Source organism: Brevundimonas sp. GW821-FHT10A07, assembly GCF_059415785.1.
In genome coordinates this window covers 1-52,758 of the sequence record NZ_JBWKNX010000011.1, presented here as the reverse complement: position 1 = coordinate 52,758, position 52,758 = coordinate 1, and the positions used below count along the sequence as shown (strand labels likewise).

The following is a 52,758-nucleotide window of genomic DNA, read 5'->3' as shown; positions in this document are numbered from 1 at the left end:
ATCCGCCGCTTCTGGCCCGGCCTGCCCGACGGCGCCCTGACGCCCGACTACGCCGGGATCCGGCCCAAGCTGCATGGTCCGGGCGAACCGCAGCCGGACTTCCAACTGCACGGCGTCGAGCACCACGGGATCGAGGGGCTGATGGCCCTGTTCGGCATAGAAAGCCCCGGCCTGACCAGTTCGCTGGCGATAGGCGAGGCGGTGGCCAAGACCCTGACGAGCCCGTCGTGACCGAGCGCGAGAAGATGCTGGCCGGCCTGCCGTACAATCCGGGCGACCCGGACCTGCGCGACGGCCGCGCCCGCGCCGTGGGCCTGACCATCGCCATCAATACAGAGCCGGATCGCGACAAGCGCCGCGTCCTGGTCAATGAACTTGTGCGCGCGGCCGATGGCGGGGCGATCATCATGCCGGGCTTCTTCTGCGACTATGGCGTCAATATCCATTTCGGAGCGAACGCCTTCGTCAACGCCAACAGCGTCTTTCTGGACTGCGCCGAAATCCGAATCGGCGACAATTTTCAGGCCGGACCAGGGGTGCAGTTGTTGACGCCGGAACATCCGCTGGACGCCGTCGAGCGGCGAGGGCTGGAATCCGCTCGACCGATCACGATCGGCGACGATGTGTGGATCGGCGGCGGGGCGATCGTTCTGGCGGGCGTGACGATCGGCGATCGCGCCGTCGTCGGAGCAGGCAGCGTCGTGACCAGGGACGTGCCGCCCGACGTCGTCGTGGTCGGCAACCCGGCCAAGGTGGTCAAACACCTGACGCGGAACGCCGCGCAATGATCTCTCAACTCGTCACGCCGCGCCTGATTCTGCGACGGGCGAGGCCGGACGATGTCGATGATCTGCATCAGGTCTTTTCATCTCCGGAAGCGATGCGGTGGTGGTCGACCATGCCGCATGCGGCCAGGGAAAAGACGGCGGAGTGGCTGGAGAGCATGATCGCCGCCGCCCCGGAAACCAGCGACGATTTCGTCATTGAGGCGCAAGGTCGAGTCATCGGCAAGGCGGGGTTCTGGCGGCTGCCAGAGATCGGCTACATCCTGCATCCCGACTATTGGGGGCGAGGGCTGGCGAAGGAGGCGCTGACCGCCGTGATCGATCATGTCATGGTCACGCGGGATATCGATGCGATCACCGCCGACGTGGACCCCTCCAATGCGGCGTCCATTCGCCTGCTGGGGCGTTTGGGCTTCGAACAGACGGGGGCCGCCAGCCGGACCTGGCAGGTTGGGGGCGTCTGGATGGACAGTCTTTACTTCGGGCTGGACCGTGATCGCTGGAAGTCGCTCAAGACGCCTTGAAATCGTCGTGCGGTTCATGCATAAGCCGCGCCTCGCGTGGCGGCTCGGCGTTCTTCTCACGAAGGACCGGGGCCGCCGCTATCGTTTTCGCGCTTGATCAGGCTTCGGCTCTGGGCGGCGCCCGACTTAGAAGATTGAGACGGACATGGCCGTTCCGAAGCGGAAAGTATCCCCCTCGCGTCGCAACATGCGCCGCGCCCACGACGCCCTGAGCTCGAACGTCTATGTCGAGGACAAGGACACCGGCGAGCTGAAGCGCCCGCACCACATCGACCTGAAGACCGGCACCTATCGCGGTCGCCAGGTCATCACGCCGAAGGAAGACTAGTCTTCCACGGCCCGGTTTCGACCGGACGAAGTTTATTACGGCGCGCGGTCACCCGCGCGCCGTTTTCGTGCGTTCTGTGCTGTGAAGCTTCTCAGAAGGACGCACGCCCATGATCCGTTTCGCCACCGTCAGCGCACTTGCGCTGCTCACACTCGCCGCCTGCGAACGCCGTGACGACCCCGTGGCCCAGCCGCCTTCCGCTGCGGCTCCTGCGCCGGCCGAAGCGCCGCCGCCGCCGCCGGCCAATGCTTCGACCCTGACGGCCGATGGTCTGGGGGCGGCGCGAATCGGCATGACGCGCGCCGAGCTGGTCCAGGTATGGGGCGAGGATTCCCAACCAAACGCCGTCGGCGGGGCCGATCCGGAGACCTGCGACGAGTTTCATCCGGTCGATGCGCCCAAGGATGTGCGCGTCATGATCCAGAACGGCGTGCTGACCCGTATCACCGCCGCGCGCGACGCGACGATCAAGACCGACCGCGGGTTCGGCGTCGGCGACACGGGCATGGCGATCAAACAGGCCTATGGCGGCGCCGTCTTCGCCCAATCGCACAAGTATCAGGCGGCGCCGGCGGAGGACCTGTTCGTCTGGTCGCGCGGCGGATCGACGACCTATGTGACCGATCCGGCCGCGCGCGGGATCCGCTACGAGGTCGGCTCCGACGGCAAGGTGATGATGATCCACGCCGGCGATCCGTCCATTCAACTGGTCGAGGGCTGTTCCTGACGACCAAGGGCGACGCAGGCATTGGCGATTCGCGGGGAGACGTCTAAACCCCTCGGACCTGTTTTCCGCCTGAGCCAAAGAGCCGAGCCATGACCGACATCGCCGACATCGTCGCCCGCCAGATCCTCGACAGCCGGGGCAATCCGACGGTGGAAGTCGACGTGATCCTGGATGACGGCTCTTTCGGTCGCGCCTCGGTGCCGTCGGGCGCTTCGACCGGCGCTCACGAAGCCGTCGAACTGCGCGACGGCGACAAGGATCTGTGGGGCGGCAAGGGCGTGCAGAAGGCGGTCGACGCCGTCAACGGCGAGATCTTCGACGCCCTGTCCGGCATGGACGCCGAGGATCAACGTCGTATCGACGAGGCGATGATCGACCTGGACGGCACGCCCAACAAGGCCCGTCTGGGCGCCAACGCCATCCTGGGCGTGTCCCTGGCCGCCGCCAAGGCCAGCGCCATTTCGGCCGGCCTGCCGCTGCACCGCTATATCGGCGGCGTCTCGGCCCGCGTCCTGCCGACGCCGATGATGAACATCATCAACGGCGGCGCCCATGCCGACAATCCGATCGACATCCAGGAGTTCATGATCCTGCCGACCGGGGCTGAGACCTTCACCGACGCCCTGCGCATGGGCGCGGAGATCTTCCACGCCCTGAAGAAGCAGCTGAAGGACGCCGGCCATAACACCAACGTCGGCGACGAGGGCGGCTTCGCCCCGAACCTGGCCTCGGCCGAAGAAGCCCTGAGCTTCATCACCAAGGCGGGCCAGGCGGCCGGTTATCTGGCCGGCGAGGACTTCCACCTGGGTCTGGACGTCGCCTCGACCGAGTTCTTCAAGGACGGCAAATACGTCATGGCGGGCGAAGGCAAGACCGTCGACGCCGAGGGCATGGCCGCCTATCTGGTGGACCTGTGCGAGCGGTTCCCGATCGTCTCGATCGAGGACGCCATGGCCGAGGACGATTTCGACGGTTGGCGCCTGCTGACCGAGCGTCTGGGCGACCGGGTCCAACTGGTCGGCGACGACCTGTTCGTGACCAACCCCGCGCGTCTGGCCGCAGGCATCGGCGAGGGCCTGGCCAACTCCATCCTGATCAAGGTCAACCAGATCGGCACCCTGTCCGAGACCCTGGACGCCGTCGATATGGCCCACCGCGCCGGTTACACCGCCGTGATGAGCCACCGTTCGGGCGAGACCGAGGATTCGACCATCGCCGACCTGGCCGTCGCCACCAACTGCGGGCAGATCAAGACCGGCTCGCTGGCCCGCTCGGACCGGGTGGCGAAATACAATCAGCTGCTGCGCCTGGAAGAGATGCTGGGCGACCAGGCCGTCTATTTCGGCGACGGCATGCTGCTGCGCTAAACCTGTGAATTGTCGGCGAAGAATCAGCGTTCTTCGTCGACTTCCTTACGGTCAAGCTACATTTTGTTAGGCATTTTCGGGCACGGTTCCTGAACTGTGTTTTTCGCGCTCAGAAGGAGCGTCGGTCGTGCCCGAACGGATGAAACCTTACCGCCTGTCCCTCGCCCTGTTATTGCTGCTCGCCTATCTGGGCGTTCAGGCTCTGACGGGCGAACGGGGCCTGCTGAGCGGATCGTCGCGTGACGCCCTGATGGGGCGGCGTGAGAACCAGCTCGCCCATCTCACAGAACAGCGCCGCGACCTGGAGACGCGGGTGCGCTATCTCCGCACCGACAGCCTGTCGAAGGACTTGCTGGAGGAGCGCGCACGCGCCGTTCTCGGCTTTTCGGACCCGCGCGACTATGTGATCCACGTTCCGGCGCAACCCGTTCAGGGATGAAAACCTTCGCCGCTTGAACTATTGTTACAGTCGAGCCCGCACCCCTTTGCGTTCCGGGAAGGAAGGCTGCTAAAGCCCCCTTCCGTAACGATAAGAAGGCGTCGCTTCCCGACGCCTAGCCGGGAGATGCCGGATGGCGAAAGCCCCAGCCAAAGCCGCTCAGACCACTGCGCCTGACAAGCTTTCAAACACGCCTTCGGCGTCCAAGGAGGACCTCCTCCGCTTTTACCGCGAGATGGTTCTCATCCGCCGCTTCGAGGAGCGTGCGGGCCAACTGTACGGCATGGGTCTGATCGGGGGCTTCTGCCACCTGTATATCGGCCAGGAAGCCGTGGCCGTCGGCGTTCAGGAGAGCGTCAGACAGGGCCACGACAAGATCATCACGGGCTATCGCGACCACGGCCACATGCTGGCCGCCGGCATGGACCCCAAGGAAGTCATGGCCGAACTGACCGGCCGCATCGGCGGTTCGTCGCGCGGCAAGGGCGGTTCGATGCACATGTTCGACGTGCCGACCGGCTTCTACGGCGGTCACGGCATCGTCGGCGCCCAGGTGTCGCTGGGCACCGGCCTGGCCTTCGCCGGCAAGTATCGCGGCGATGATTCGGTGGCCTTCGTCTATTTCGGCGACGGCGCCTCGAACCAGGGGCAGGTCTACGAGAGCTTCAACATGGCCCAGCTGTGGAAGCTGCCGGCCATCTACATCATCGAGAACAACCAGTACGCCATGGGCACGAGCATCGAGCGCTCGTCGTCCACGACCCAGCTTAGCCAGCGCGGCGCCAGCTTCGGCATTCCGGGCGAGCAGGTGGACGGCATGGATGTTCTGGCCGTGCGTGATGCGGTCAAGAAGGCTGTCGAGCGCGCCCGCGCCGGCGAGGGGCCCTACATCCTCGAGGTCAAGACCTACCGTTATCGCGGTCACTCGATGTCCGATCCGGCCAAGTACCGGACCAAGGAAGAGGTGGACGAGGTCAAGAAGACCCGCGACCCCATCGACCACATCAAGACCCTGCTGGCCGCCGCCAATGCGACGGAAGACGAGCTGAAGGCCATCGATAACGAGATCAAGGCCATCGTCGCCGAGGCCGTTCAATTCGCCCAAGAGAGCCCGGAACCCGATCCGTCCGAGCTCTATACCGACGTCTACGTGGAGGCCTGATCCGTGACCGACATCCTCATGCCGGCGCTGTCCCCCACGATGGAAGAGGGCACGCTGACCAAATGGCACATCAAAGCGGGCGACACCGTGTCGGCCGGCCAGGTGATCGCCGAGATCGAAACCGACAAGGCCACGATGGAAGTCGAGGCCGTGGATGAAGGCGAAGTGCTGGAAATCCTGGTCGCCGAGGGCTCGGAGAACGTGAAGGTCAATACGCCGATCGCGCGTCTGGCCGGCGAAGACGGTGCGGCTGCGCCCGCGCCCAAGGCCGAGTCCGACAAGGCCCAGGCCGATACGCCCAAGGCGACGGCCGAAGGCAAGACCGGCGATCCCGAGAAGGCGCCGACCCAGACCTCGACCCCCAAGGTCGAGCTGCGCGATCCGGAAATCCCGGCCGACGCGAAGCTGGTCAAGACGACCATCCGCGACGCCCTGCGCGACGCCATGGCCGAGGAAATGCGCCGCGACGACAAGGTCTTCCTGATCGGCGAGGAAGTCGCCCAGTATCAGGGCGCCTACAAGGTCAGCCGCGAACTGCTGCAGGAGTTCGGCGACCAGCGCGTCGTCGACACCCCGATCACCGAGCACGGCTTCGCCGGCCTGGGCGTCGGCGCGGCCATGGCGGGCCTGAAGCCCATCGTCGAGTTCATGACGTTCAACTTCGCCATGCAGGCGATCGACCACATCATCAACTCGGCCGCCAAGACCCTGTACATGTCGGGCGGTCAGATCCGCGCGCCCATCGTCTTCCGCGGCCCGAACGGCGCCGCCTCGCGCGTCGGCGCCCAGCACAGCCAGGACTATTCGGCCTGGTACGCCCAGGTGCCGGGCCTGAAGGTCGTCGCGCCCTATGACGCGGCCGACGCCAAGGGCCTGCTGAAGGCCGCGATCCGCGACCCGAACCCCGTCGTCTTCCTCGAACACGAGATGATGTACGGCCTTGAGTTCGATGTGCCCGAGATCGAGGACTATGTCGTGCCGATCGGAAAGGCCAAGGTCCGTCGCGAAGGCAAGGACGTCACCATCACGGCGCACAGCCGCATGGTCGGCTTCGCCCTCCAGGCCGCCGAGAAGCTGGCCGAGGAAGGCATCGAGTGCGAGGTCGTGGACCTGCGCACCCTGCGTCCGCTGGATCACGAGACCATCGTCGAGAGCGTCAAGAAGACCAGCCGTCTGGTCTCGGCCGAAGAAGGCTGGGGTCCGATGGGCGTCGGCGCCGAGGTTGTGGCGCGGGTCATCGAACACGCCTTCGACTACCTGGACGCTCCGCCGCTGCGGGTGCACCAGGAAGACGTGCCGCTGCCCTACGCCGCCAATCTGGAAGCCCTGTCGCTGCCGGGCGTGGACAAGATCATCAAGGCTGTGAAGCAGGTGATGGCATGAGCCTGGACGAGAAGGCCCTGGCCATCCCGGAACAGTTGACGCAGGTCGATCCGGCCCAGGTCACGGAACTGGCGCGGATCTGGTGGGGCGGAACCACGCCCCACATGAACATTCGCCCGGCGCTGAACGATCCACGCCACATGGGCACGGTTCTGGCCGAGTGCGCCTGGCACTTCTCCAACGCCTACGCCCAGATGGCGGGTCTAGACCAGAAGGAGGCCTTCAAGGCCATCTGCGACGGCTGGACCGAGGCCCACGCCCGCGCCGCCCTGACCGAGAAGGAAGTTGCTCAATGACCGACATCCTGATGCCCGCCCTGTCTCCGACCATGGAAGAGGGCGTCCTGGCCAAGTGGCACGTCAAGGTGGGCGACGTCGTCTCCGCCGGCGACGTGATCGCCGAGATCGAAACCGACAAGGCCACGATGGAAGTCGAGGCCGTGGATGAGGGCGAGATCACCGACATCCTGGTCGCCGAAGGTACCGAAGGCGTGAAGGTCAACACCCCGATCGCCCGTCTGAAGGACGAGGGCGGGGCCGCTGCGCCGAAGCCGGCCGCCAAGGCTGAGGAGGCCCCGAAGGCCACACCGGCCACACCGGCCGCCGTCGAGGCGCCCAAGGCGTCCGCACCGGTCGCGCCGGCTCCGGCCGCGCCGAAGTCGGACAGTGGCGAACGCATCTTCTCGTCGCCTCTGGCGCGTCGCATCGCCGCCCAGAACGGCGTCGATCTGAAGTCGGTCAAGGGCACGGGCCCGCACGGCCGGATCGTCAGGCGCGACGTCGAAGCCGCCGGCAAGGGCGCGGCCCAACCCGCCGCCGCGACGACCGCCGCCGCCGCGACCTCGGGCATTGCGCCGCGTCAGGTGCAGTCGCTGGCCCAGATGGGAATACCGGACGGCAGCTACGACCTGATCCCGCTGGACGGGATGAAGAAGGCCGTTGCGCGTCGCATGGTCGACAGCATCCAGAACGTGCCGCATTTCCCGCTGTTCATCGACTGCGAGATCGACCAGCTGATGGCGGTTCGCGCCAAGGTGAACAAGATGCTGGAGCCGCAGGGGATCAAGGTCTCGGTCAACGACTTCATCATCAAGGCTGCGGCCCTGGCGCTGAAGATGGTGCCGGAGGCGAACGCCTCCTACACCCCCGAAGGCATCGCCATGCACCACAATGCCGACGTCTCGATGGCGGTGGCGATCGACGGCGGCCTGATCACCCCGATCATTCGCAAGGCCGAGACCAAGGGCCTGGCGCAGATCGCGACCGAGTCCAAGGACCTGGCCAAGCGCGCCCGCGAACGCAAGCTGAAGCCCGAAGAGTTCCAGGGCGGCACCTTCTCGGTGTCCAACCTGGGCATGTTCGGGATCAAACAGTTCACCTCGATCATCAACGAGCCCCAGGGCTGTATCATGAGCGTGGGCGCGGGCGAGCAGCGCGCGGTCGTCCAGAACGGACAGATCGTGCCGGCCACGGTCATGACTGTGACCCTGACCTGCGATCACCGCGTGGTGGACGGCGCGACCGGCGCCCGCTTCCTGCAGGCGTTCAAGCCGCTGATCGAAGATCCCGTCGCGATGCTGGCGTAGGGGAGGGTGAGGTCATGACCTCGGTCTATGACTTCTCCGCCCGCGCCATCGACGGCACGGAGGTTTCGCTGGACCGTTTTCGCGGTCAGGCGCTGCTGATCGTCAATACGGCGTCCAAGTGCGGCTTCACCGGCCAGTATAATGGTCTGGAAAAGCTGCACCGGACGTTCGCCGACCGGCCGTTCGAGGTGCTGGGCTTTCCCTGCAACCAGTTCGGGGAGCAGGAGCCGGGGCGGGCGGCGGAGATCGCCGCCTTCTGCGCCACCAGTTTCGACGTGACCTTCCCCCTGTTCGACAAGGTGGAGGTCAATGGGCCGAACCGGCATCCGCTCTATGCCTGGCTGACCAAGCAGAAGCGCGGCTTCCTCGGCTCGCAATCCATCAAATGGAACTTCACCAAGTTCCTGACCGACCGCGAGGGCAGGGTGGTCGCCCGCTACGCCCCGCAAACAGAACCCGAGGCCATCAAGGCCGACATCGAGAAGTTGATCTGATCATGGCTGCTGAATTCGATCTCGTCGTCATCGGCTCGGGCCCCGGCGGTTACGTCGCGGCCATCCGCGCCAGCCAACTGGGCCAGAAGGTCGCCATCGTCGAGCGCGAGAACCTGGGCGGCATCTGCCTGAACTGGGGCTGTATCCCGACCAAGGCCCTGCTGAAGTCGGGCGAGAAGTTCGAGAGCCTGAGCCATCTGAAGGACTACGGCCTGTCGGCGTCCGGCGCGTCGTTTGACTTCGACGCCATCATCCAGCGCTCGCGCGGCGTCGCGGCGACGATGAACAAGGGCGTCGCCTTCCTGATGAAGAAGAACAAGATCGAGGTGATCGAGGGCTCGGCCAAGCTGGAGAAGGGCGCTGCGGCGCCCAAGGTCGTGATCGCGCTGAAGGCCGGCGGTTCGCGCACGGTCGAGGCCAAGGCGGTCATGCTGGCCGTAGGCGCCCGCGCCCGCGCCCTGCCGCAGATCGGCCTGGAGGCTGACGGCGACAAGATCTGGGCCTATCGCGACGCCCTGGCGCCAAAGAAGCTGCCCAAGTCCTTCGTCGTCATCGGCTCGGGCGCCATCGGCATCGAGTTCGCCAGCTTCTATCGCGCCCTGGGCGCCGAGGTGACGGTCGTCGAGGCGGTCGAGCGCATCATGCCGGTCGAGGACGAGGAAGTCTCCAAGGCCGCCCAGAAGTCGTTCGAGAAGCGCGGCATCAAGTTCAAGCTCGGGGCCAAGGTGACCAAGGTCTCCAAGACCGGCGCCGGCGTGAAGGTGGACATCGAGGTCGGCGGCAAGGCCGAGTCGCTCGAGGCCGAAGTCTGCATCTCGGCCGTCGGCATCACCGCCAACACCGACGGCATCGGCCTGGAGGCGCTGGGCGTCGAACTGGACCGCGGCCACATCAAGACCGACGGCCACTGCCAGACCAACGTCAAGGGCCTGTTCGCCATCGGCGACTGCGCCGGCGCCCCCTGGCTGGCGCACAAGGCGTCGCACGAAGGCATCCACGCCGCCGAATTCATCGCCGGCTACAAGACCCCGAACGTCCATTCGCCCATCGCCGGCTGCACCTACGCCCAGCCGCAGGTCGCCTCGGTCGGCGTCACCGAACAGGCCGCCCGCACCGAGAAGCGTGAGGTCAAGATCGGCCGCTTCCCGTTCCGCGTGAACGGCAAGGCCGTGGCCGCCGGCGAGATCGACGGCTTCGTCAAGGTGATCTTCGACGCCAAGACCGGCGCCCTGATCGGCGCCCATATGATCGGCCACGAAGTGACCGAGATGATCCAGGGCTATGTCACCGCCATCACCATGGAGGCGACGGAAGAGGACATTCACGGCATCGTCTATCCGCACCCGACCATGTCTGAAGCCATGCACGAGGCGGCGCTGGACGCCTACGGGCGGGTGCTGCACATCTGATGGAGAGGCCGATGTTCGCCAAGGTCACCGAGACAAACGGCGTGGTTCACTGGGTCAACCTGAACCACGTCCGCGAATTGATCGTGAAGGACGGCAAACATGGTCAGCCGACGCTGACGGAAGTCAGCATCGATAACCAGTTCGTGGCCAAGGTGTTTCGCGTCAGGGAAACGCCCGAGACGATCCTGACACAGACCTGGGACTAAGGATCAGCGCTTCTTGCCCAGCTCCGCCGCGATGTCCTTGGTCATGCGGCCGACCTTGCGGTGGGCGGCGGTGATCTGGTCCCTGGTCACGCCCCAGCGCTTCATCCAGTATTCGACCGACTGGCGCTCCGACAGGTCGATGCGGTCCTTGTCGATGAAGCCGCGCTTGTCCTTGAGGCCCGCCATGGTCGGCTCCTGTGGAGGTTCTGACCGTTGCCGGTCGCTGGGGCCTTCTTAGCCCCGTCCGTCTCGACGGAACAGGCGGTTCAGGCCTCCGGTAAGATCCCCGTTTCGAAGAAGGCGTCCAGGCGGGCTTCCCACGGGGCGGTGTCCAGGCCCTGGGCGGCGATCCAGGCGTCGTCGAAATAGGTGGAGGCGTAGCGGTCGCCGTGGTCGCACAGGATCGACACGATCGAGCCGCACTCGCCCGCGCGCGCCATTTCCTGAACCAACTGAACACAGGCCCACAGGTTGGTGCCGGTCGATCCGCCGCAGGGGCGGCCGAGACGCCGGCTCAGCACGCGCGTGGCGGCGATGGAGGCGACGTCGGGCACGACGATCATCCGATCCACCAAGCTGGGGATGAAGGAGGGTTCAACCCGCGCCCGGCCGATGCCCTCGATCAGGGACGGACGGTCGAGGCTGGTCTGGACTGTAGCATCGGCCCAGTGACGGTGAAAGACGGAGGCTTCCGGATCGGCGACGCAGATCCGGGTGTCGTGGCGGTTGAAGCGGGCGAACCGGCCGATGGTCGCCGAGGTGCCGCCGGTGCCCGCGCCGCACACGATCCAGCGCGGGACGGGGCAGGGCTCGCGTCGCATCTGGGCGAAGATGGACTCGGCGATATTGTTGTTGCCGCGCCAGTCCGTCGCCCGCTCGGCATAGGCGAACTGGTCCATGTAGTGGCCGCCCAGTTCGTCGGCGAGCCGCTGGCTTTCCGAATAGGCTTGGCCCGGGACGTCCACGAAATGGCAGCGCCCGCCATAGAATTCGATGGCGGCGATCTTCTCCTGAGCGGTGGAGCGCGGCACCACGGCGATGAAGGGCAGGTTCAGCATCCGGGCGAAATAGGCTTCGGACACGGCGGTCGAGCCGCTGGACGCCTCGACAATGGTCATGCCCTCGCCGATCCAGCCGTTGCTGAGGGAATAGAGGAACAGCGACCGCGCCAGACGGTGCTTCAGGCTGCCGGTCGGGTGGCTGGATTCGTCCTTCAGATACAGGGCGATGTCCGACAGGGCCGGCATGTCCACCGGGATCAGATGGGTGTCGGCCGAGCGGTTGTAGTCCGCCTCGATCCGCCGCATGGCCCAGCTCAGCCAGGCGCGATCAACGGTGGGACGGGCAGGGGCGGACATGGCGGACTCGGTCGTAGACGGGAAGGCGATGGCTTAGGCCAAAGCTTGGCCGGCGGCAAAGGCGGATGACGCCCGCCCCTTTTAGCCCGCCTTCTCCACGAAACTGTCGATCACCCGTTTCTCGCCGGCCTTTTCGAAATCGACCAGCAGTTTATTGCCCTCGATGACGCGGACGTGGCCGTAGCCGAACTTCTGGTGGAAGACGCGCTCGCCCTTGGTCCAGCCGGAACTCGACTTGGGATCGGCGGTGGCGATCAGGCGGCCGTCGCCCTCGATCACGGCCTTGCGGGCGGGGATCTTGTTCGGCGTCTGGGCGGCGGTGAAGCTTTGAGCGCGTTTCCAGCCGGGCGAGGAATAGCCGCTGCCGAAGCTGGGTGCGTCGTCCCAGCGGCTCTTGGCCTCCTTCATCCCGGCGGAGGCGCCGTAGTAGCCGGTGTCGGACTGGGGATCGACGTGGGCGATCGGCAGTTCGTCGACGAAGCGGCTGGGCAGTTGCGAGGTCCAACGGCCGTAGACCAGGCGGTTGGCGGCGAAGGAGATGCGGGCGTCCTGCTTGGCGCGGGTGACGCCGACATAGGCCAGGCGGCGTTCCTCCTCGAGGCCCTTCTCGCCTTTTTCATCGATGCTGCGCTGGCTGGGGAAGACGCCTTCCTCCCAGCCCGGCAGGAAGACCAACGGGAACTCCAGCCCCTTGGCGCCGTGAAGGGTCATGATCTGGACCGCCCCGTCGCCGTTCGGATCGTCGCTGTTGGCGCGTTCCAGGTCCATGACCAGGGAGACGTGCTCCAGATAGGCCTGCAGCGTCTCGAACTGCTGCATCGACTGGGTCAGTTCCTTCAGGTTGTCCAACCGCGTCTGGCCGCTGGTCCGGTCGGCCTTCTGCATCTCGGTGTAGCCGCTCTCCTCCAGCACCGTCTCCATGACCTCCCAATGGGGCGTGGTCTCGGACAGGGCGCGCCAGCGGTCGAGGTCGCGCACGAAGTTGGACAGGGCGGTGCGGGTGCGGGCCTGAAGCTCGTCGGTGTTGATCAGGCCGCGCACCGCCGTCAGGGCCGACAGGTCGTGTTGGCGGGCCAGTTGCAGGATCTTCTGTACACTGGTGTCGCCGATGCCGCGCTTGGGCACATTGACGATCCGCTCGAAGGCCAGATCGTCGTCCTCGGACTGGATCAGCCGCATATAGGCGTGGGCGTCGCGGATCTCGGCCCGTTCGAAGAAGCGCGGGCCGCCGATGACGGCATAGGGGATGGCCAGCATGACCAGCCGTTCCTCGAAGGCCCGCATCTGGAACGAGGCGCGGACCAGGATGGCCATGTCCTTGTATTTCAGGCCCGGCTCGCCCGCATGGGGACGGCGCGCGGTCTCGATCTCGTCGGCGATCAGCCGGGCCTCGGCCTCGCCGTCCCAGACGCCCCGCACCCGCACCTTGTCGCCGCTGTCGTCCTCGGTCCACAGGGTCTTGCCCAGCCGGTCGCGGTTGGCGGCGATCAGGCCCGAGGCGGCGCCGAGGATATGGCTGGTCGAGCGATAGTTCCGCTCCAGCTTGACGATCTTGGCACCGGGGAAGTCCCGTTCGAAGCGCAGGATGTTGTCCACCTCGGCCCCGCGCCAGCCATAGATCGACTGATCGTCGTCGCCGACGCAGCAGACATTGCCGGTCGAGGCCGTCAGCAGCCGCAGCCACAGATACTGGGCGACATTGGTGTCTTGATATTCGTCCACCAGAATGTAGCGAAACCGGCGACGATATTCGTCCGCCAGGTCCGCATGTTTGGACAGGATGGTGATGTTGTGCAGCAGCAGGTCGCCGAAGTCGCAGGCGTTCAGGCTGCGCAGGCGGGCCTGATAGGCGGCGTAAAGACCCTGGCCCTTGCCGTTGGCGAAGTCCTCGCCGGGTGGCAGTTTCTCGGGCGTCCAGCCCCGGTTCTTCCAGTGGTCGATCAGGCCGGACAGCGACTTGGGCGTCCAGCGTTTGGTGTCGATATTGGCGGCTTCCAGCAGCTGTTTCAGCACCCGTTCCTGGTCGTCGGTGTCCAGGATGGTGAAGCTGGACTTCAGCCCGACCAGTTCGGCGTGACGGCGCAGGATCTGGGCGGCGATGGAGTGGAAGGTGCCCAGCCAGCGCAGGCCCTCGGCCGAGGGACCGATCAGATGGGTGATCCGCTCGCGCATCTCGCGGGCGGCCTTGTTGGTGAAGGTGACGACCAGCAGTTCCCACGGCCTGGCCCGGCCGGTCGCCAGGATGTGCGCCAGCCGCGTGGTCAGCACCCGCGTCTTGCCGGTGCCGGCGCCGGCCAGAACCAGGACCGGCCCCTCGGTCGCTTCCACCGCCTCGCGTTGTTCCGGATTCAGCCCTTCGAGATAGTCGCGCGGTCCCGCCCCGTCGGGCGCTCGGGCGCGGGCCAGGTCGGAGATGCGGGGGGCGGGAAGATCGGTCACAGGCTTTGAGACATCCGGCAGGCAGAATCAAAACCGGAACATAAGGGGACCGGAGGGCGATGTCAGGGCCGTCGCCCAAATGAAACCTTGGAACTGGCTTCGGCGCAGGCCGGTTCCTTGGATGATGGGACGAGACGACCAGAAGATCGAGGAGACGCCGGATCGCACCCCCAAGGCTGCGAAGGCGGGTTGGCGCGCCTTCGCCTTGGGCATGATCGGCATGTTCGCGCTCATCATCCTGTGGATCGTCATGGCCGAAGCGGCAGACGATCCCCACGGCGACGCGGCGTTGATCGAACGGCCGCAATCCGCCGAGGAGAGGACGCTGGAACGCCGCGAGGCGCAGGCCGATCGGCCTATTTCAGACTATAGGTGATGGTGGTCACGACCCGGACCTTCTTGTCGATCGAGGCGGCTTCGTCTCCGCCGGCGCCGTCGCGCGGCAGGATTTCGAAAGAGCCCTGTGTAGCCTGACGGATCGGGCCAAGCGGGGTGCCGGAATCCTTGGCGAACTGTTCGGCCCCGGTTCGCGCCGCCGCCGTGCCCTCTGCGATCATCTGGGGCCGAACATCGTTCAGCTTGGTGAAGACATAGGAGGGACCCTGGAAGTCCTGCAACACCACGCCCTGCCGCACCAGATCGTTCAGGGCGCGGGTCGTCGTCTGAACCCGGGCGACGTCGTTCGTGCGGACGATGACCGTCTGGGCCAAGATGAAGCGCGGCCCGCCGTTCTGGGCGGCGTATTCGCGCGACCGGGTGTCGGCCACCTCCAGCCGGCCCAGATCGACGGCGTCGGCCGGATAACCCTGAGCCGTCAGGAACTGCCGCACCAGGGACAGGTCGCCGTCGATGCGTGTCTGAACTTCAGACAGAACATCGCCCGATGCGGTGAAGCGCAGCGGCAGGACCGCCAGATCGGCCTTCACATTGCGTTCCGACAGGCCGCGAACCGTCACGGTCCGGTCCCCGGCCCGCGCATGGATCACGCCCTGACCGACCAGGGCGCCGGCGCCGATGAGCCCCAGGGCCAGAAGGCTCCCGATGACGGTGGCGGGAATGAGACGACTATTGTCCATGGCGGCTTCCTTTTATGCTCAAGGTTTACGCTTTTACACCATGCTCCGCCACCCAGTTCAGCGCCAGCAGGCGGCAGGCTGAAGCCAGGGGACGGCGTCCCCGGCCGGCGTCGATGTCGGCCAGAAGCTGGGCCTTGCTGAGGCTGCGGGTCTGGGCAATCCGGTCCAGAACCGCCCAGAACTCGGGCTCCAGCGCGACCGAGGTCGCGTGGCCCGCCAGAACGACGGACCGTTTGGCCAGGCCGCTCACCGCGCCGACTTCAGCACGATCTCGGCGAAGGCCGGAGCGCCCTGGGTCAGGACCGCGTGACGGGTGTCGGTGACGAAGACCAGGGCGCCGGCGGCGTCGCGGATCTCGGCGCGCGCGGCATAGGCATTTCCCGGGTCGATCTGGGCCGTGGGGAGGCCCAGGCTGACGCGATAGGGCGGGGCGCCGGTCAGGGACTCGCTGGCCTCGGCCAGGACCAGGGCCGGGGCGTCGGCCCGGCTGACGTCCTCGACCCGCACCGTCAGCACATGGCCGGGCGGCAGCATGATTCGCTCGCGGTACAGGGCGGTGACCGTCACGACGGTCGTGCCTGCGCTCATCTCCGGACCGGTCGGCGCGACGGCGCAGGCGGCCAGCACCAGACCGGCGGGCAGGATCAGGGGGGCGTAACGCATGGCGGTCTCCTCTAGAGGACAATCAGTCTGTCATACTCGGGCGCAAGACGTGAGCGGCGCTTTCGCGACGTCGATGATAAGCGGGCTTCGCCCGTCGGAGCCTGTCCATGAGTCGCCCCATCACCATCCTCGCCATCGCCGTCTGCGCCCTGATCTGGGGCACGACCTGGTTCGCCATCACCCTGCAGCTGGGCGTGGTGGATCCGATCGTCTCCATCGTCTGGCGGTTCGGACTGGCTGCGGTCGTTCTGTTCGCCTTCTGCGCCCTGACGCGGCGTCCGCTGCGCCTGACCCGCGCCCAGCATCTGGCCGCCGTGGGGCAGGGCGCCTTCGTCTTCGCCGTCAGCTACGGCTTCGTCTATGCGGCGGAGGAACGCGTGGCCTCGGCCGTCGTCGCCGTCATCTTCGCCGCCCTGGCCTTCGTGAACCTGATCCTGTTTCGGGTTCTGGAGCGCCAGAAGGCCGCCGCCGGCGCCTGGCAGGGGGCGATCCTGGGGGTGTGCGGGGTCGCCGTCCTGTCGTTCGGACAGTTGTCGGGGGCAGGCGTCTCCGCGGGTGCGGCGCCCGTTCTGGGCGTGGTCTTCGCCTTGATCGCCGTCCTCGCCTCGGCCTTCGGCAACTGGTTCGCCTGGCGCGGCCAACAGGCCGGCGCGCCGGTCATGGGCGCGACCGCCTGGGCCATGGCCTATGGCACGGCCATGGTGGCGGTCTATGGGTTCGCGACCGGCGTGGAATGGCGGATCGAGCCGACCCCGGCCTATATTCTGTCTCTGCTGCACCTGTCCCTGTTTGGATCGGTGATCGCCTTCGGGCTGTATTTCACCTTGGCGCGGCAACGCGGCTATGCCCTGGCCAGCTATATTTCGGCCCTGACCCCGCCGATCGCCGTCATCATGTCGGTCCTGTTCGAGGGCGCCCATGTCGGCGTGACCATGCTGATCGGCCTGATCCTGGTGCTGGGCGGCCAGGTCCTGTTGATCCGCGCGCCGAAGGCCTAGGGATCAGTCGTCCAGCTTCTGTCCATCGAGCTGCCGGGCGGCGCGCTCGCGCTCCTTGTCCGCAGACTGTTTCTGAGCCTTGGTGCGGCCATGGGCGGCGCGGTTGGCGGCGGCGCGGGTCTTGTCCTCGGCCTTGGTCCGCGCCTTTCGCGCCCGGTTCAGATTGATGATCTCGGCCATGTCTAGGGCTGCGGCGCGGCGGAAGTCGGCGTCTCCGGCTCCTTGGGCCTTAGGGCCTCGGGCACTTGATCCTCGGGGAGGACAGCGGGGGGAATGAAGACGGGACCCGACGCGGCCTGGTCGAGCCGGGTCCAGCCGTCCGCTGACCGGCCCCGCTCGCGGCCCAGGTTGAACAGGGCGGTCATGGTCGGCTGGTCGAATTTCAGACTGGACGCCTCGACGTTGTCGGGTATGGCCGCCAGCGACATGGTCATGCCGTTGCGCTGGGCGAAAGCCGCCGTGGTCGCCAGATGGGTTCGCAGCGAGGCCTTGCTCATACTGTCGTAGCTTCGCATCAGAATGGCCGTCAGCCGGCCCGAGGTGACCCCGTCATTGCGACCGACCTGTCCATTGACGACGACGTACAGGCTGCCGACGCCCCGCTCTTCGCGCTTGCGGGTCCAGAGGGTCAGGTTCTCCGGAATGGCGAGGAAAGGGGTGTTCACGCCGCCGTCGGCGTGCATCTCCATCACCACGGTTTGGTCCGGTTGCAGCCCCGCGATGAGGACCGGCGGGAAGACGCCGGGAATACTGGCTGAGGCCACCAGCACTTCCTTGAACAGGGCGCGCGAATTCTCGTCGTTCTGGCTGGCCAGGAGGCCCATGTCCCAGATGACGGTCTCCTCGCTGTCGAGGTTCGTCGTGGCCACCAGCAGGCGGCGGCCCTTGGCGTGTTCACGGGCGATAGCCTGCAACAGGTCCAGGGTGACGTTCTCGTCCACCAGCTTGCGCAGGGCGCCGGCGCTGAACAGGCTGGGGTAGAGGAAGATCGCCAGACTGCGCCAGCTCAACAGGCTGCTGGCGCCCCCTCCCGTATAGGCATAGCCCAGTTGCGGATCCCATTCGGACCCGGCGAAGGCGAAGGGCGCGGCGAGAGCGCCCGTGCTGACCCCCGTGACGATGTCGAAGACCGGACGGTCGCCCCGCTCGGTCCAGCCCACCAGAAGCCCGGCGCCATAGGCTCCGTTGGCGCCGCCGCCGGACAGGGCCAGGATCGAAAGGGGCCGCCCCGTCGATAGCCGCTCGCCCACTTCCTGGGAGAAAGCCGCCAGCCGGGCCGCGTCATTGGCGCGAATGCGCGGATCCCGCGCCGGTATCAGGGCGCCGTCCGCGATGCGCAGCGGTCCTGTCGGCCGGTCCAAGGTGCCGCATGACGCCAGCGACAAGGCCATGACGACCGCCAGCAGACTCGAACAGATTCGTCTCATCCGATGCGTTCTCATTGAAAATCCCCGTCAGCGTTCATACCGCTGCGACGGGCCCCTTGTCATCCCGGGGGGTGCAAGGGCGGTCTCTAAGCACTGCGTTTTGACGTCGAGCGGGTGACCGGTCCCCCTGAGCCAGGAGAGCCGGGTGAAAGCGAATTAACGAATGCCCCGCTGTCGCAGGCGGGGCGTTTTGGCTATCTGTATGGCCACGCCTGCCGGAGAGCTGAAATGATCCGCCTGATCCTGAATATCCTGTGGTTCTTTTTTGGCGGCTGGCTGTCGGGTCTGCTGTGGTTGCTGGGCGGTGCGATCCTGGCCCTGACCATCGTCGGCTTGCCGTGGAGTTTCGCGGCCTGGCGGATCGCCAGCTATTCCTTCTGGCCGTTCGGGCGGGAGATCGTCTGGCAGGACACCCATCCGGTGGCGGGCTGCTTGGGACTGGTGCTGAACGTCGTCTGGTTCGTCGTGGCCGGCTGGTACATCGCCCTCTCGCACCTGATCATCGCGGTGGCCGAGTTCGTATCCATCATCGGCATCCCCTTCGCCCTGAAGGACCTGGAGCTGGCCAAGCTGGCCCTGGCGCCGGTGGGACGAACGATCCGCGACAAGCCCTGAGCTCAATCGAGTTCCAGCAAGATGTTCAACATCATCTCGCGACGAGTAAGGAAGTTGCGAGTGACCTGATAATGGTCGGTATCCTCGTACTCGATCCGTTCGAGCCCATGGTCTGACGCCTGATAGATCCAGGCGTTGGGATAGCCGAGCAGGATGGGCGAATGGGTGGCGATGATCAGCTGCGACCGCGCCATCACCAGTTCGTGCAGACGCGAGAGGAAGGACAGTTGCCGGCTGGGCGACAGGGCGGCCTCCGGTTCGTCGAGAATGTAAAGGCCGTCGCCGATGAAGCGGTTATCGAACAGGGCGAAGAAAGACTCGCCGTGGGACTGCTCATGCAGTCGGCGGGCGCCGTATCGTTCGCCTCTGACCTCGGGATCCTCCAGATAGGAGGCGACCGTGAAGAAGCTCTCCGCCCTCAGGAAGAAGCCGTCCTGCACCCGCTGCGCCGATCAAACGGGCCGGACGAACCTGTGCAGCGGGGAATGGCTGTCGCGCGTGCCAAAGCGATGTTCGCGGCCGCCGCCTTCGGCATTGAACCCCCAGGCCACCGCCAGGGCCTCGATCAGCGTGGACTTTCCCGAGCCGTTCTCACCGACCAGAAAGGTCACGTTCGGATGGAAGGCCAGCCGGTCGAGCGTGCGCACGACCGGCAGGTTGAAAGGATAGACGGAAGCGTCCCAGCCGTCTCGGCGCTCGAAAAGGGCCTCGATCCAGTAGGGACGCTCCAGCGCGGTCATCGCATCAGCCCGGCGAGATCATCTTCTCGGGGCGGACCGCCTCGTCGAACTCGGCGTCGGTCAGATAGCCGCCGCCGACGGCTTCCTCGCGCAGGGTGGTGCCGTTCTTGTGGGCCGTCTTGGCGATCTTGGCGCAGAGGTCGTAGCCCAGCTTGCCGTTCAGGGCGGTGACCAGCATCAGCGAGTTGTTCAGGCCGCGCGCGATGTTGTCTTCGCGGGCCTCGATACCGACGACGCAGTTGTCGGTGAAGCTGATGGCCGCGTCGGCGACCAGGCGGACCGACTGCAGGAAGTTGTAGGCCATGATGGGATTGTAGACGTTCAGCTCGAAATGCCCCTGCGAGCCGGCGAAGGTCAGGGCGGCGTTGTTGCCGAACACCTGGACGCAGACCTGGGTCAGGGCTTCGCACTGGGTCGGGTTGACCTTGCCGGGCATGATCGACGAGCCCGGCTCGTTCTCCGGCAGGGCCAGTTCGCCCAGGCCCGAACGCGGGCCGGAGCCCAGGAAGCGGATGTCGTTGGCGATCTTGAACAGGGAGGCGGCGACGGTGTTGATGGCGCCGTGGCTGAAGACCATGGCGTCATGGGCGGCCAGGGCCTCGAACTTGTTCGGCGCCGTGGTGAAGGCAAGCCCGGTGATCTCGGCGATCTGGGCCGCGACCTTTTCGGCGAAACCGATGGGGGCGTTCAGGCCGGTGCCGACCGCGGTGCCGCCCTGGGCCAGTTCCATCAGCTTGGGCAAGGTCTGTTCTATCCGCTCGATGCCGTTGGCGACCTGTTGCGCATAGCCGCTGAACTCCTGACCCAGCGTCAGGGGGGTGGCGTCCTGGGTGTGGGTGCGGCCGATCTTGATGATGTGGGCCCAGGCCTTGGCCTTGGCGTCCAGGGCGGCGTGCAGGTGCTTCAGGGCCGGGATCAGGTCGTTGACCACCTGTTCCGCGCAGGCCACGTGCATGGCCGTCGGATAGGTGTCGTTCGACGACTGGCTCATGTTGACATGGTCGTTGGGGTGGACCGGCTTCTTGGAGCCCATCTCGCCGCCCAGGATTTCGATGGCGCGGTTCGAGATCACCTCATTGGCGTTCATGTTCGACTGGGTGCCCGAACCCGTCTGCCAGACGACCAGGGGGAAGTGGTCGTTCAGCCTGCCTTCGATGACCTCGTTGGCGGCCTTGATGATGGCGTCGGCCAGGGCCGGATCCAGCTTGCCCAGGTCGCGGTTGGTCTCGGCGGCGGCGCGCTTGACGATGCCCAGGGCGCGCACGACGGGCAGGGGCTGTTTCTCCCAGCCGATCTTGAAATTGCCCAGCGACCGCTGCGCCTGGGCCCCCCAGTAGCGGTCGGCGGCGACCTCGATGGGGCCGAAGGTGTCGGTTTCGATACGGACGTTGCTCATGGGCGGATCTCGTCTCAGACGTGGCGGTTGGTTGCGCGGCGGTGTAGCACGGCAGTCATGCAGGGCAAGAAGAGCGCAGCCATCCTCCGACCAAAGGCGAACCCATGACGGCCGGCTGGATCGGAACAGGCAAGGTCCGCGCGCGAGAAGACGGGGAGGCGGTCGAGATCGTCATCGAAGGCCTGACCACCCAGGCCAAATACTACAAGCCGCTGGTCTATGAGTTCATGCGCAAGGAATGGGCGTCACGACCGTCGTGGGGCGATCATGTCGTCGAAATCCGCATGGAGCATGTCGGCGAGCCGCCGTGGATGGATCTGGACAACCTGGCCAAGGCCCTGCTCGATTCCATCAAGGGCTATCTGTTCCACGACGACGCCCAGGTCGCCCGCCTGCTGGTCGAGCGACGCGAGGGCGAGAGGGAGCGGATCATGATCCGCTCCTATCCCCGTCGGGACTGAGCCGTCACTTTTTCCGGAACTGGTCCAGCGACACGACCTTGGGGCCGTCGGAGCCCGGCGTTGGATCCTCGGGCGGCGTCGCTTCTTCGACCGCCTCGACGATTTCGGGCTCGTCGAACTGAAGCAGGAACTGGACGCTGGGGTCGTAGAATCGGGTCACGGCCGAATAGGGCATGGCCAGGGTGCGCGGCACGCCGCCGAACCGTAGCTTGACGGAGAACCGGTCGGCCTCGACCTGCAGGTCCTCGTACTGATGTTGCAGCACCACAGTCATTTCGTCCGGGTATTTGGCCAGCATGTCCGGCGGGATGCTGACCCCGGCGGCGCGGGTCTTGAAGGTGATGTAGAAGTGGTGGGCGCCCGGCAGGCCTTCGGCCAGAACATGGTCGAGCGCAGAACGGATCACGCCGCGCAACGCCTCGTGCGCCAGCCGCTCATACTGCATCTCATCGACCGGAGGGGTCTGGTCGGTCATCGTCACCTCGCAATTCAGCGCGACTGATAGCGTCGCCGGTCCCGCCGCGAAAGATGCGAATAGGGTAAACGGACAGTATGTGCGGAAGAAACGCCGGGATTCTGTTGCCAGGCTCCCGACAGGCCCCGCCCAAGGATCTGAACCCCTAGGACTTAAGATTCGAAATCACCCGAACCGCATTACGCGGCGAGAGCGACTTCTCCAGCGAAGTTATCGTTCGCAGTTAGAAAATGGCCCGATACGGTGGGCCAGGACGAGCGAAAGCAATCCTCTTTACACGTCCGTCGATGCTAGTCGGCCCCATGCTGCCTCCGCCGATAACGCGGGGAGAAAGTTGGTGGAGCCGCCGGGAATCGCACCCGGGTCCGGTCCGCTTATTACAAGCGCGTTTATCGCTATAGTCCGGCCGAAACCGGACAGGTCCAATATAGGCGTTGCGCGAACGCTTTCCAAGCGCCGCGTGCGTTTCAAACCCGCGCCCAGCCCGGGGTCTGGTTCCTGAACCAGGTCAGCTGGCGTTTGGCGTAGTTTCGGGTCGCCTGTTTCAGGGCGTCGATCGCTTCATCCCGACCGACCTCTCCGGCCAGATACGCCGCCAATTCGCGCACCCCGACCGCCTTCATGGCCGGCAGGGCCGGGGACAGATTCCGCGCGGTCAGGGCGCGCACCTCGTCGAGCGCGCCGTTCTCCATCATCAGGTCCACACGCCGGTCGCAGTTGGCGTAGAGGTCCGCACGGTCCGGTTCGATGACCCGTCCCCTCCATGACCCCGGCGACAGCAGGGGGCGAGTGTCCGCCTTCCAGTCGCTCAAGGCGCGGCCGCTGGCCGAATGGACGCTCATGGCGCGGACCAGCCGTTGGCGGTCGCCCTGTTCGATGGAACGGGCGGCTTCGGCGTCGATTTCAGCGAGACGGGCTCGGAATGCGGCTTCGCCTTGCGCCATATAGTCCGCCTCGACCGCGTCGCGGACGCTCTGAGGCACAGGGGGAATCTCCGCCAGTCCGCGGGTCAGGGCAGTGAAATAGAGACCGGTGCCGCCGACCAGGATCGCCGGCCGCCCGTCGGCGCGTGCGATATCCAGCAGATTCAGGGCCGCACGGCTCCATTTCCCCACCGACCAGGCGTCCGCCGCATCGGCGACGCCGTACAGCCGGTGATCGGCCTGGGCCTCGTCTTCAGGCGACGGGCGGGCGGTCAGGACGCGCAGATCGGCGTAAAGCTGCTGACTGTCGGCGTTGATGATCAACGCCCCGGTCTCGCGCGCCAGATTCAACGCCAGGGCCGACTTGCCCGAGGCGGTCGGACCCGCGATCAGGGTGACTGAAGGCGGCTGGGACAAATGGAGGCTCGCAGGCGACATCCATGGGCGATAGAACGCGGCCCTTGTCGCCTGCAAGTCTTCTGGAGACCGCCTTGGTCGAACGTTCCGCCGTCATCGCCGCCCTCGACGCCGTCATGGACCCGGTCTCCGGTCAGGGGTTGTTCGCCTCGGGCCTCGTGCAGGGACTGGTGGTCGCTGAGGACCGCGCCGGCTTCGCTCTTGAGGTGGATCGCAGCCTGGTCGCGACCTATGCGCCCGTTCGCGACGCGGCCGAGGCCGCGCTGAAGGTCCTTCCCGGCATGAACCGCGTGTCGGTGATCCTGACGGCCGAAGCCAAACCCGGACTCGCCAAGCCGGCGGCGCGCACCGCAGGCCTTTCGAAGGCCGCTGTGGATCAGGGGCGCGCCAAGGCGCCGGTCCCCACCGATCGTCCGGCCCATGTCCGTCGCGTCCTGGCCGTCGCCAGCGGCAAGGGCGGGGTGGGCAAGTCGACCGTGGCGGTGAACCTGGCCGCCGCCCTGGCCGCGCGCGGCCTGTTGGTCGGGATCCTCGACGCCGACGTCTATGGGCCGTCGCTGCCCACCATGCTGGGCATCAGCGGCCAGCCCGCCTATGAGGACGGCGCCATCGTTCCGCATCAGGCGCACGGGCTGAAGGCCATGTCGGTCGGCCTGCTGACCAGGATGGACGACGCCATGATCTGGCGCGGCCCCATGGCCTCCCAGGCCATCACCCAGATGCTGACCCAGACCCGGTGGGGCACGTCGGAGGCGCCGCTGGACGTGCTGGTGGTCGATCTGCCGCCGGGCACCGGCGATGTGCAGTTGACCCTGATCCAGAAGACGCCGCTGGACGGCGCCGTCATCGTCTCGACGCCGCAGGAGGTGGCCCTGGCCGACGCGCGGCGGGCGCACACCCTGTTCCAGCGCGTGAACGTGCCGACCCTGGGCCTGATCGAGAACATGACCGGACCGATCTTCGGCCAGGGCGGGGCGAAAGCCGAGGCCGAACGTCTGTCGATTCCCTTCCTCGGCGACCTGCCCCTGGACGCCGGCCTGCGCGAAGGGGGAGACGCCGGTCGTCCTCCTGTCGCAGCCGATCCCTCGGGGCCGATCGCGGGCCGGTTCGCGGCGATCGCTGAACAGGTCGCCACGGCGCTGGGTCTCTAGAAATCGTCGGGACGGGGGTTTTCAAACGCAACCCTATTCGCCACCTTGGGGCTTACATATCACCGAGGAGTTCCGATGAGCGTCGACGCCCTGTTCCGCCCGTTCACCGTCAAGGGTCTGACCCTGCCCAACCGGATCGTCATGGCCCCCATGACCCGGTCCTTCTCTCCGAACGGGATTCCGACGTCCGACGTCGCCGGCTATTATCGCCGCCGGGCCGAGGGCGGGGTCGGGCTGATCGTCACCGAAGGGACGGTCGTCGAACGGCCGGCCGCCCGCAACGACGCCAATGTGCCGGTCTTCCACGGCGAGGCCCTGCCGCACTGGAAGACGGTGGTGGACGAGGTCCACGCCGCCGGGGGGCTGATCGCGCCGCAGATCTGGCACGTCGGATCGGCGCGGGGCCAGGGCGCCGACTGGACGCCGCTGGGCAAGGTGGACAGTCCGTCGGGCCTGACGGGGCCGGGCAAGGCCAAGTACGAACCCATGACCGAAGAGGACATCGCCGACACCATCGCCGCCTTCGGCCGGTCGGCGCGCGCGGCGCGCGAACTGGGCTTTGACGCCGTCGAGATCCACGGCGCCCACGGCTATCTGATCGACCAGTTCTTCTGGAGCGGCGTCAATGTGCGCGAGGATCGCTGGGGCGGCCCGACCATCGCCGAGCGGGCGCGCTTCGGCGCCGAGGTGGTCAAGGCGGTGCGTGAAGGCGTGGGCGACGACATCCCCGTCATCCTGCGCCTGTCGCAATGGAAGCAGCAGGACTTCGCCGCCCGCATCGCCGAGACGCCGGACCAGATGGTCGAATGGCTGACGCCGCTGTCGGACGCCGGGGTCGATGTCTTCCACTGTTCGCAGCGCCGCTTCTGGGAGCCGGAGTTCGAGGGATCGGACCTGAACTTCGCCGGCTGGGCCAAGAAGCTGATGAACAAGCCCACCATCACTGTCGGCTCGGTGGGCCTGGACGGGGAATTCATCGCAGCATTTGGCGGCGAAGGATCCAAGCCCGCCTCGTTGGACGGCCTGTTGCGTCGTCTGGAGAATGAAGAGTTCGATCTGGTTGCGGTCGGCCGCGCGCTGCTGGCCGATCCGCACTGGGTGCAGAAGATCCGCGACGGGCGCACCGACGAGTTGCGCAACTTCGAGCGCTCGGACCTGATGACCCTGTCGTGACGCGATTGGTCGAGTCGGTCCGTCTCTGCGGAGGTCAGGCCGGCTCGACGATCACGGCCGTGCCGTAGCACAGTACTTCGGTCACGCCGGGCATGATCTCGGTCGCGTCGTAGCGGACGGCGAGAATGGCGTTGGCGCCGTGTTCCTGGGCATGTTTGACCAGTTCGTCATAGGCTTCCTGACGCCCGGCCTCGGCCAGTTTCACATAGGCGCCGACGCGGCCGCCCAGCATCGACTGGACCCCGCCGATGGCGTCGGAAATGGCGTTACGCGAGCGCACCGTCACGCCGCGCACCAGGCCGATATGGCGGGTGACGCGGAAACCGGGCAGGTCGTTGGTGGTCGTGACGTACATGGACTTCTCCTAGCGACGTTCCAGCACACGGAAGGTGAAGGCGTGGTCATCCTTCTCGCCCGCCGTGTGGACTTCTGACGATACCTCGGTCCAGGCCGTTTCGTCGAACGGTGGAAAGACCGCGTCTCCTTCGGGGGCGGCGTCCACCTCGGTGATATAGAGGCGACGCGCGCGGGGCAGGGCGGCGGCGAACAGGGCGGTGCCGCCGATGACGCAGATCTCGTCCACGCCGTCCTCCTCGGCCGTCTCCCGCGCGATCTCGATCGCCTCATCCAGTGTGGCGCAGACCAGGGCGCCCTTGGACATGCCGTCGGCCTCGTAGGATTCGTCCTTGGTCAGCACCAGGTTCAGCCGGCCGGGCAGGGGTTTGAGCGGCAGGCTCTCCCAGGTCTTGCGCCCCATCAGACACGGCTTGCCCACGGTGATGGCCTTGAACCGCTGCAGGTCCGAGCGCAGCCGCCAGGGCAGGTCGCCGTCACGGCCGATGACGCCGTTGCGCCCGCGGGCGACGACCAGGGAGATCAGGGGAATGCTCATGGCGTGTCTTCCGTCTGGGGTTCGAGCCATTTGAGCCATTTGCGCCGCATGGCCGTTTCCAGATCAACGCCTGCGCCCGCGCAATAGATCAGCAGCATGCCCAGAACGTCGGCCGCCTCGTCGCCCAGGGCGTCAGCGTCGGGCGTTCCGCGCGCCCGTCCGGACAGACGCAGATGCTCGGCCGTCAGCTCGCCCAGCTCTTCCTGGAGCTTCAGCAAAGCCCAGTCGCGGTCGCGGTCGATCTGATGTTCAGCGGCGTAGATGTCTGAGATGCGCAGGACGGCGGTCTTCAAGTCGGAAAGCGTCATCCCGCGTCCTGGTGCCATGTTCGGACCAGCTGCCCAAGTGGAGGAATGGGATTCCATGCGTCTGCCGGCTCTGACCCTAACGGCACAAAATATGAATAAACAAGCTGCCAGACGGACGTCATAGGTGCCAGAAAATCTCTTCGGGCGAGAGCTTCGTCGACAGAGCCGGTCAGAACGCCGTCCGCCACGCTGTTGAGAAACTGATATACCTGAGAAATGGCCTTGCTCGCCTCGCCTGTTGCGTCATCTGACATGTGTGTCGGTACGCCTGAACTGAGCGTGCGCCGGAGCTCGTCCAGAGGCGGAGAGCACCACTGCTGCCAAAGCAACTCCGCGAGTTCTAACGGTGTAGAGAGGCGCTGATTGCTGGTAGGCGGATGGGCAACCTGAGGTGCGATCGATCGGAGCGCTTGCCGAACTCGATTTGATGCAGGGCCAAGCGCCGCCCTCAAATTTCCGTCTGAGCGATTAGAAACATAACGAAGTGGCTCAACACCAATTAAATCCGACGGCAGGTGAAGTTCCTCACCGTGGGGTACGGCATAGAAGCACCTCGTCGGCCCAAGAGCTCCAACAAATAGCCCGAGCTCAAAGATGACATTGTCCCGGGCCGAAGCATACCTATGGCCGCGCATTTCGATGATGTCGTCAGGCGTGAAGACAAAGATGGCGAACTCGACCCTTCCGCTATAGGCAAAAAGGTCAGTCAAAGACGCCGTGTTGGGTTGAAACACCCCCTGAGACCAAACCGTGGGTTCGCAGTCGAACTCGAGATTTTCCTGAATGGCATAAGCTACATCAAGCCCTTCGACCGATGAGCCGATAAATAAAGGTGGGCGGCGGATCACTTTGAGACTGCGGCCTTGATGTGCGGCCAGGCTTCGTAACCCTCGAGCGTGAAGTCCGACAGTTCGAAGGCGAACTGGTCGGTCTTGGGCGCGATGCGCATGACCGGCAGGGGCAGGGGCTCGCGCGTCAGCTGGAGTTCGGCCTGTTCCAGGTGGTTCAGATACAGGTGGGCGTCGCCGAAGGTGTGGACGAAGTCGCCGGGCTCAAGTCCGACCACCTGGGCCAGCATCATGGTGAGCAGGGCGTAGGAGGCGATGTTGAACGGCACGCCCAGGAAGACGTCGGCGCTGCGCTGGTACAGCTGGCAGCTCAGCTTGCCGTCTGCGACGAAGAACTGGAACAGGCAGTGGCAGGGCGGCAGGGCCATGTCGTCGACATCGGCCGGGTTCCACGCCGTGACGATGTGGCGGCGGCTGTTGGGGTTGGTCTTCAGGCCGTGGACCAGTTTCTCGATCTGGTCGATGACGCGGCCGTCGGGCGCGGTCCACGACCGCCACTGCTTGCCATAGACCGGGCCCAGTTCGCCCTCGGCGTCGGCCCATTCGTCCCAGATGCGGACGCCGTTGTCCTTGAGCCAGCCGATATTGGTCTCGCCGCGCAGGAACCACAGCAGTTCGACGATGATCGACCGCAGGTGCAGCTTCTTGGTCGTCAGGACGGGGAAGCCCTTCGACAGGTCGAACCGCATCTGGCGGCCAAAGACGCCCAGGGTCCCCGTGCCGGTGCGGTCGTCGCGTCGCACGCCGTTGTCCAGGATGTCGCGCAGCAGGTTCAGATACTGCCGCTCCGGATGGTCGGCGGGCGCGGCCGCGCTGCGCGCCTGGAGGTCGGCTTGGATCATCTGAACGGTCATGACCTCAAACTGCCCCAGAATTCGATTCGTGACCGGGCAAATCGGTTGCGGCGGTCGGGCGTCCACAGGAATCGAATCGGTCGCTGGACGGCTTCAAATGTCGAACACCCTGCCGACGGAACCTGAGAACCGTTATCAATGAAGGTTTTAGGTCGTTTTGTCCATGCTCAGGACATGGACAAGCTTCGGTGTCGGGCGCAAAGAAAAGATAGAGATCGCCATAAGCGAAAGAACGAATATCGTGTTCGACTATAAGGCCGCCTTTGAAAACTCGGTGGAGCAGGTGCGCAGCGAAGGACGGTATCGCGTCTTCGCCGACCTGAAGCGCGTTCGCGGGCAATTCCCGCAGGCTGTGCGCCGCCGCGAGGACGGGTCCGAGCAGGACGTCGTCATCTGGTGCTCGAACGACTATCTGGGCATGGGCCAGCACCCGGTCGTGCTGAAGGCCATGCAGGACGAGATCGACGCCGTGGGCGCGGGCGCCGGCGGCACGCGCAACATCTCCGGCACGACGCGCTCGGCGGTGGATCTGGAGGCCGAGCTGGCCGACTGGCACCAGAAGGAGGCGGCGCTGCTGTTCACCTCGGGCTATGTCGGCAACGAGGCGACCCTGTCGACCCTGCAGAAAATCCTGCCCGGCCTGATCACCTTCTCCGACGCGTTGAACCACGCCTCGATGATCGCCGGCATCCGCCAGGGCGGCGGCGAACGGCACATCTTCAAGCATAACGACCTGGCCCATCTGGAGGCCCTGCTGGCCGCCGCTCCGGCCGGAGCGCCCAAGCTGGTCGCCTTCGAGAGCGTCTATTCGATGGACGGCGACATCGCCGACCTGGCCGGCACCATCGCCCTGGCCAGGAAATACGGCGCCATGACCTATCTGGACGAGGTCCATGCGGTGGGCCTGTATGGCGAAACCGGCGCCGGCGTGGCCGAGCGTGACGGCCTGCTGGACCAGATCGACATCATCGAATGCACCCTGGGCAAGGCCATCGGCGTCATGGGCGGCTATATCGCCGCCGACGCCGTGATCATCGACGCCGTGCGCAGCTGGGCCTCAGGCTTCATCTTCACCACCAGCCTGCCGCCCGCCCTGACGGCGGGGGCCCTGGCCTCGGTGCGGCACCTGAAGACCCATCCCGAACTGCGCGAGCAACATCAGGAACGGGCCGCGACCCTGAAGGCGCGGTTCGCCTCCGCCGGCATCCCGGTGATGGACTCGGAAAGCCATATCGTGCCGGTGCATGTCGGCGATCCGGTCCACTGCAAGATGATCTCGGACATGCTGCTGGACGAGTACGGCGTCTATGTTCAGCCGATCAACTATCCGACCGTGCCCAAGGGGACCGAGCGGCTGCGCTTTACGCCCTCGCCGAACCACACGGACGAGATGATGGACCATGTCGTCCAGGCCATGGACCGCCTGTTCGCCCACTGCAATGTGGCGCGCCGGTCGGTGGCGGCCTGAGACAGACGTGGCGGACGACGACGACCTCGGTGAGGTGATCGTCGAGACCGTGCGCAACGGCCCCTATATCAAATGCTCGGCCATCCATGTGGCCACCGGCCGCGAGGTCAGCGCTATGGGACCGGTCAACGAGCCCAAGGCCGTCGAGCGCGTGGCGATCGCGAAGTTGAGGCGGGCGCTGGGGCTTTAGAAGGCTTGGGTCGGACACAAGATATTGTGGTTCGGCGCGCTGCGGCCTAGATAGGCGGCCTTCTCAGACGCGGGGATTCCGACGTGACCGCCTTCACCCATGACGCCTATTTCACCAAGACCCTGGCCGACGCCGATCCGGACGTCTTCAAGGCCATTCAGGGCGAGATGGGGCGGCAGAAGGAACAGATCGAACTGATCGCGTCGGAGAACATCGTCTCCCAGGCGGTGCTGGACGCGCAGGGCTCGGTTCTGACGAACAAATACGCCGAGGGCTATCCTGGTCGTCGCTATTACGGCGGCTGCGAATTCGTCGATGTGACCGAGGATCTGGCGCGCGAACGGGCCAAGAAACTGTTCGGCGCGGCCTTCGCCAATGTGCAGCCCCACTCGGGCGCCCAGGCCAACCAGGCGGTGTTCTTTACGCTCTTGCAGCCGGGTGATGCGTTCCTGGGCATGGACCTGGCCTGCGGCGGGCACCTGACGCACGGGTCGCCGGCGAACCAGTCGGGCAAGTGGTTCCGGCCCGTGACCTACAAGGTCCGCGAAGACACCCATCTGATCGACTATGACCACGTGGCGGAGATGGCGCAGAAGGAGAAGCCGAAGCTGATCCTGGCCGGCGCCTCGGCCTATAGCCGCCACATCGACTTCAAGCGGTTCCGCGAGATCGCCGACAGCGTCGGCGCCTATCTGATGGTGGACATGGCCCACTACGCCGGCCTGGTGGCCGGGGGCGCCTATCCTGATCCGATCCCGCACGCCCATGTCGTGACCACGACGACTCACAAGACCCTGCGCGGCCCGCGCGGCGGCATGATCCTGTCCAACGACGTCGAGCTGGGCAAGAAGATCAACTCGGCCGTCTTCCCCGGCCTGCAGGGCGGGCCGCTGGAGCATGTGATCGCGGCCAAGGCCGTGGCCTTCGGCGAGGCGCTGCAGCCCGAGTTCAAGCTGTACGCCCATCAGGTGGTCAAGAACGCCCAGGCCCTGGCCGGCGTCCTGGTCGAGCGCGGTCTGGCCATCGTCTCGGGCGGCACCGACAGCCACCTGGCCCTGGTCGATCTGCGGCCCAAGGGCGTGACCGGCAAGGCGACCGAGCACGAGCTCGAGAAGGCGCTGATGACCTGCAACAAGAACGGCGTGCCGTTCGACACCGCCCCCTTCACCGTCACCTCGGGCGTTCGCCTGGGCACCCCGGCGGGCACGACGCGCGGCTTCGGCGAGGACGAGTTCAAGCAGATCGGCCACTGGATCGCCGACGTCGTCTCGTCGATGAACGGCGGGGATGAAGCCGATCCGGCCGTGGTCGCGGGCGTGGCGGCCCAGGTGCGGGAGCTGACCAACCGCTTCCCCATCTACCGATGATCTGACCGATGAAGTGCCCCTTCTGCGGTCATCAGGACACCCAGGTTAAGGACAGCCGGCCGTCGGACGACGGCTCGGCGATCCGACGCCGTCGATCCTGTCCGAACTGCAACGGGCGCTTCACCACCTTCGAACGGGTGCAACTGCGCGAACTGGTGATCCTGAAGCGCAACGGGCGGCGCACGCCGTTCGACCGCGACAAGCTGGAGCGGTCGCTGGGCGTGGCCCTGCGCAAACGGCCGGTCCAGCCCGAACAGGTCGAGCAGATGGTCAACCGGATCGTGCGCCAGCTGGAGAGCCTGGGCGAGACCGAGGTGCCGTCGAGCACGGTTGGGGACTTCATCATGAAGGCTCTGAAGGGCGTGGATGAGGTGGCCTATGTCCGCTACGCCTCGGTCTACAAGGACTTCCGCCATACCGGCGATTTCGCCAAATTCCTGGGCGCCGAAGGTTTTGCCGATGGGGGCTTCGACGAGCCCTCCGACAAGGCCTGATGCGCGTCACCCTGAAGCTGGCCACGTCGCTGGATGGGCGTATCGCCACGGCCACGGGCGAAAGCCGGTGGATCACCGGCGAGGCGGCGCGGCTGGAAGGCCATCGGCTGCGTGCCGGCCATGACGCCATTCTGGTGGGCGTCGAGACGGTGCTGAAGGACGACCCCGAACTGACCGCGCGCCTGCCGGGGCGCAGCGTGGATCAGCCGCTGCGGGTGGTGCTGGACAGCCGGCTGCGCACGCCGGCGACGGCGAAACTGGCGGGCGAGAACACCCTGATCCTGACGACGGTCGAACCGAAGCCCGTCGGCGCAGCCCAGGTGCGGCGGGTCGAGGCCGAAGACGAGGACGGACGTCCGGCGATCCCGGCGGTGCTGAAGGCGCTGAAGGCGGCGGGCGTGTCGTCGGTGCTGATCGAGGGCGGCGGCCAGGTCGCGGCGTCCTTTCTGCGAGCGGGAACGGTGGACCGGCTGGAGTGGTTCCGGGCGCCGATCCTGCTGGGCGGGGAGGGGCGGCCCTGCGTGGCGGCCTTTGCTCTTGCAAAGCTGGCCGACGCCCCCAAGTTCCGTCGCCTGGGCGTTACGCCCGTCGGAGACGATCTGTGGGAGCGCTACGAGCGATCGTGACGCCGCCGCCGGGCGTTTTCGCCGGTCGATTTCAGACGATTCATACTATTCAGACTGTGTTTTTTGGGTCCGGAAGGGACCGGAGCCGAAATGTTCACCGGAATCGTCACCGACATCGGGCGCGTTCGCGACGTCCGCGAGACGGAGCGGGATCGCCGCTATGAGATCCAGACCGCCTGGGACGTTTCCGGGATCGACCTGGGCGCCTCGATCAGCCACGCGGGCTGCTGCCTTACGGTGACGGAGAAGGGGCCGGATTGGTTTGCGGTCGAGGTGTCGAACGAGACCCTGTCCAAGACCACCCTGGGCGCGTGGAAGGCCGGCGACGGCGTCAATCTGGAACGCGCCGCCAAACTGGGTGACGAGATGGGCGGCCATGTGGTCTCGGGCCATGTCGACGGCCTGGGCCGCGTCGTCTCGATCACGCCGGAGGGCGGGTCGCACCGGGTCGAGGTCGAGGCGCCGGCGCCGCTGCACCGCTATATCGCCGCCAAGGGCTCGATCACCGTGGACGGGGTGTCCCTGACGGTGAACAGCGTCGCGGGACAGGTGTTTTCGTTGAATATCATTCCGCATACGTGGGATGTGACGACCCTGGGCCGTCTGAAGGCGGGCGATCCGGTCAATCTCGAGATCGACATGCTGGCGCGATACCTCGCGCGGTGGCAGGAGACGGCGTGATGCAATTGGCCGCAAACATGAACGACAGCCCGATCAGTCCCATTGAGGACATTCTTGAGGACGCCCGCAACGGCCGTCCCTACATCCTGGTGGACGCCGAGGACCGCGAGAACGAGGGGGACATCATCATCCCCGCCCAGTTCGCGACCCCCGACCAGATCAATTTCATGATCCGCCAGGCCCGCGGGCTGGTGTGCCTGGCCCTGACGGCCGAGCGGGCCAATCAGCTGCGGCTGCCGCCGATGGCGGCCGACAATCGCGAGAGCATGAAGACCGCCTTCACCGTCTCGATTGAGGCCAAGGACGGCGTGACCACGGGGATTTCGGCGGCCGACCGGTCGCGCACCATTCATGTGGCCACCGACGCCTCGAAGGGCATGGACGACATCGTCTCGCCCGGCCACATCTTCCCCCTGGTGGCGCGCGACGGCGGGGTTCTGGTCCGCGCCGGCCATACTGAGGCCGCCGTGGACATCAGCCGCATGGCGGGCCTGACGCCGGCCGGGGTGATCTGCGAGATCATCAAGGACGACGGCGAGATGGCGCGGATGCCCGATCTGGTCGCCTTCGCTCAACTTCATGGACTGAAGATCGGCACCATCGCCGACCTGATCGCCTATCGCCGCCGCACCGAACGGTTCGTCGAACGGATCATGGATACGCCGTTCGAAAGCGTCCACGGCGGCCCGTTCCGCCTGATGCTGTACCGGAACACCATCGAGGGCGCGGAACACGTCGCCCTGGTGCACGGCAAGATCGACCCGTCCAAGCCGACCCTGGTGCGGATGCACCAGGTGGATTTCGCCTGCGACCTGCTGGGCCACGTCGAGACGCGCCAGGACTATGTGCCCAAGGCCCTGAAACAGATCACCGACCATGACGGGCCGGGCGTGGTCGTCTTCCTGCGCGATCCGTCGCTGAACTCGCTGGCGGAGCGTCTGGCGGGCGTGGACAGGCCGGCGGCGGTGGACCGGTCGCTGCGGGCCTATGGCGTGGGCGCGCAGATCCTGCTGGACCTGGGCGTCAAGGACATGATCGTGATGAGTTCGACGCGGCCTGAACCGACGGCGCTTGAGGGCTATGGCCTGCGCATCGTCGGCTGGCGCGACATGGATGGAGAAGACAAGGCGTGACCGAGGCCCCCCGTATTCTGATCGTCGAGGCGCGCTTCTACGACGAATTGGCCGACGCCCTGCTGGAGGGCGCCAAGGAGACGTTGAAGGCGCGCGGCGCCGAGTTCGACGTCGTCACCGTGCCGGGCGCCCTCGAGATCCCGGCCGTCATCGCCATGGCCGAAGAGGCCGGACGGTTCCCGACCGCGCCCCGTTACGACGGCTATGTCGCCCTGGGCTGCGTGATCCGCGGCGAGACCTATCATTTCGAGATCGTCTCGGACCAGTCGGCGGCCGGCCTCATGGCCCTGGGCGTCAAGGGACTGCTCATCGGCAACGGCATCCTGACGACCGAGGACGAGGACCAGGCCTGGGCCCGGGCGCGGCTTTCCGAAGGGGATAAGGGGGGCGGGGCGGCCAAAGCCTGTCTCGAGCTCATTGCATTGAAGAAGCGGTTGCGGCTAGGCCTCGGCGCATGACTGAACCGAACAGCGTCAAAGCCGTCCTCGAACAACTGGCCGAGGCCGAGAAGCAGCGGGCCGAGCCTCATCTCAGCTCCAAACAGCGCCGTGCGCGCACGGTGTCGCGTCTCGCCGCCGTCCAGGCCCTGTACCAGATGGAGCTGGCGGGCGAGGGCGTTGAGACGGTGATCACCGAATTCGCCAACTTCCGCTTCGACACGGATATCGAGGGCGAGGCCCTGGCCGAGGCCGACGAAGCCTATTTCGCCGACATCGTGCGGGGCGTGATCGAGAGCCAGCGCGACATCGACACGGCGATCAAGGCCCGCCTGGCGTCCAACTGGAAGCTGGAGCGTATCGACGCCACCCTGCGCGCCCTCCTGCGCTCGGGCGCCTGGGAGTTGATCAAACACCCGGAGACGCCGCGCGAGGTCGTGATCGACGAATATGTCGAACTGGCCAAGGCCTTCTTCGACGACTCCGAGGCGCGGTTCGTCAATGCGGCGCTGGACGGCGTGTCCAGAGACACGCGCAAATAATGCCGTCGCTCGACGTCGCGGGCGAATTCGAGACGATCGAGAGGCTGCTGCGGCCCCTGGCCCATCCCGAATGGGGCAGGGGGCTGGCCGATGATGTGGCGGTGCTGCCGTCCCGGCCCGGTTACGACCTGGTCCTGACCAAGGACGTCATCGTCGAGGGCGTGCATTTCCTGCCCGACGATCCGCTGGAGACCGTGGCCAAGAAGCTGCTGCGGGTGAACCTGTCGGACCTGGCCGCCAAGGGCGCCGAGCCTTTCGGCTATCTGCTGGCCTGCTGCTGGTCGGACCGCTGCGGCTGGCCCGAACGCGAGGCCTTTGCGGCCGGGTTGGCGCAGGATCAGGCCCTGTTCGGGGTGTTTCTGATGGGCGGCGACACGGTCAGGACGCCGGGGCCGGCGGTGTTTTCCCTCACAGCCCTGGGCTGGGTTCCGGAGGGGGGGGCGGTGTCGCGCGCGGGCGCCCAGGTGGGAGACCTGGTCTTCGTCACCGGAACCATCGGCGATGGCCTGCTGGGGCTTCAGGCGGCGCAAGCCAAGCTGAAGCTGGACGCCGAACGGCTTGCGCGCCTGATCGACCATTACCGCACCCCCATGCCGAGGCTGGACTTCGCGGAGGTCGTCCGGAACCTGGCGACGGCGGCGGCGGACGTGTCCGACGGTCTGGCGGCGGACCTGAACCATATCGCCAAGGCCAGCGGCGTCGGCATTGCCCTGAACCTCAGCGTCCTGCCCCTGTCCGCCGCCGCCCAGGCCTGGTTCGAGGACCGGGTCGATCCGCAGGCGGCGCTGGAGGACCTGGCGACCGGCGGCGACGACTACCAGATCGTCTTCACCGCCCACCCTCGCCATGAAGAGACCCTGCGTCGCGAGGCGGAACGCCGCCTGCTGCGCCTGACCCGGATCGGGGCGGTTACGGCGGGCGAGGGCGTTGCGGTCGACTATGGGGGACGGCGGATAGAGTTGGCGCGGCGCGGCTGGACCCATGGCTGAGCCGGCAACACAATCCTAACCGCGCACCGCTAGGGTGGCGGTCATGGATCGCAGAACCTTGATCACGTCTGGAACAGTCGCCCTGGCCGGCGTCGCCGCTACGTCGGCCCGGGCCTCATCCAGCAAGACCCCCGCCGAGGCCCCGGCCTTGAGCATCCCCGGCGTCGGCCTGCCGGTGATCGCCGACGGTCGCCTTAGAAACTACGTCTTCGTCTCGCTGAAGCTGCATATCGGCGGGGGCAAGACGGTCGAGCAGATGCGGCCCAAGGAGGCGTTCTTCCGCGACGCCCTGGTCAAGGCGGCCCACCGCACCCCCTTCACTGTTGCGGGCGACTGGACGCGGCTGGACGAAAACCGGATGTCTGCGGCCCTGGTCGCGGCTGCGAACGCGATCTCTGGACGGGGCTCCGTCGCACGGGCAGAGATCATCGCCCAAAACCCGCGCCTGCGCGCCGGCATGACGCCGGGCGTCTGAAGGTCCGCAACCATGGTTGCGTCAACTTGACGCCCATGACACGCTCCCTCTGCAAATCCCAAGGGACGCACTGACGCGTCCGCCGCGCTCGGGGGGACCGGACGTCGGACAGAGGCGATAACGCCCGCCGTCGCAAGGATCCGTGCGCTTGTTGCAAGGGCATGGAAACGTCAATGACGAACTCACTTACGTTGGTCTTCGCGGCAGGCGTTCTGGCGGTGCTGTACGGCGCCGCCCAGACCGCAGTGCTGATGAGGGCGAGCACCGGCAATGACAAGATGCGAGAGATCGCCGCCGCCATTCAGGAAGGCGCCTCGGCCTATCTGAAGCGGCAATATCTGACGATCGGCATGGTCGGGGTCGTGATCCTGATCGCCGCCTATCTGCTGATCGGCGTCTATGCGGCGGTCGGCTTCGTGATCGGGGCCGTCCTGTCGGGCGCCGCCGGTTACGCCGGCATGCTGATTTCGGTGCGGGCCAATGTGCGCACGGCGCAGGCGGCGTCCGAGAGCCTGTCCAAGGGACTGAACCTGGCGTTCCGCTCGGGCGCAATCACCGGCATGTTCGTGGCGGGCGGCGCCCTGATCGGGGTGTCCGGCTACTTTATCGTTCTGACCCATCACCTGGGTCTGGGCTCGACCAGCCGCGAGGTGATCGACGGCCTGGTGGCCCTGGGCTTCGGCGCCTCGCTGATCTCGATCTTCGCCCGTCTGGGCGGCGGCATCTTCACCAAGGGCGCCGACGTGGGCGGCGACATGGTGGGCAAGGTCGAGGCCGGCATCCCCGAGGACGATCCCCGAAACGCCGCGACCATCGCCGACAATGTGGGCGACAATGTCGGCGACTGCGCCGGCATGGCGGCCGACCTGTTCGAGACCTATGCGGTGACGACGGTGGCGACCATGGTGCTGGCGGCCATCTTCTTCCGCGATCAGCCCTATGTGGGCGCCCTGATGGTGCTGCCGCTGGCGATCTGCGCAGTCTGTATCGTCACCTCGATCATCGGCAGCTTCTTCGTGCGGCTGGGCAAGAGCCAGAACATCATGGGGGCGCTGTATCAGGGGCTGATCGTGACCGGCGTCCTGTCCATCGGCGCGGTCTGGTGGGTGATCAACCAGATGGTGACGGGCCCGATCGTGACCGGAAGCGGCCTGACGATCCAGCCGATGGCCCTGTTCTGGTCCGGCATGGTCGGGCTGGCGGTGACGGCGGCCATCGTGGTGGTGACGGAATACTACACGGGGTCGAAATTCCGGCCGGTGCAGTCGGTGGCCAACGCCTCGGTCTCGGGTCACGGGACCAATGTGATTCAGGGGCTGGCGGTCTCGCTGGAGGCCACGGCGCTTCCGGCCCTGACGATCATCGTCGGCATCGTGGCCAGCTTCCAGCTGGCGGGCCTGTTCGGCATCGCCATCGCCACCACAACCATGCTGGGCGTGGCGGGGATGATCGTGGCGCTGGACGCCTTCGGGCCGGTGACGGACAACGCCGGGGGGATCGCCGAAATGGCGGGCCTGCCCAGCGAGGTGCGGCGGTCGACCGATGCGCTCGATGCGGTGGGCAACACGACCAAGGCCGTGACCAAGGGCTACGCCATCGGTTCGGCCGGCCTGGGGGCCCTGGTGCTGTTTGCGGCCTATACGTCGGACCTGCAGTATTTCTCGGCCAATCCGGCGGACTATCCCTTCTTCGCCGACATGGGGCCGATCGCCTTCGACCTGACCAACCCCTATGTGGTCGTGGGCCTGCTGTTCGGGGGGCTGTTGCCCTTCCTGTTCGGCGGCATGTCGATGATGGCGGTCGGGCGCGCGGCGGAGGCCGTGGTGGCCGAGGTGCGACGGCAGTTCCGCGAGAACCCCGGCATCATGACCTATCAGGTCAAGCCGGAGTACGGACGGGCGGTGGACATCCTGACCAAGGCCGCGATTCGCGAGATGATCGTGCCGTCGCTGTTGCCGGTGCTGTCGCCTATCGTCCTGTTCGTCGCGGTGCTGACGATTTCAGACAAGGCCAACGCCTTCGCCTCGCTGGGCGCCATGCTGATGGGGGTGATCGTCACCGGCCTGTTCGTCGCCATCTCGATGACCTCGGGCGGCGGCGCCTGGGACAACGCCAAGAAGGTGATCGAGGAAGGCTTCACCGACAAGAACGGCGTGGTCCACGGCAAGGGCTCCGAGGCCCACAAGGCGGCCGTGACCGGCGATACGGTGGGGGATCCTTACAAGGACACCAGCGGCCCGGCGGTGAATCCGATGATCAAGATCACCAATATCGTCGCCCTGCTGCTGCTGGCGGTGCTGGCGAGCGGAAATATCGGCTAAGCTTGTACGAAGACGCCCCGGAGAGTGATCTCCGGGGCGTTTTTTCTTCGGCGATGCGTCGGACCCTAGTTCGGGCGGACCTTAGTCCGGGCGGCGTTGGCCGGGGGTGTCGTCCTCGGTGCGCGGCAGCTGGCCGCGACCGACGTTGCCCAGCAACTGTTCGAGCACGGTCAGGGCGCGGCCGCGGGTCGGCGTCTCGGTCCGGTTCATCGCGATCTGCTCGCCGTCGGCCAGGCCCAGGGTGCGGACGGCGGCGACCTTGTCGCCGTTCGGCTCGAAGGTGACTTCGGTGATGGTGCGGCTGGCGACGACCGGGCGGTTGTAGGTGTATTTCTCGGTCGTCTGGCTGATGTAGTACCAGACCTGATCCGGTTCGAAGGTCGAGGTGGTCGACGGCGAACCGAGGCGGGCCAGGACGGTTTCCTTGGTGTCGGTCCCCGCGACGATGTCCTGGGGCTTGGCGTCGATGGCCTGGAAGCCGTTGGAGCCGATCATGGGCGCGCAGGCGGCGGACAGGCCAGCCAGGGAAACGGCGACGAAAAGCGGGACGAAACGAGACATGATCGGGCGCCTGCGAGAGAACAAGGTCTTTGACCTAGACGGACCTGCGTCCTAGTTCAACGGCGCGGCGGAAAAGGGGCCGTATAAAACCATGCTGAAATACCTGTTCAAACCCCGGCCCGGCGTCCGCATCGGCGACGCCCTGTACGCCCTGGCGGTGGAACAGGCGCGCCATCTCGGCTTTTACACGCGTCTGGGCGTGGCCGACCGGATCGACGCCCGCTTCGAGCTCTATACGCTGCACGTGCTGCTGCTGGTGCTGAGGCTGCGCGACGAGAACACCGAGGCCGGGCGGGACGCGGCCCAGGCCCTGTTTGACGCCTATGTCTCGGCCCTGGACCATGCGCTGCGCGAAGAAGGCGTCGGCGACGTCTCGGTCGGCAAGAAGATGCGCAAGCTGGGCGAGGCCCTGTACGGGCGGATGAACGCCTATGAGACGCCGCTGCGCGACGACGACGCGACGGCGCTGGCCGAGGCCCTGGCGCGCAATGTCTATGCAGAGACCGGGGCGGAACGGGCGAATGATCTGGCGCGCTACGCCCTGGCGGCGCGGGCCGGCCTGGCCGCGCAGGAATTCAATGATGTGCTGGCGAAGCCGGCCTGGACGGATGTTTGAGACGATGAGCGTGAGCCTTCCCTACAGCGAGACAGTGCGGATCAACCAGATCGGCGCCGGACTGAGCCGGCGGCTGGAGCCGGACGCAGACACGCGCAAGCGAATCGCTCGCGCCCTGGACCTGCAAGGTCTGGAAGATTTCACGATCGACGTGGAGGTGAAGCCGACCCCATCGACCAGCGAATGGACGCTGAAGGGCCGGGTCAGCGCCCATGCGGTCCAGACCTGCGGCCTGACGCTGGAGCCGCTGCCCGTCGACGTGGATCGCCGCTTCTCTATCCAGCTGGCCGAACGTGCGCCCACGGAGACCGACGAGATCGAGGTCACGCTGGACGAGGAGGACGCCGATCTGATCGAGGACGGCAAGATCGACCTGGGCCAGTACGCCGTCGAGCAACTGGCCCTGTCGTTGGATCCGTTCCCGCGCAAGCCAGGCGCGGAGTTCGTGCAACCGGAAGAACCGGCCGAAATCTCGCCCTTCGCCGCCCTGAAGGCGCTGAAGCCGCAGGACGGCCAAGCCTGAGGTTGACGTTAGGGCCGGGTGGTTGCATCCCCCGGCTTGGGCGCTATCGTCGAGCGCCCTATATCAAGCGTCGCGCGACAAGACGACGCGGCTATTCGAGGTCCATTTGCCAGCCCCAGTTACGATCTCGCTTGACGCCATGGGCGGCGATCACGGCCCATCCGTCGTTATTCCCGGCGTCCGCAGCTATATCCTCACCCATGGCGGGGAGGGGGTTCGTTTCCTGCTGCACGGTGACGAGACCCAGATTCGGCCTGAGTTGGCGCGCGCCGACCTGTCGGACGCTGTCGCCGAGATTCGCCACACCGAAAAGGTCGTGGCCATGGACGAGAAGCCCGCCCAGGCCATGCGCCGGGGCAAGGGCTCCAGCCTGTGGAACGCCGTCGAGGCGGTGAAGACGGGCGAGGCCGGCGGCGTGGTCTCGGCCGGCAACACCGGCGCCCTGATGGCGATCTCCAAACTGATTCTGCGCATGTCGGCGCCGGGGCTGGAGCGACCGGCCATCGTCGCCAGCTGGCCGAGCTTCAAGGGCCATACGGCGGTGCTGGACGTGGGCGCCAATATCGGCAGCGACGCCGAGCAACTGGTCGAGTTCGCCATCATGGGCGAAGCCTTCCAGTCGGCGGTGCGCGGCATCGCCCGGCCGACCATCGGCCTGCTGAACGTCGGTTCGGAAGACATGAAGGGCAACGAACAGGTCAAGGAGGCGCACGCCATCCTTCGCGATGGGCCGTTCGACCTGAATTATCACGGCTTCGTCGAAGGCGACGATATCGCCAAGGGCACGGTGGACGTGGTCGTGACCGACGGCTTCACCGGCAATATCGCCCTGAAGACGGCGGAGGGCACGGCCCGCTATATCTCGGCTCTGCTGCGCGAGGCCCTGACCTCGAACCTGCAATCCAAGCTGGGCGCCGCCATCGCCATGCCCGCCCTGAAGAAGATGCGCGAGAAGATCGATCCCAGCACCATCAACGGCGGCCCGCTGCTGGGGCTGAACGGGATCGTGGTGAAGAGCCACGGGGGCGCCGACGCCAAGGGATTCGGCAACGCCATCCGCATCGCGGTCGATCTGGCCCGCAGCGACTATATGACCAAGGTGGGCGCCAATCTGGGCAAGCTGGACGCCGTGTTCGACCATTCCAGCCCGCCCGCCGCCCCCGCCGGAGAACCCCTTCAGTGAGCGTCACCCGCAGCGCCGTGACCGGCGTCGGCTCCTATCTGCCGGAGCAGATCGTCACCAACGCCGACCTGGCCAAGTTCGTCGATACGTCCGACGAGTGGATTCAAGAACGCACCGGCATCAAACAGCGCCACAAGGCACGCGACGACCAGCCGACCAGCGATCTGGCTGTCGAGGCCGCCAGGAAGGCCCTGGCCGACGCCGGCAAGACGGCGGCGGACGTCGATCTGATCATCGTGGCCACGACCACGCCCGACATGACCTTCCCGGCCGTCGCCTCGATCGTTCAGCACAAGCTGGGCGCAGGGGTGGGCGTGGCCTTCGACGTCCAGGCCGTCTGTTCGGGCTTCGTCTACGCCTTGAGCGTGGCCGACGGTTTCGTGGCGCGCGGCCTGGCGAAATGCGCCCTGGTGATCGGCGCCGAGGAAATGACGCGGCTGATGGACTGGACCGACCGCACCACCTGCGTCCTGTTCGGCGACGGCGCGGGCGCCGTGGTGCTGGAGCCGCGCGAAGGGCAGGGGACCTCGGCCGATCAGGGGATGCTGGGCTTCGCCCTGCGCGCCGACGGCTCGAAGACCGATCTGCTCTACGTCGACGGCGGTCCGGCCACGACCGGGACCGTGGGCCATCTGCGGATGGCCGGGAATCAGGTGTTCCGTCATGCCGTGGTCAATATCGCCGAAGGCATCACCGCCGCCTGCGCCGCCGCCGGCATCGAGATCGCCGACGTCGACTGGTTCGTGCCGCATCAGGCCAATCAGCGGATCATCAAGGGCGTCGGCGACCGGCTGGGTCTGGACGAGACCAAGGTGATCTCGACCGTGGCCCTGCACGCCAACACCTCGGCCGCCTCGATCCCCCTGGCGCTGGACGCGGCGATCCAGGACGGACGGATCAAGAAGGGCGACATGGTCCTGCTGGAGGCGATGGGGGGCGGCCTGACCTGGGGCGCCTGCGCGCTGCGCCTCTAAGTCCGGCAGAGGCATTGATTTTTCGGAGACTTTGCGTCCCTATACGCCCAGCCTACCGCTACCAGACGGGGATATGATGTCAGGCCTACAGACCGTAACGCGCGCCGACCTTTGCGAAGCCGTGCATGAAGAAGTCGGTCTGTCCCGGCAGGAGTGTTCGGCCCTGGTCGAGCGCACCCTGGAACTGATCGTTGAATCCCTGGAACAGGGCGATACGGTCAAACTGTCGGGCTTCGGCGTGTTTCAGGTTCGCGAGAAGCGCGCCCGCATGGGGCGCAATCCCAAGACCGGCGAGCCGGCGGCGATCAATCCGCGCCGGGTCATCAGCTTCCGCGCCTCTCAGATCATGAAGAGCCGGGTTCACGACGCCGTCGTCGAGGCCTGAGTCCCTTGGCCAAGAGCCCAGACGCCTTCCGCACGATCTCCGAGGCGGCCGAGGAAGTCGGGGCGCCGCAGCATGTGCTGCGCTTCTGGGAAACCAAGTTCAGTTTCGTGGTTCCCGTGAAACGGGCCGGGGGGCGCCGGTTCTATCGACCGCAGGACATAGCGGTGCTGAAGGCCGTACGGCGGCTGCTGCACGACGACGGCCTGACGATTCGCGGGGTTCAGCGCCTGCACAAGGAGCAGGGGCTGAAGAAGCTGGTCGGCGCCGAGGCGGCGGCCCTGATCGAGGATGGCGAGACGTTCGCCGCCATCGCGACGCCAGTCCCGGCGCGCCCCGTCTCGATGTCGCACGCCGGGCGCGCTGAACATGCGGATCTGCAGGGTGTTCTGGCCGATCTGGAGCAGGCGAAGGCGCGTCTGGACGCCGTGCTTTCGCGGTCGGTGGAAAAGTCGTTTTAGCGTTTGCGGTCAACGGTCGCCCCGTCTATAGGGAGCGCCTTCGGAGCGTGGCGCAGCCTGGTAGCGCACTTGACTGGGGGTCAAGGGGTCGCAGGTTCGAATCCTGTCGCTCCGACCATTTCCTCTAAGGAAACGGTTGGTTAGAGGGGCCGCTTTCGGGCGGCCCCTTTGCAATTCGGGTCGCTGTCGGGCCCGCCGTCCTTTTACCAACTGCGGTGAGCGGTCATCGCCTCCGCCCTGGCCCAAGCCTCGCGCCCCGCATCATTCCAGGCCGACCCCAGTCGGCGCAGCTGTCGACGTGAGCCGTTGTCGGGGCGGATGAAATGACAGGGCGTGAGCGCCCTTGCGTGCTGAGCCTCCTGCGAGATGCTATCAGGGTGAACGGCAGGGACATTGTCGCCGCAACCAACAGGGATTCCCTTGATTTGATCGGACAATATGGATGGTCGACGTCTCTGGCGGCGGCCTTCGAGCCCCATGAGCGTGCGGGCCACACGCCGGGCCGCATCATTCTCCACCAGCGGGACGGTTACGTCGTCGCGACCGACAACGGCGAAATACGCGCCAAGGTTTCGGGGCGGCTACGTCATGAGGCGGGGGAAATCGGGCATCCGGCGGTCGGGGACTGGGTCGCCCTTTCGTTCGGCGCGCAGGAGCGTACGGCCACGATCCACGCCTTCCTGCCGCGCCGCACGGCCTTCGTCCGCAGGGCGGCCGACAGTATGCGAAAACTGCAGATCCTGGCCGCAAACGTCGATGTGGCCTTTATCGTTACCTCCCTGAACGGTGATCTCAACCTGCGCCGGATCCAGCGGTATCTGGCGGCGGCCTGGGAAAGCGGCGCCCGGCCTGTCGTGGTGCTGACGAAATCGGACCTGTGCGCCGATCCGGAGGGCCAGGCGGCCCGCGTTGCAGCCCTGGAGCCGGGCTGTCCTGTCTTGATGGTCTCGGCACGCCAAGGCGTGGGCCTCGACGCCTTGCTCGCCCAGGTGGGGAGGGGGGAGACCTGCGTGCTGATCGGCTCGTCCGGCGTCGGAAAGTCGACCCTGGTCAACGCCTTTCTGAACGAAGACCGGATGGCGACGCAGGCCATCCGCGAGACCGACGATCAGGGGCGGCACACCACCAGCCACCGCCAGCTCATCCTGCTTCCCGGCGGCCGGTTGATGCTTGACACGCCCGGTATCCGCGAAGTCGGTCTGATCGACGCCGAAGCGGGCGTGAGCGCCGTGTTCGAAGACATCGAGGGCCTGCTCCAGACGTGCCGGTTCACCAACTGCAGTCACGCCAACGAGCCGGGCTGCGCCGTGCAGGCCGCCGTGCAGAGCGGCGTGCTCGATCCCGCGCGGTGGGCGCACTACCAGAAGCTGACCCTCGAGGCGGCTGTGGCCGAGCACGAGCAGGAGCGGGCGGCGAAGGCGGTCGAGCGTCGCCGGCTGGGCGCGCTGCAGAAGGTGTACCGCGCCACCAAGAGGAACGACCGGGGCGGCGGCGACTGATCGTCCGTGATCGGTTCCAATCCTCCTCAAGACGGGTTCGGACGAATTATGGCCTTTCCCGCAGCCAATCAGGCTAGTCGAGAGTTTCAAACCTGAAAGAGTTCAAAAATGCCCGCGTACACCATCGTAACCACCAGTGCGGTCCAGGGCGGCGACACCGCCGAGGTCAACACGCTGACGGACGACTTCGCCAATGACAGCGAGGCGCTGGGCTATGCGCGTCGGATGGCCGACGAAATGATCGACATGGCCCATCAGCTCCTGCTGGATTTCGACTACAGCAATGTCGGCGTCTATGACGGCGATCTGATCGACGAGGACATCACGCCTGACCACGCATCCCTGATCGGCGTATGGGTGCTCGACGAAGACGGCTCCGCTTGCGTGACCGCAGAAGAATTCCGCGAGGGGGTGACCGAGGTCGAGCCTTCCTAATCGTCACGCAGTCGGACGTCTAAATTTCCGAGACCGCACAGGTCAGGCCCAGAGTCTCAAGAACCTGGAACACCGACAAGCTGCAACTGTGAGCGCTCCATAATCCCAAGACTCTAACTGGTTGAATTTCCAACGGTGCCATTTTCCATAATCCCGAGAATCCCATGGTTCACCGCAAGCGATGGTGCTGCATTATTGGGATTCACTGCATGGCCATAGTCGGTGCAACGCCACGCTAGTGGCTAGTGCCACCACGCAGGATCGCGGGCCGCTGAGCGATGGTGATAGCTAGCGGAGCGGAATGCGGAAGCGTTTGCCTGATGGTCAGCCGGCGCCGACGCGAGCTGTCCAGCAGCATGTTCTTTAGGGCGACAGATATCGCAACAGTCGCATGCTGATCCAAAACAACAACACGCCCGCGATCACCCCGATTTTGATCTTGTGATCCATGAACCGAACGCCCAACACGGCGAAGAATGCGCCGGCCAGGCAAAGCACGGACAGGTTTCCCATCAACCTGGCGGTCATCTTGAGCCAGATGTCGTTTTGGTAAGGCGTCATTGGCGCGTTTCCATTCAAATCGCAGCCTACACCGTATCGACGGGATGGGAAGATGCATGAAATACATCCACACCCACCCGTAACTGGTGGACTGCAAGCCGCCCTCTCGGAACGACAAAAGCGCCAGAACTATTTGCCGATCTGATCCGAAGTCCGGGCCAAAGCGCGATACAAAGTGCTGCGAGAAATCCCGAAAGTGGTCGCCACGGCTCCCATCGTCTGATCGGGATGCTGAAGTAAGAGACGGACCTGCTCAAGCTGGCGCGCCGATAGAGCCCGTTTACGCCCGCCAGTTCGTCCTCTCGCGCGAGCGGCTGCCAAGCCTGCCATGGTCCGCTCGCGGATCAGGTCTCGCTCCATTTCGGCTAGAGCCGCCATCATATGGAAGAAGAACCGTCCTGCCGGTGTCGTAGTGTCGATGCCATCAGTCAGGCTTCGAAATTCAACGCCGCGGCTCTTTAGGGCACTGACGAAATCAACAAGCTGACCGACTGTGCGGCCTAGGCGGTCAAGCTTCCAAACGACGAAGACATCTTTCTCTCGGGCAAAGCTCAAAGCCTCGCCCAATGCCTTGCGATCTACCCGCGCGCCGGACGCAGCTTCAGAGAAAATCCGCTCGCAGCCCGCCTGTTTGAGCGCGTCAATCTGGAGATCGAGGTTTTGGTCCGCAGTCGAGACCCGCGCGTATCCGATAAACATGTCGCGAAACTCGTAAACAGAGGGCTTCATGACACATAGATTATGCAACAGAGTTTAGCCACACCTTCGGCGCTGACGGTAGGGGGCGGAGTTGGATCCGGACGGTCGGGGTCACAAACGTTCGTTTGTGAGACAAACTAGTAGAGGTCGCTGAGACTTCGGTCTGCGGCTGACTCCAAGGCGACCTAAGGGATGTCAGCTTCTAGACAACTAACCTCCAACGGCGACCGCTCGATAACGAGGATCGGGCTAGGCCTTTGGCCGATTTCGCAACGCCAGCTGCTGGACGTAACGGCTGCGCTTGAGGTAGTTGGTCCTTCCTGACGGCGGGGTGAAGCTATGGGTACAGCTTGGATCGGCTGTGTTGCTTTCGGCCTTTTGGCCGGATCAGCGCCGAACGCCCTTTCGGCGATCTCCCAAGTTCAGGCCGCGTCCCAAGAGGCGGCCCAAGGCGGCGCCACAGTCGCTCTGACCTTTGCGGCTGCTCAACAACGTTTGCGCTCCAATTCCAGTCTTGGTCGCGCTGCGGGCTATGGGATGCAGGCCGCGAGGGCCCAGGCGGATGTGGCTGCCGGGCTAAATCGACCGACCGTAGCGCTCGATGCTCAGTTGATCCGTTATCGCAAAACATTCGATCTCTCGCTGGGTGACACGCTGGACCGCGCGCAGACCGAGCTCGGCACCGCCATTCCTGGGCTCATCGCGGACTTGCCCGGTGTGCCGGGTGACGTGTTGCAGAGTGTCGGTCAGCGGCTGGAAGCGGCGCTTCCCGAAATTTTCTCCGCCTTGCCGCAAGACGTCCGACTGCAGGTCGACGACACGACCTTTCGCCCCACAGTGACGGCGCTTCAGCCGATCTACACCGGCGGTGCGATTCCAGCTCTCCGACGAGCGGCGGCGGCCAATGTGGATTTGGCGCAGGCGAAGCAGCAGGAAGCGGTCAGTTTGGAGGATGTGAATCTGGCGCGGGCTTACTTTGGCCAGGTGCTGGCAGCCGAAGCACTGAAGATCGCACGGGAGACCCGTGACGGCTTCGATCTGCATTTGCGCAACGCTCGACTGCTGGAATCGCAAGGCGTGCTCAGCCACGCCCAGACGCTTCAGGTCGAAGTCGCCCGCGATGCGGCGCAGCGGCAGGTCAACAGGGCCGAACTGGAGCACGACAACGCCGTGGCGTCCCTCGCCAGGGTCGTTGACACCAATGGTGCCGTCGTTCCCACCACGCCCCTGTTCGTAAACCGCGACCCAGTCGGTCCAGCCGGCGTTTTTCTTGACCAGGCAAGCCAGGCGAACGCTCGCCTTGCGCAGGCCCAAGCCGGGCGCGATCTGGCTGAGGCGGGCGCCGATCTTGCGGCGTCACGAATGAAGCCGTCCGTCTATGCATTTGGAACCTACAATCTGAATCCAGACGACGCTCTGCCGACCGAGCCGGATTGGGCGGTCGGGATCGGCGCGCGCTACACTCTGATTTCGACGGTGGATCGACGACGCATGCTGGGCGCAGCGCGCGCTCAGGCCTCGGCTGCTGCGGAGGTGGAACGACAGGCCCGAGACGACGCCCGATTGCTGGTCACGCGAGCCTATAATCAGGCGGAATTGGCGCGTCGTCAGTTTTTGAGCATGGACAGCAGCCTGCAGGCCGCCAGCGAGAATCTTAGAGTTCAGGAGGTTGGGTTCCGTGAAGGCGAGGCCACTGCCACCTCGGTCGTAGACGCCCGCAATCTTCTGGGGGGAGCGCGTTTGCAACGCGCGGCAGCAGCTTACGAATATGATCTCAGCCTGGCCGCCCTGCTAGCGGCGTCGGGAAGCGATCTGACCTTGAACGACTATCTGCAACGCGAAGATCGGATCAGCGCGCCATGAGCGAGACGCCTCCCTTTGCCGATGCCCCGACAAACGGTGCGCCGACCATTGCGGCCAGTCGTACGTCTGCACGTCGACGCATTCTGCCTGTGATCGTGGGCGTCGGTCTCGTACTGCTGATCGGCTTCATCGTCGTGGGCCTCTTCCTTGCGGCCCGTCCTGCCAAGGATCAGGTTCAGGGCATGGTCGAGGCGGAGACCTTCACCGTTGCGACCAAGGTGCCTAGCCGAGTGGAGCGCTTCCTCGCGTCAGAGGGCGATCAAGTGAAGGCAGGTCAAGAGTTGGCTCTGATGAGCAGCCCGGAGGTTGCGGCAAAGGAGGCTCAGGCCCGCGCCTTGCTTCAGTCGAGTGAGGCCATCCAGTCGATGAGCCGCGAAGGCGCCCGCCGCGAGGATGTGCAGTCGGTCGAGTCCATCTGGCGCGCCGCCCAGGCGACGGCTCGTTTGGCGGACCAGACTGCGCGGCGGGCGGAGAACCTGTTCGCCGAAGGCGTGATTTCCGCCCAGCGCCGTGACGAAGCCGTTGCCGCTCGCGCTGCTACAGCCTCGCAGACCGAAGCCGCTCGTCAGCAGTATCTGAAGGCGTTGGCAGGCACACGGCCGCAGGAAAAATCCGTTGCCGACGCCAATGTGCAAGGCGCGCAGGCCGCCGTCGCCGAGGTTCAAAGCCTGCAAGGCGAGACGCGACTGCTCGCTCCAAATGACGGCGAGGTTGCGGAGCGTTTCGTCAATGTCGGCGAGCTCGTGCTCACGGGCGTGCCAGTCTTCACAATCGTGGACATCGGCGACCCGTGGGTTACGTTCAGTGTGCGCGAGGATCAGTTTCGCGATCTGAAAATCGGCGCGATCGTGCGTGGCGACGTGCCCGCACTCGGCCTCGCTGACGTCGCCTTCCGGATCACCGCCATCCATCCTCAAGGCGAGTTCGCCACTTGGCGCTCAACCCGGCAGTCGAGCGGCTATGACGTGCGAAGCTTTCAGGTCAAGGCCAAGCCTGTTCGCCCTGTCAACGGACTCAGGCCTGGCATGAGCGTGCTGTTCGATTGGTCCGCACGGTGAGACGCCTCGCGGCCGTCTTTGTATCGGCCGTTCGGGACGAGGCGCGCGTCTTGGTGACCCGACCGTGGGACGCGTTCGTCGCCTTTGGTCTGCCGCTGATCCTGCTGATGGTTATCGCGGCGATGCTGGCCCCTGGAGTGATCCGTCAGGCCCCGGTCGCCGTGGTGGATCAGGACCATTCGGCCTTCAGCCGCGCCGCAATTCGCAACATGGAGGCAAGCGCCGATGTTCGCGTGACCCATGCTCCAACGACGATGACGGAGGCCATGGCCTTGATGCGGCGAGGCGAGATTTACAGCGTCGCTCATTTTCCAGCAGATTTTTCTGATGGGGCATTTCGTCGGCCGGAGCAGGTGACCGTGTCGTTCAACGGCGCCTTCCAGACGGTCGGCGCCTTGTCGGCCTTGGGGCAGAGCGCGGCCATCGCATCAGCGGCCGGCCAGCAGTTGCAAGAACGCGCGCGACAGAGAGGATTGCCGGAAACAGCCTTGCAACTCCCCGCTGTCCAGGTGTCGGTCGTCGGCAATCCGCAACTCAGCTTCGAGCTTTTTCTCGGCGGACTTCTGGCGCCGGGGGTTCTTCATCTGCTGGCGGCTTGTTCCGCGGTGCTGGCGGTTGGTCGGCTGATGCAGGGCGGCTCCTTCAAACGCTTCAAGACCGAGACGGACGGCTTCACAACGACGGCTCTGATCGGGCGACTCATTCCGCACTTCGTGATCTTCAGCCTGTGGGGGTTGGCCTGGATCGCTTGGCTCAGCGGCGTCCGGGGCTGGGGTGTGGCAGGGTCTCTCCCTCTGCTGATCCTCGGCATACTCGCCTTGATGGCGGTGAGCGTTGTCTTGTCGGCTTTTCTGGTCGCCGCGCTTGGCGAGGTGGATATGGCGTTCTCGGCCACCGCCATCTATTCGGGCGCGGCTATCGCCTTTTCCAACGGCACTCTCCCTCTGGACCATGGACCGCGCTTCGCCCGAATCTGGAGCGATATTCTTCCGTATACGCACTATCTACGCCTGCAGACGGGCCAGCTAGTCACGGGTGCGATTTCCGCATCGGCATGGCGAGACTTAATGTTCCTGAGCGGCGTCGCCGTCGTTGGTCTTATTCTATCGGCGCTGTTCATCCGGGGACGAGCGCGTCTTGTCCCCAAACCAGAAGATTTGCACTTTCCGCTTCCGCAACAGGGCGTTATCGCCGCCTTCGCCGCGACTTTCCGGAACCTGCCGCGTGCGCGACCGGTCAGCAGCCTACTGATCCTGGCGGTCGTCTTTTACGCCTTTTACTATCCGGCCGCCTATGCCGGACAGGCCGCGACGGGACTACCCATCGCTATAGCGACCCCGACGCAGACAGCGCTGACCCGCACCCTTGTCGAAGACCTGAATGCTTCGCGCGAGATCGAGGTCGCCGCCGTGATTTCATCCCCCGCTGAGGGCTTCGAACTGATGCGGCGCGGCGTGGTCGATGGGGTCGTCGTCCTGCCTCAGCGTTTTGAGGCCGATCTGTTCAGGGGGGCGCCGACGGGCGTGGCCATCTGGCTGAACGGCGGTTATCTGGTTCGTGTCACAGCGGTCGGCAGAGCCGTCGTCGCCGCAGCAGCGCAGGTCGCCGAGGCGCAGTTGAAAGGGCTGCCTGATATCGCCCGCGCCGTCAGATTGGCGCCGACCCTGAAGCAGGTTTCCCTCTTCAACCCAACTGAGGGCTATGGCGGCTATGCCGTGCCGGCGGTCAGTCTTATCATCCTGCAGCAGACGCTATTGCTGGGCGCGGGCGTGATCACAGCGGTGCGTCGAGAGACCGGTGCGGCTACGCTGAAACGTAGCGCGCGCTTGGGTCTTTGGCTGGCGCTTACGGCGATTGGGACAGCGTCCAGCCTCTTCTATTTCGGTTTCGTGTTCTGGTTTCAGGACTATCCCCGCGCCGGCAACCTGATCGGCGTTCTACTGCTGGCGCCCATTTTTTCAGCAGCGGTCGCCGCTGTGGGTCTGCTTCTAGGCGCGCTTTTCGATCGCCATGAGAGGGTCTTGCAGGTTCTGGTCGGCACTTCCGCGCCCTTGTTTTTCCTGTCCGGCGCTGCGTGGCCGCATTTCATGATGCCTGACGGTCTCGTCTGGTTCGCGCACCTTTCACCTTGCACCGCTGCCGTTCAGGCCTTTGTTCGCCTGAACGCCATGGGCGCCAGCCTTTCAGAAGTCTCAGGTTTGGCAGCCATTTTGACAGCCCTCGCCGTCGTCTATGGCGGTTTGTGGGTGGTGCGTGGACCAGTGCGTTCTGACCTGCGTCAATGACGTCAGGCGCGAACAAATCAGTTAGCTAGGGAGAAACAAAAACTCTATCTCGAGATCGATGGCGCACTGCGGATATCGGATCCTATCGCGCTTTGGCTGACATTCGCGCTATCCATCGAAGCTGAACTGTTCAAACATCGGCGACGGGCCTAGATCAGAACTCAGCGAACATCAGTAGCCAGGCCCACGCCGAGCTTCTATGTCGCGTTCTTGCAATGCTGACAATGTCCGCTTCTGATGCTGTGGACGGCTCTCCAACCCACCGGCGGCGTTAGGCCTCCGGCAGAGCTGGAGGAGAGCCATGGGACAGGT

At 65.7% G+C, this 52,758-nt stretch carries 64 protein-coding genes, 1 tRNA gene and 1 other RNA gene (1 of these 66 only partly in view); 44 read left to right on the top strand and 22 right to left on the bottom strand.

The features are described from left to right. The 14 genes from AC07NC_RS10725 to AC07NC_RS10660 form a co-directional block, all read left to right on the top strand. Window positions 1-231: the 3' end of an NAD(P)/FAD-dependent oxidoreductase gene (locus AC07NC_RS10725; RefSeq protein ID WP_494569530.1), read on the top strand. Its footprint begins 885 nt before the window's first position; only the last 231 of its 1,116 coding nucleotides appear in the window; its start codon lies beyond the left edge, outside the window; its stop codon occupies window positions 229-231. Further along, window positions 228-788, top strand: coding sequence for a sugar O-acetyltransferase (locus AC07NC_RS10720; RefSeq protein ID WP_292147410.1), 561 nt, complete (start codon window positions 228-230; stop codon window positions 786-788). Before AC07NC_RS10725 ends, AC07NC_RS10720 begins: the two co-directional genes overlap by 4 nt. Continuing rightward, complete coding sequence (locus tag AC07NC_RS10715) at window positions 785-1,309, top strand: GNAT family N-acetyltransferase (protein WP_035305964.1); 525 nt, start codon at window positions 785-787, stop codon at window positions 1,307-1,309. The genes AC07NC_RS10720 and AC07NC_RS10715 overlap by 4 nt, the downstream gene beginning before the upstream one ends. A 145-nt stretch (window positions 1,310-1,454) precedes the next feature. Then, the gene (gene rpmF, locus AC07NC_RS10710) at window positions 1,455-1,637 is read left to right on the top strand and encodes a 50S ribosomal protein L32 (protein ID WP_035305966.1); all 183 of its coding nucleotides are present in this window, start codon (window positions 1,455-1,457) and stop codon (window positions 1,635-1,637) included. Window positions 1,638-1,746: 109 nt separating this feature from the next. Beyond that, the gene (locus AC07NC_RS10705) at window positions 1,747-2,364 is read left to right on the top strand and encodes a hypothetical protein (protein ID WP_492070451.1); all 618 of its coding nucleotides are present in this window, start codon (window positions 1,747-1,749) and stop codon (window positions 2,362-2,364) included. Window positions 2,365-2,453: 89 nt separating this feature from the next. Beyond that, window positions 2,454-3,731 carry a phosphopyruvate hydratase gene (gene eno, locus AC07NC_RS10700; protein ID WP_008261858.1) on the top strand — a complete coding sequence of 426 codons (1,278 nt, stop codon included), beginning with the start codon at window positions 2,454-2,456 and terminating at the stop codon, window positions 3,729-3,731. A gap of 139 nt (window positions 3,732-3,870) precedes the next feature. Beyond that, window positions 3,871-4,170, top strand: coding sequence for an FtsB family cell division protein (locus tag AC07NC_RS10695; RefSeq protein ID WP_494569572.1), 300 nt, complete (start codon window positions 3,871-3,873; stop codon window positions 4,168-4,170). A gap of 133 nt (window positions 4,171-4,303) precedes the next feature. Next, the gene (gene pdhA, locus AC07NC_RS10690) at window positions 4,304-5,332 is read left to right on the top strand and encodes a pyruvate dehydrogenase (acetyl-transferring) E1 component subunit alpha (RefSeq protein ID WP_008260859.1); all 1,029 of its coding nucleotides are present in this window, start codon (window positions 4,304-4,306) and stop codon (window positions 5,330-5,332) included. 3 nt (window positions 5,333-5,335) lie between these two features. After that, window positions 5,336-6,715 carry a pyruvate dehydrogenase complex E1 component subunit beta gene (locus AC07NC_RS10685; protein ID WP_494569529.1) on the top strand — a complete coding sequence of 460 codons (1,380 nt, stop codon included), beginning with the start codon at window positions 5,336-5,338 and terminating at the stop codon, window positions 6,713-6,715. Beyond that, entirely contained in the window at window positions 6,712-7,011 is a 300-nt protein-coding gene (locus AC07NC_RS10680; RefSeq protein ID WP_494569528.1) for a DUF5076 domain-containing protein, read from the top strand. The genes AC07NC_RS10685 and AC07NC_RS10680 overlap by 4 nt, the downstream gene beginning before the upstream one ends. Next, window positions 7,008-8,300, top strand: coding sequence for a pyruvate dehydrogenase complex dihydrolipoamide acetyltransferase (locus tag AC07NC_RS10675; RefSeq protein WP_494569527.1), 1,293 nt, complete (start codon window positions 7,008-7,010; stop codon window positions 8,298-8,300). Before AC07NC_RS10680 ends, AC07NC_RS10675 begins: the two co-directional genes overlap by 4 nt. 14 nt (window positions 8,301-8,314) lie before the next feature. Beyond that, window positions 8,315-8,794 carry a glutathione peroxidase gene (locus AC07NC_RS10670; protein ID WP_494569526.1) on the top strand — a complete coding sequence of 160 codons (480 nt, stop codon included), beginning with the start codon at window positions 8,315-8,317 and terminating at the stop codon, window positions 8,792-8,794. 2 nt (window positions 8,795-8,796) lie between these two features. Further along, complete coding sequence (lpdA, locus tag AC07NC_RS10665) at window positions 8,797-10,203, top strand: dihydrolipoyl dehydrogenase (protein WP_494569525.1); 1,407 nt, start codon at window positions 8,797-8,799, stop codon at window positions 10,201-10,203. Window positions 10,204-10,214: 11 nt separating this feature from the next. Then, window positions 10,215-10,409 (top strand): hypothetical protein, encoded by a 195-nt coding sequence (locus tag AC07NC_RS10660; protein ID WP_494569524.1) that lies wholly within the window; start codon window positions 10,215-10,217, stop codon window positions 10,407-10,409. A 3-nt stretch (window positions 10,410-10,412) separates the two neighbouring features. Here the strand turns inward: AC07NC_RS10660 and AC07NC_RS10655 are convergent, their stop codons facing one another. The 3 genes from AC07NC_RS10655 to AC07NC_RS10645 form a co-directional block, all read right to left on the bottom strand. Beyond that, window positions 10,413-10,595 carry a DUF3606 domain-containing protein gene (locus AC07NC_RS10655; protein ID WP_008259491.1) on the bottom strand — a complete coding sequence of 61 codons (183 nt, stop codon included), beginning with the start codon at window positions 10,593-10,595 and terminating at the stop codon, window positions 10,413-10,415. A gap of 80 nt (window positions 10,596-10,675) precedes the next feature. Continuing rightward, window positions 10,676-11,767 carry a PLP-dependent cysteine synthase family protein gene (locus AC07NC_RS10650; protein WP_494569523.1) on the bottom strand — a complete coding sequence of 364 codons (1,092 nt, stop codon included), beginning with the start codon at window positions 11,765-11,767 and terminating at the stop codon, window positions 10,676-10,678. A gap of 81 nt (window positions 11,768-11,848) precedes the next feature. Continuing rightward, complete coding sequence (locus AC07NC_RS10645) at window positions 11,849-14,206, bottom strand: ATP-dependent helicase (RefSeq protein WP_494569522.1); 2,358 nt, start codon at window positions 14,204-14,206, stop codon at window positions 11,849-11,851. Window positions 14,207-14,327: 121 nt separating this feature from the next. Between AC07NC_RS10645 and AC07NC_RS10640 the strand changes: the two genes are divergently transcribed. Beyond that, a complete protein-coding gene (locus tag AC07NC_RS10640; RefSeq protein WP_494569521.1) occupies window positions 14,328-14,582 on the top strand; it encodes a hypothetical protein in 255 nt (84 codons plus the stop codon). Here the strand turns inward: AC07NC_RS10640 and AC07NC_RS10635 are convergent. From AC07NC_RS10635 to AC07NC_RS10625, 3 genes are read right to left on the bottom strand one after another with little or no spacing between them, the layout of a single operon-like run. Further along, window positions 14,563-15,282: an SIMPL domain-containing protein gene (locus tag AC07NC_RS10635; protein ID WP_494569520.1), complete on the bottom strand. Its 720-nt coding sequence runs from the start codon at window positions 15,280-15,282 to the stop codon at window positions 14,563-14,565. The genes AC07NC_RS10640 and AC07NC_RS10635 overlap by 20 nt on opposite strands. A 25-nt stretch (window positions 15,283-15,307) precedes the next feature. Then, window positions 15,308-15,532: a ribbon-helix-helix domain-containing protein gene (locus tag AC07NC_RS10630; RefSeq protein ID WP_035305995.1), complete on the bottom strand. Its 225-nt coding sequence runs from the start codon at window positions 15,530-15,532 to the stop codon at window positions 15,308-15,310. Beyond that, window positions 15,529-15,945: a YbaY family lipoprotein gene (locus AC07NC_RS10625; RefSeq protein ID WP_494569519.1), complete on the bottom strand. Its 417-nt coding sequence runs from the start codon at window positions 15,943-15,945 to the stop codon at window positions 15,529-15,531. Before AC07NC_RS10625 ends, AC07NC_RS10630 begins: the two co-directional genes overlap by 4 nt. A gap of 107 nt (window positions 15,946-16,052) precedes the next feature. On the opposite strand from AC07NC_RS10625, the gene AC07NC_RS10620 reads away from it, so the two are divergent. Continuing rightward, window positions 16,053-16,943, top strand: a complete 891-nt coding sequence (locus tag AC07NC_RS10620) for a DMT family transporter (RefSeq protein WP_494569518.1) — start codon at window positions 16,053-16,055, stop codon at window positions 16,941-16,943. Window positions 16,944-16,946: 3 nt separating this feature from the next. Here the strand turns inward: AC07NC_RS10620 and AC07NC_RS10615 are convergent, their stop codons facing one another. Then, on the bottom strand, window positions 16,947-17,123 hold the full coding sequence (locus AC07NC_RS10615; RefSeq protein ID WP_008264174.1) for a DUF4169 family protein: 177 nt from the start codon (window positions 17,121-17,123) through the stop codon (window positions 16,947-16,949). Between the two features lie 2 nt (window positions 17,124-17,125). Then, a complete protein-coding gene (locus AC07NC_RS10610) occupies window positions 17,126-18,370 on the bottom strand; it encodes a patatin-like phospholipase family protein (RefSeq protein WP_494569517.1) in 1,245 nt (414 codons plus the stop codon). A gap of 228 nt (window positions 18,371-18,598) precedes the next feature. On the opposite strand from AC07NC_RS10610, the gene AC07NC_RS10605 reads away from it, so the two are divergent. Further along, on the top strand, window positions 18,599-18,985 hold the full coding sequence (locus AC07NC_RS10605; RefSeq protein ID WP_494569516.1) for a YccF domain-containing protein: 387 nt from the start codon (window positions 18,599-18,601) through the stop codon (window positions 18,983-18,985). A 2-nt stretch (window positions 18,986-18,987) separates the two neighbouring features. Here AC07NC_RS10605 and AC07NC_RS10600 read toward each other — a convergent pair whose 3' ends face one another. The 3 genes from AC07NC_RS10600 to fumC are packed head-to-tail and all read right to left on the bottom strand — an operon-like array spanning window position 18,988 to window position 21,121. Continuing rightward, the gene (locus AC07NC_RS10600) at window positions 18,988-19,425 is read right to left on the bottom strand and encodes an AAA family ATPase (RefSeq protein WP_494569515.1); all 438 of its coding nucleotides are present in this window, start codon (window positions 19,423-19,425) and stop codon (window positions 18,988-18,990) included. A gap of 12 nt (window positions 19,426-19,437) precedes the next feature. Further along, window positions 19,438-19,725 carry an AAA family ATPase gene (locus AC07NC_RS10595; RefSeq protein WP_494569514.1) on the bottom strand — a complete coding sequence of 96 codons (288 nt, stop codon included), beginning with the start codon at window positions 19,723-19,725 and terminating at the stop codon, window positions 19,438-19,440. 4 nt (window positions 19,726-19,729) lie between these two features. Then, entirely contained in the window at window positions 19,730-21,121 is a 1,392-nt protein-coding gene (gene fumC / locus AC07NC_RS10590) for a class II fumarate hydratase (RefSeq protein WP_494569513.1), read from the bottom strand. 104 nt (window positions 21,122-21,225) lie between these two features. Here fumC and AC07NC_RS10585 point away from each other — a divergent pair, with 104 nt between their 5' ends. Then, window positions 21,226-21,582, top strand: a complete 357-nt coding sequence (locus AC07NC_RS10585; RefSeq protein WP_494569512.1) for a RusA family crossover junction endodeoxyribonuclease — start codon at window positions 21,226-21,228, stop codon at window positions 21,580-21,582. 4 nt (window positions 21,583-21,586) lie between these two features. Here AC07NC_RS10585 and AC07NC_RS10580 read toward each other — a convergent pair whose 3' ends face one another. The 3 genes from AC07NC_RS10580 to miaA all read right to left on the bottom strand — a co-directional run bounded on the left by AC07NC_RS10580 (window position 21,587) and on the right by miaA (window position 23,418). Then, window positions 21,587-22,057: an SspB family protein gene (locus AC07NC_RS10580; RefSeq protein ID WP_008262374.1), complete on the bottom strand. Its 471-nt coding sequence runs from the start codon at window positions 22,055-22,057 to the stop codon at window positions 21,587-21,589. Between the two features lie 89 nt (window positions 22,058-22,146). Continuing rightward, window positions 22,147-22,514, bottom strand: a transfer-messenger RNA (tmRNA) gene (ssrA, locus tag AC07NC_RS10575). Window positions 22,515-22,524: 10 nt separating this feature from the next. Further along, complete coding sequence (gene miaA, locus AC07NC_RS10570) at window positions 22,525-23,418, bottom strand: tRNA (adenosine(37)-N6)-dimethylallyltransferase MiaA (protein ID WP_494569511.1); 894 nt, start codon at window positions 23,416-23,418, stop codon at window positions 22,525-22,527. 53 nt (window positions 23,419-23,471) lie between these two features. Here miaA and AC07NC_RS10565 point away from each other — a divergent pair, with 53 nt between their 5' ends. Both AC07NC_RS10565 and AC07NC_RS10560 read left to right on the top strand, forming a co-directional pair. Beyond that, window positions 23,472-24,548 carry an Mrp/NBP35 family ATP-binding protein gene (locus AC07NC_RS10565; RefSeq protein WP_494569510.1) on the top strand — a complete coding sequence of 359 codons (1,077 nt, stop codon included), beginning with the start codon at window positions 23,472-23,474 and terminating at the stop codon, window positions 24,546-24,548. A gap of 75 nt (window positions 24,549-24,623) precedes the next feature. Further along, window positions 24,624-25,721 (top strand): NADH:flavin oxidoreductase, encoded by a 1,098-nt coding sequence (locus AC07NC_RS10560; protein ID WP_494569509.1) that lies wholly within the window; start codon window positions 24,624-24,626, stop codon window positions 25,719-25,721. A 34-nt stretch (window positions 25,722-25,755) separates the two neighbouring features. On the opposite strand, the gene AC07NC_RS10555 is transcribed toward AC07NC_RS10560, so the two are convergent. The 5 genes from AC07NC_RS10555 to AC07NC_RS10535 are packed head-to-tail and all read right to left on the bottom strand — an operon-like array spanning window position 25,756 to window position 28,611. Beyond that, window positions 25,756-26,076, bottom strand: coding sequence for a YbjQ family protein (locus AC07NC_RS10555; protein WP_154725504.1), 321 nt, complete (start codon window positions 26,074-26,076; stop codon window positions 25,756-25,758). 9 nt (window positions 26,077-26,085) lie between these two features. Further along, window positions 26,086-26,613 (bottom strand): dihydrofolate reductase, encoded by a 528-nt coding sequence (locus AC07NC_RS10550; RefSeq protein WP_154725503.1) that lies wholly within the window; start codon window positions 26,611-26,613, stop codon window positions 26,086-26,088. Then, complete coding sequence (locus AC07NC_RS10545; RefSeq protein WP_494569508.1) at window positions 26,610-26,921, bottom strand: phosphoribosyl-ATP pyrophosphohydrolase; 312 nt, start codon at window positions 26,919-26,921, stop codon at window positions 26,610-26,612. The genes AC07NC_RS10550 and AC07NC_RS10545 overlap by 4 nt, the downstream gene beginning before the upstream one ends. Then, on the bottom strand, window positions 26,918-27,769 hold the full coding sequence (locus AC07NC_RS10540; protein WP_494569507.1) for a TIR domain-containing protein: 852 nt from the start codon (window positions 27,767-27,769) through the stop codon (window positions 26,918-26,920). The genes AC07NC_RS10545 and AC07NC_RS10540 overlap by 4 nt, the downstream gene beginning before the upstream one ends. Continuing rightward, the gene (locus AC07NC_RS10535) at window positions 27,766-28,611 is read right to left on the bottom strand and encodes a thymidylate synthase (protein WP_494569506.1); all 846 of its coding nucleotides are present in this window, start codon (window positions 28,609-28,611) and stop codon (window positions 27,766-27,768) included. Before AC07NC_RS10535 ends, AC07NC_RS10540 begins: the two co-directional genes overlap by 4 nt. A gap of 253 nt (window positions 28,612-28,864) precedes the next feature. On the opposite strand from AC07NC_RS10535, the gene hemA reads away from it, so the two are divergent. From hemA to AC07NC_RS10475, 12 genes are all read left to right on the top strand, one after another. Then, complete coding sequence (gene hemA / locus AC07NC_RS10530; RefSeq protein ID WP_494569505.1) at window positions 28,865-30,091, top strand: 5-aminolevulinate synthase; 1,227 nt, start codon at window positions 28,865-28,867, stop codon at window positions 30,089-30,091. Window positions 30,092-30,098: 7 nt separating this feature from the next. After that, window positions 30,099-30,281, top strand: coding sequence for a DUF6898 family protein (locus AC07NC_RS10525; RefSeq protein WP_492070472.1), 183 nt, complete (start codon window positions 30,099-30,101; stop codon window positions 30,279-30,281). Window positions 30,282-30,364: 83 nt separating this feature from the next. Continuing rightward, window positions 30,365-31,648, top strand: a complete 1,284-nt coding sequence (gene glyA / locus AC07NC_RS10520) for a serine hydroxymethyltransferase (protein ID WP_494569504.1) — start codon at window positions 30,365-30,367, stop codon at window positions 31,646-31,648. Between the two features lie 8 nt (window positions 31,649-31,656). After that, window positions 31,657-32,142 (top strand): transcriptional regulator NrdR, encoded by a 486-nt coding sequence (gene nrdR, locus AC07NC_RS10515; RefSeq protein WP_008264203.1) that lies wholly within the window; start codon window positions 31,657-31,659, stop codon window positions 32,140-32,142. Next, window positions 32,142-32,768 carry a RibD family protein gene (locus tag AC07NC_RS10510; RefSeq protein ID WP_494569503.1) on the top strand — a complete coding sequence of 209 codons (627 nt, stop codon included), beginning with the start codon at window positions 32,142-32,144 and terminating at the stop codon, window positions 32,766-32,768. Before nrdR ends, AC07NC_RS10510 begins: the two co-directional genes overlap by 1 nt. Before the next feature lie 90 nt (window positions 32,769-32,858). Further along, window positions 32,859-33,449 (top strand): riboflavin synthase, encoded by a 591-nt coding sequence (locus AC07NC_RS10505; protein ID WP_494569502.1) that lies wholly within the window; start codon window positions 32,859-32,861, stop codon window positions 33,447-33,449. After that, window positions 33,449-34,582 (top strand): 3,4-dihydroxy-2-butanone-4-phosphate synthase, encoded by a 1,134-nt coding sequence (gene ribB, locus AC07NC_RS10500; RefSeq protein WP_494569501.1) that lies wholly within the window; start codon window positions 33,449-33,451, stop codon window positions 34,580-34,582. Before AC07NC_RS10505 ends, ribB begins: the two co-directional genes overlap by 1 nt. Beyond that, window positions 34,579-35,040, top strand: a complete 462-nt coding sequence (gene ribH / locus AC07NC_RS10495; RefSeq protein WP_008263826.1) for a 6,7-dimethyl-8-ribityllumazine synthase — start codon at window positions 34,579-34,581, stop codon at window positions 35,038-35,040. Before ribB ends, ribH begins: the two co-directional genes overlap by 4 nt. After that, window positions 35,037-35,561, top strand: a complete 525-nt coding sequence (nusB, locus tag AC07NC_RS10490) for a transcription antitermination factor NusB (protein ID WP_008258889.1) — start codon at window positions 35,037-35,039, stop codon at window positions 35,559-35,561. The genes ribH and nusB overlap by 4 nt, the downstream gene beginning before the upstream one ends. Next, a complete protein-coding gene (gene thiL, locus AC07NC_RS10485; RefSeq protein WP_494569500.1) occupies window positions 35,561-36,550 on the top strand; it encodes a thiamine-phosphate kinase in 990 nt (329 codons plus the stop codon). Before nusB ends, thiL begins: the two co-directional genes overlap by 1 nt. 43 nt (window positions 36,551-36,593) lie before the next feature. Then, complete coding sequence (locus tag AC07NC_RS10480) at window positions 36,594-37,025, top strand: hypothetical protein (protein ID WP_154725498.1); 432 nt, start codon at window positions 36,594-36,596, stop codon at window positions 37,023-37,025. A 173-nt stretch (window positions 37,026-37,198) separates the two neighbouring features. Next, complete coding sequence (locus AC07NC_RS10475; RefSeq protein ID WP_494569499.1) at window positions 37,199-39,346, top strand: sodium-translocating pyrophosphatase; 2,148 nt, start codon at window positions 37,199-37,201, stop codon at window positions 39,344-39,346. Window positions 39,347-39,427: 81 nt separating this feature from the next. Here AC07NC_RS10475 and AC07NC_RS10470 read toward each other — a convergent pair whose 3' ends face one another. Further along, on the bottom strand, window positions 39,428-39,907 hold the full coding sequence (locus AC07NC_RS10470) for an outer membrane protein assembly factor BamE (protein WP_008262615.1): 480 nt from the start codon (window positions 39,905-39,907) through the stop codon (window positions 39,428-39,430). Window positions 39,908-39,998: 91 nt separating this feature from the next. Here AC07NC_RS10470 and AC07NC_RS10465 point away from each other — a divergent pair, with 91 nt between their 5' ends. From AC07NC_RS10465 to AC07NC_RS10425, 9 genes are all read left to right on the top strand, one after another. Next, the gene (locus tag AC07NC_RS10465) at window positions 39,999-40,523 is read left to right on the top strand and encodes a ubiquinol-cytochrome C chaperone family protein (RefSeq protein WP_008259732.1); all 525 of its coding nucleotides are present in this window, start codon (window positions 39,999-40,001) and stop codon (window positions 40,521-40,523) included. 4 nt (window positions 40,524-40,527) lie between these two features. After that, window positions 40,528-41,046 carry a YceD family protein gene (locus AC07NC_RS10460; protein WP_494569498.1) on the top strand — a complete coding sequence of 173 codons (519 nt, stop codon included), beginning with the start codon at window positions 40,528-40,530 and terminating at the stop codon, window positions 41,044-41,046. Window positions 41,047-41,152: 106 nt separating this feature from the next. Then, on the top strand, window positions 41,153-42,229 hold the full coding sequence (plsX, locus tag AC07NC_RS10455) for a phosphate acyltransferase PlsX (RefSeq protein ID WP_494569497.1): 1,077 nt from the start codon (window positions 41,153-41,155) through the stop codon (window positions 42,227-42,229). Next, window positions 42,226-43,203 (top strand): beta-ketoacyl-ACP synthase III, encoded by a 978-nt coding sequence (locus AC07NC_RS10450; RefSeq protein WP_494569496.1) that lies wholly within the window; start codon window positions 42,226-42,228, stop codon window positions 43,201-43,203. Before plsX ends, AC07NC_RS10450 begins: the two co-directional genes overlap by 4 nt. A 76-nt stretch (window positions 43,204-43,279) precedes the next feature. Next, window positions 43,280-43,588, top strand: coding sequence for an integration host factor subunit alpha (locus tag AC07NC_RS10445; RefSeq protein ID WP_035306862.1), 309 nt, complete (start codon window positions 43,280-43,282; stop codon window positions 43,586-43,588). A 5-nt stretch (window positions 43,589-43,593) separates the two neighbouring features. Next, the gene (locus AC07NC_RS10440; RefSeq protein WP_035306827.1) at window positions 43,594-44,046 is read left to right on the top strand and encodes a MerR family transcriptional regulator; all 453 of its coding nucleotides are present in this window, start codon (window positions 43,594-43,596) and stop codon (window positions 44,044-44,046) included. 41 nt (window positions 44,047-44,087) lie between these two features. After that, a tRNA-Pro gene (locus AC07NC_RS10435) sits at window positions 44,088-44,164 on the top strand. Between the two features lie 229 nt (window positions 44,165-44,393). Then, a complete protein-coding gene (gene rsgA / locus AC07NC_RS10430; protein WP_494569495.1) occupies window positions 44,394-45,545 on the top strand; it encodes a ribosome small subunit-dependent GTPase A in 1,152 nt (383 codons plus the stop codon). Between the two features lie 108 nt (window positions 45,546-45,653). After that, a complete protein-coding gene (locus AC07NC_RS10425) occupies window positions 45,654-45,980 on the top strand; it encodes a hypothetical protein (protein WP_492070481.1) in 327 nt (108 codons plus the stop codon). Window positions 45,981-46,343: 363 nt separating this feature from the next. Here the strand turns inward: AC07NC_RS10425 and AC07NC_RS10420 are convergent, their stop codons facing one another. Together AC07NC_RS10420 and AC07NC_RS10415 are read right to left on the bottom strand one after the other, a co-directional pair. Then, window positions 46,344-46,541, bottom strand: a complete 198-nt coding sequence (locus AC07NC_RS10420; protein WP_494569494.1) for a hypothetical protein — start codon at window positions 46,539-46,541, stop codon at window positions 46,344-46,346. A 129-nt stretch (window positions 46,542-46,670) separates the two neighbouring features. Continuing rightward, entirely contained in the window at window positions 46,671-47,270 is a 600-nt protein-coding gene (locus AC07NC_RS10415; protein ID WP_304412775.1) for a recombinase family protein, read from the bottom strand. Window positions 47,271-47,579: 309 nt separating this feature from the next. On the opposite strand from AC07NC_RS10415, the gene AC07NC_RS10410 reads away from it, so the two are divergent. The 3 genes from AC07NC_RS10410 to AC07NC_RS10400 are packed head-to-tail and all read left to right on the top strand — an operon-like array spanning window position 47,580 to window position 52,446. Further along, window positions 47,580-49,103: a TolC family protein gene (locus AC07NC_RS10410; RefSeq protein WP_494569493.1), complete on the top strand. Its 1,524-nt coding sequence runs from the start codon at window positions 47,580-47,582 to the stop codon at window positions 49,101-49,103. Further along, a complete protein-coding gene (locus AC07NC_RS10405) occupies window positions 49,100-50,161 on the top strand; it encodes an HlyD family secretion protein (protein ID WP_494569492.1) in 1,062 nt (353 codons plus the stop codon). The genes AC07NC_RS10410 and AC07NC_RS10405 overlap by 4 nt, the downstream gene beginning before the upstream one ends. Further along, window positions 50,146-52,446, top strand: coding sequence for an ABC transporter permease (locus AC07NC_RS10400; protein WP_494569491.1), 2,301 nt, complete (start codon window positions 50,146-50,148; stop codon window positions 52,444-52,446). The genes AC07NC_RS10405 and AC07NC_RS10400 overlap by 16 nt, the downstream gene beginning before the upstream one ends. The last annotated feature ends 312 nt before the right edge of the window (window positions 52,447-52,758 follow it).

What these genes read in the sequence shown, in the direction of transcription:
- AC07NC_RS10715 (WP_035305964.1), top strand. Translation starts at nt 785, where the DNA reads ATGATCTCTCAACTCGTCACGCCGCGCCTGATTCTGCGACGGGCGAGG.
- rpmF (WP_035305966.1), top strand. Translation starts at nt 1,455, where the DNA reads ATGGCCGTTCCGAAGCGGAAAGTATCCCCCTCGCGTCGCAACATGCGC.
- AC07NC_RS10705 (WP_492070451.1), top strand. Translation starts at nt 1,747, where the DNA reads ATGATCCGTTTCGCCACCGTCAGCGCACTTGCGCTGCTCACACTCGCC.
- eno (WP_008261858.1), top strand. Translation starts at nt 2,454, where the DNA reads ATGACCGACATCGCCGACATCGTCGCCCGCCAGATCCTCGACAGCCGG.
- AC07NC_RS10695 (WP_494569572.1), top strand. Translation starts at nt 3,871, where the DNA reads ATGAAACCTTACCGCCTGTCCCTCGCCCTGTTATTGCTGCTCGCCTAT.
- pdhA (WP_008260859.1), top strand. Translation starts at nt 4,304, where the DNA reads ATGGCGAAAGCCCCAGCCAAAGCCGCTCAGACCACTGCGCCTGACAAG.
- AC07NC_RS10680 (WP_494569528.1), top strand. Translation starts at nt 6,712, where the DNA reads ATGAGCCTGGACGAGAAGGCCCTGGCCATCCCGGAACAGTTGACGCAG.
- AC07NC_RS10675 (WP_494569527.1), top strand. Translation starts at nt 7,008, where the DNA reads ATGACCGACATCCTGATGCCCGCCCTGTCTCCGACCATGGAAGAGGGC.
- AC07NC_RS10670 (WP_494569526.1), top strand. Translation starts at nt 8,315, where the DNA reads ATGACCTCGGTCTATGACTTCTCCGCCCGCGCCATCGACGGCACGGAG.
- lpdA (WP_494569525.1), top strand. Translation starts at nt 8,797, where the DNA reads ATGGCTGCTGAATTCGATCTCGTCGTCATCGGCTCGGGCCCCGGCGGT.
- AC07NC_RS10660 (WP_494569524.1), top strand. Translation starts at nt 10,215, where the DNA reads ATGTTCGCCAAGGTCACCGAGACAAACGGCGTGGTTCACTGGGTCAAC.
- AC07NC_RS10655 (WP_008259491.1), bottom strand. Translation starts at nt 10,595, where the DNA reads ATGGCGGGCCTCAAGGACAAGCGCGGCTTCATCGACAAGGACCGCATC.
- AC07NC_RS10650 (WP_494569523.1), bottom strand. Translation starts at nt 11,767, where the DNA reads ATGTCCGCCCCTGCCCGTCCCACCGTTGATCGCGCCTGGCTGAGCTGG.
- AC07NC_RS10640 (WP_494569521.1), top strand. Translation starts at nt 14,328, where the DNA reads ATGATGGGACGAGACGACCAGAAGATCGAGGAGACGCCGGATCGCACC.
- AC07NC_RS10635 (WP_494569520.1), bottom strand. Translation starts at nt 15,282, where the DNA reads ATGGACAATAGTCGTCTCATTCCCGCCACCGTCATCGGGAGCCTTCTG.
- AC07NC_RS10625 (WP_494569519.1), bottom strand. Translation starts at nt 15,945, where the DNA reads ATGCGTTACGCCCCCCTGATCCTGCCCGCCGGTCTGGTGCTGGCCGCC.
- AC07NC_RS10620 (WP_494569518.1), top strand. Translation starts at nt 16,053, where the DNA reads ATGAGTCGCCCCATCACCATCCTCGCCATCGCCGTCTGCGCCCTGATC.
- AC07NC_RS10615 (WP_008264174.1), bottom strand. Translation starts at nt 17,123, where the DNA reads ATGGCCGAGATCATCAATCTGAACCGGGCGCGAAAGGCGCGGACCAAG.
- AC07NC_RS10610 (WP_494569517.1), bottom strand. Translation starts at nt 18,370, where the DNA reads ATGAGACGAATCTGTTCGAGTCTGCTGGCGGTCGTCATGGCCTTGTCG.
- AC07NC_RS10605 (WP_494569516.1), top strand. Translation starts at nt 18,599, where the DNA reads ATGATCCGCCTGATCCTGAATATCCTGTGGTTCTTTTTTGGCGGCTGG.
- AC07NC_RS10595 (WP_494569514.1), bottom strand. Translation starts at nt 19,725, where the DNA reads ATGACCGCGCTGGAGCGTCCCTACTGGATCGAGGCCCTTTTCGAGCGC.
- fumC (WP_494569513.1), bottom strand. Translation starts at nt 21,121, where the DNA reads ATGAGCAACGTCCGTATCGAAACCGACACCTTCGGCCCCATCGAGGTC.
- AC07NC_RS10585 (WP_494569512.1), top strand. Translation starts at nt 21,226, where the DNA reads ATGACGGCCGGCTGGATCGGAACAGGCAAGGTCCGCGCGCGAGAAGAC.
- AC07NC_RS10580 (WP_008262374.1), bottom strand. Translation starts at nt 22,057, where the DNA reads ATGACCGACCAGACCCCTCCGGTCGATGAGATGCAGTATGAGCGGCTG.
- miaA (WP_494569511.1), bottom strand. Translation starts at nt 23,418, where the DNA reads ATGTCGCCTGCGAGCCTCCATTTGTCCCAGCCGCCTTCAGTCACCCTG.
- AC07NC_RS10560 (WP_494569509.1), top strand. Translation starts at nt 24,624, where the DNA reads ATGAGCGTCGACGCCCTGTTCCGCCCGTTCACCGTCAAGGGTCTGACC.
- AC07NC_RS10555 (WP_154725504.1), bottom strand. Translation starts at nt 26,076, where the DNA reads ATGTACGTCACGACCACCAACGACCTGCCCGGTTTCCGCGTCACCCGC.
- AC07NC_RS10550 (WP_154725503.1), bottom strand. Translation starts at nt 26,613, where the DNA reads ATGAGCATTCCCCTGATCTCCCTGGTCGTCGCCCGCGGGCGCAACGGC.
- AC07NC_RS10545 (WP_494569508.1), bottom strand. Translation starts at nt 26,921, where the DNA reads ATGACGCTTTCCGACTTGAAGACCGCCGTCCTGCGCATCTCAGACATC.
- AC07NC_RS10535 (WP_494569506.1), bottom strand. Translation starts at nt 28,611, where the DNA reads ATGATCCAAGCCGACCTCCAGGCGCGCAGCGCGGCCGCGCCCGCCGAC.
- nrdR (WP_008264203.1), top strand. Translation starts at nt 31,657, where the DNA reads ATGAAGTGCCCCTTCTGCGGTCATCAGGACACCCAGGTTAAGGACAGC.
- AC07NC_RS10510 (WP_494569503.1), top strand. Translation starts at nt 32,142, where the DNA reads ATGCGCGTCACCCTGAAGCTGGCCACGTCGCTGGATGGGCGTATCGCC.
- AC07NC_RS10505 (WP_494569502.1), top strand. Translation starts at nt 32,859, where the DNA reads ATGTTCACCGGAATCGTCACCGACATCGGGCGCGTTCGCGACGTCCGC.
- ribB (WP_494569501.1), top strand. Translation starts at nt 33,449, where the DNA reads ATGCAATTGGCCGCAAACATGAACGACAGCCCGATCAGTCCCATTGAG.
- nusB (WP_008258889.1), top strand. Translation starts at nt 35,037, where the DNA reads ATGACTGAACCGAACAGCGTCAAAGCCGTCCTCGAACAACTGGCCGAG.
- thiL (WP_494569500.1), top strand. Translation starts at nt 35,561, where the DNA reads ATGCCGTCGCTCGACGTCGCGGGCGAATTCGAGACGATCGAGAGGCTG.
- AC07NC_RS10480 (WP_154725498.1), top strand. Translation starts at nt 36,594, where the DNA reads ATGGATCGCAGAACCTTGATCACGTCTGGAACAGTCGCCCTGGCCGGC.
- AC07NC_RS10475 (WP_494569499.1), top strand. Translation starts at nt 37,199, where the DNA reads ATGACGAACTCACTTACGTTGGTCTTCGCGGCAGGCGTTCTGGCGGTG.
- AC07NC_RS10470 (WP_008262615.1), bottom strand. Translation starts at nt 39,907, where the DNA reads ATGTCTCGTTTCGTCCCGCTTTTCGTCGCCGTTTCCCTGGCTGGCCTG.
- AC07NC_RS10465 (WP_008259732.1), top strand. Translation starts at nt 39,999, where the DNA reads ATGCTGAAATACCTGTTCAAACCCCGGCCCGGCGTCCGCATCGGCGAC.
- AC07NC_RS10460 (WP_494569498.1), top strand. Translation starts at nt 40,528, where the DNA reads ATGAGCGTGAGCCTTCCCTACAGCGAGACAGTGCGGATCAACCAGATC.
- AC07NC_RS10445 (WP_035306862.1), top strand. Translation starts at nt 43,280, where the DNA reads ATGTCAGGCCTACAGACCGTAACGCGCGCCGACCTTTGCGAAGCCGTG.
- AC07NC_RS10425 (WP_492070481.1), top strand. Translation starts at nt 45,654, where the DNA reads ATGCCCGCGTACACCATCGTAACCACCAGTGCGGTCCAGGGCGGCGAC.
- AC07NC_RS10420 (WP_494569494.1), bottom strand. Translation starts at nt 46,541, where the DNA reads ATGACGCCTTACCAAAACGACATCTGGCTCAAGATGACCGCCAGGTTG.
- AC07NC_RS10415 (WP_304412775.1), bottom strand. Translation starts at nt 47,270, where the DNA reads ATGAAGCCCTCTGTTTACGAGTTTCGCGACATGTTTATCGGATACGCG.
- AC07NC_RS10410 (WP_494569493.1), top strand. Translation starts at nt 47,580, where the DNA reads ATGGGTACAGCTTGGATCGGCTGTGTTGCTTTCGGCCTTTTGGCCGGA.
- AC07NC_RS10405 (WP_494569492.1), top strand. Translation starts at nt 49,100, where the DNA reads ATGAGCGAGACGCCTCCCTTTGCCGATGCCCCGACAAACGGTGCGCCG.